The 57,671-nt window shown below is 41.4% G+C and carries 27 protein-coding genes (2 of these 27 only partly in view); 7 read left to right on the forward strand and 20 right to left on the reverse strand.

The annotated features are described in order from the left end of the window. A protein-coding gene (locus MTO98_RS18480; protein ID WP_243480363.1) for a TonB-dependent receptor domain-containing protein crosses the window boundary here: on the reverse strand, positions 1-2,313 show its 5' portion. The gene continues 636 nt to the left of window position 1, outside the view; only the first 2,313 of its 2,949 coding nucleotides appear in the window; its start codon is at positions 2,311-2,313; the stop codon falls past the left edge of the window. 334 nt (positions 2,314-2,647) lie between these two features. Here MTO98_RS18480 and proB point away from each other — a divergent pair, with 334 nt between their 5' ends. The 6 genes from proB (at position 2,648) to MTO98_RS18510 (ending at position 15,672) form a co-directional block, all read left to right on the forward strand. Then, a complete protein-coding gene (proB, locus tag MTO98_RS18485) occupies positions 2,648-3,727 on the forward strand; it encodes a glutamate 5-kinase (protein ID WP_243480364.1) in 1,080 nt (359 codons plus the stop codon). 5 nt (positions 3,728-3,732) lie between these two features. Continuing rightward, positions 3,733-4,980: a glutamate-5-semialdehyde dehydrogenase gene (locus tag MTO98_RS18490; RefSeq protein WP_243480365.1), complete on the forward strand. Its 1,248-nt coding sequence runs from the start codon at positions 3,733-3,735 to the stop codon at positions 4,978-4,980. A gap of 796 nt (positions 4,981-5,776) precedes the next feature. After that, entirely contained in the window at positions 5,777-6,865 is a 1,089-nt protein-coding gene (gene mnmA / locus MTO98_RS18495; protein WP_091205991.1) for a tRNA 2-thiouridine(34) synthase MnmA, read from the forward strand. A gap of 233 nt (positions 6,866-7,098) precedes the next feature. After that, positions 7,099-9,489, forward strand: a complete 2,391-nt coding sequence (topA, locus tag MTO98_RS18500; RefSeq protein ID WP_243480366.1) for a type I DNA topoisomerase — start codon at positions 7,099-7,101, stop codon at positions 9,487-9,489. 102 nt (positions 9,490-9,591) lie between these two features. Then, positions 9,592-9,996: a hypothetical protein gene (locus MTO98_RS18505; RefSeq protein WP_090525388.1), complete on the forward strand. Its 405-nt coding sequence runs from the start codon at positions 9,592-9,594 to the stop codon at positions 9,994-9,996. A 66-nt stretch (positions 9,997-10,062) separates the two neighbouring features. Continuing rightward, positions 10,063-15,672 carry an alpha-2-macroglobulin gene (locus MTO98_RS18510; protein WP_243480367.1) on the forward strand — a complete coding sequence of 1,870 codons (5,610 nt, stop codon included), beginning with the start codon at positions 10,063-10,065 and terminating at the stop codon, positions 15,670-15,672. 211 nt (positions 15,673-15,883) lie between these two features. On the opposite strand, the gene MTO98_RS18515 is transcribed toward MTO98_RS18510, so the two are convergent. From MTO98_RS18515 to MTO98_RS18585, 15 genes are all read right to left on the reverse strand, one after another. Continuing rightward, positions 15,884-16,489, reverse strand: a complete 606-nt coding sequence (locus MTO98_RS18515) for a porin family protein (protein WP_243480368.1) — start codon at positions 16,487-16,489, stop codon at positions 15,884-15,886. Between the two features lie 174 nt (positions 16,490-16,663). Further along, positions 16,664-18,094 carry a TolC family protein gene (locus MTO98_RS18520; protein WP_243480369.1) on the reverse strand — a complete coding sequence of 477 codons (1,431 nt, stop codon included), beginning with the start codon at positions 18,092-18,094 and terminating at the stop codon, positions 16,664-16,666. Between the two features lie 13 nt (positions 18,095-18,107). Then, positions 18,108-18,785 (reverse strand): ABC transporter ATP-binding protein, encoded by a 678-nt coding sequence (locus MTO98_RS18525; protein ID WP_243480370.1) that lies wholly within the window; start codon positions 18,783-18,785, stop codon positions 18,108-18,110. Between the two features lie 413 nt (positions 18,786-19,198). After that, positions 19,199-21,601, reverse strand: coding sequence for an ABC transporter permease (locus tag MTO98_RS18530; protein ID WP_243480371.1), 2,403 nt, complete (start codon positions 21,599-21,601; stop codon positions 19,199-19,201). A 95-nt stretch (positions 21,602-21,696) separates the two neighbouring features. Next, positions 21,697-24,093, reverse strand: a complete 2,397-nt coding sequence (locus MTO98_RS18535; RefSeq protein WP_243480372.1) for an ABC transporter permease — start codon at positions 24,091-24,093, stop codon at positions 21,697-21,699. A 75-nt stretch (positions 24,094-24,168) separates the two neighbouring features. Next, positions 24,169-26,550 carry an ABC transporter permease gene (locus MTO98_RS18540; RefSeq protein WP_243480373.1) on the reverse strand — a complete coding sequence of 794 codons (2,382 nt, stop codon included), beginning with the start codon at positions 26,548-26,550 and terminating at the stop codon, positions 24,169-24,171. Between the two features lie 116 nt (positions 26,551-26,666). Then, positions 26,667-29,039, reverse strand: a complete 2,373-nt coding sequence (locus MTO98_RS18545; protein WP_243480374.1) for an ABC transporter permease — start codon at positions 29,037-29,039, stop codon at positions 26,667-26,669. Between the two features lie 83 nt (positions 29,040-29,122). Next, a complete protein-coding gene (locus MTO98_RS18550) occupies positions 29,123-31,501 on the reverse strand; it encodes an ABC transporter permease (protein WP_243480375.1) in 2,379 nt (792 codons plus the stop codon). A 257-nt stretch (positions 31,502-31,758) separates the two neighbouring features. Then, on the reverse strand, positions 31,759-34,179 hold the full coding sequence (locus tag MTO98_RS18555; protein ID WP_243480376.1) for an ABC transporter permease: 2,421 nt from the start codon (positions 34,177-34,179) through the stop codon (positions 31,759-31,761). A gap of 323 nt (positions 34,180-34,502) precedes the next feature. Beyond that, a complete protein-coding gene (locus tag MTO98_RS18560) occupies positions 34,503-36,917 on the reverse strand; it encodes an ABC transporter permease (RefSeq protein WP_243480377.1) in 2,415 nt (804 codons plus the stop codon). A gap of 435 nt (positions 36,918-37,352) precedes the next feature. Then, a complete protein-coding gene (locus MTO98_RS18565; RefSeq protein WP_243480378.1) occupies positions 37,353-39,749 on the reverse strand; it encodes an ABC transporter permease in 2,397 nt (798 codons plus the stop codon). 100 nt (positions 39,750-39,849) lie between these two features. Next, complete coding sequence (locus MTO98_RS18570; RefSeq protein WP_243480379.1) at positions 39,850-42,318, reverse strand: ABC transporter permease; 2,469 nt, start codon at positions 42,316-42,318, stop codon at positions 39,850-39,852. A 78-nt stretch (positions 42,319-42,396) separates the two neighbouring features. After that, positions 42,397-44,865, reverse strand: a complete 2,469-nt coding sequence (locus MTO98_RS18575) for an ABC transporter permease (protein ID WP_243480380.1) — start codon at positions 44,863-44,865, stop codon at positions 42,397-42,399. 105 nt (positions 44,866-44,970) lie between these two features. Next, complete coding sequence (locus MTO98_RS18580) at positions 44,971-47,325, reverse strand: ABC transporter permease (RefSeq protein ID WP_243480381.1); 2,355 nt, start codon at positions 47,323-47,325, stop codon at positions 44,971-44,973. Positions 47,326-47,430: 105 nt separating this feature from the next. Beyond that, a complete protein-coding gene (locus MTO98_RS18585) occupies positions 47,431-49,851 on the reverse strand; it encodes an ABC transporter permease (protein WP_243480382.1) in 2,421 nt (806 codons plus the stop codon). Positions 49,852-49,991: 140 nt separating this feature from the next. Between MTO98_RS18585 and MTO98_RS34300 the strand changes: the two genes are divergently transcribed. Continuing rightward, complete coding sequence (locus MTO98_RS34300; RefSeq protein WP_256464299.1) at positions 49,992-50,117, forward strand: hypothetical protein; 126 nt, start codon at positions 49,992-49,994, stop codon at positions 50,115-50,117. Between the two features lie 38 nt (positions 50,118-50,155). On the opposite strand, the gene MTO98_RS18590 is transcribed toward MTO98_RS34300, so the two are convergent. The 4 genes from MTO98_RS18590 to MTO98_RS18605 form a co-directional block, all read right to left on the reverse strand. Continuing rightward, positions 50,156-51,193, reverse strand: a complete 1,038-nt coding sequence (locus tag MTO98_RS18590) for a DUF4097 family beta strand repeat-containing protein (RefSeq protein WP_243480383.1) — start codon at positions 51,191-51,193, stop codon at positions 50,156-50,158. Between the two features lie 165 nt (positions 51,194-51,358). Beyond that, the gene (locus MTO98_RS18595; RefSeq protein WP_243480384.1) at positions 51,359-53,734 is read right to left on the reverse strand and encodes an ABC transporter permease; all 2,376 of its coding nucleotides are present in this window, start codon (positions 53,732-53,734) and stop codon (positions 51,359-51,361) included. Between the two features lie 94 nt (positions 53,735-53,828). Further along, on the reverse strand, positions 53,829-56,252 hold the full coding sequence (locus tag MTO98_RS18600; RefSeq protein ID WP_243480385.1) for an ABC transporter permease: 2,424 nt from the start codon (positions 56,250-56,252) through the stop codon (positions 53,829-53,831). A gap of 63 nt (positions 56,253-56,315) precedes the next feature. Continuing rightward, positions 56,316-57,671, reverse strand: the 3' portion of a protein-coding gene (locus MTO98_RS18605; protein WP_243480386.1) for an ABC transporter permease. Its footprint extends 1,065 nt past the window's final position; 1,356 of the gene's 2,421 nt are visible here — the last part of the coding sequence; its start codon lies off the right edge, out of view — the gene reads right to left on this strand; its stop codon occupies positions 56,316-56,318.

Here is a 57,671-nt window from a genome sequence, read left to right on the forward strand (position 1 = left end):
CGCATCGATATCGATGAACACTTTATTATCTGCCACGATGCCTTTATAACCAACTTCAAATGAAGTGATCTGCTCAGGGCGTGCCGGCGGAAGATCTGCTACTTTTAACAAGTTCCTGTTAGCCAAAGCAGCCTGATCGCTGCCGCCTGCTGCATTTACCGCTGCGTTGAAAGCCACTACCGATGTCTGGGTATAACTGTTGCCCAGGTATCCTAAACCTTCGTTAATGAACGGCAAGCTACCTACGCGTTTTACGCGACCATTATTTACATATGATAAAGCCTCAAACAACGAAGGGAAACGATATCCGTTCTGGAATGTAAACCTGAAGTTATGGTTTTGATTAACGGTATAAACAGCGGCTAAACGAGGAGTAAATTTCGGATCAAAGTATGGATTACGGTCCCAACGGATAGATCCGAATAACTTCAGCTTCTCATCAAAAAAAGTTTTGGTAACCTGTGTAAAGGCACCATATTTTTTGTAGATCACATCTTTACCAAAAGTGCCATCGGCCAAGGGAGTGTTCCTGTCTGCAATCGGGCGGCTAAAATCCACAAAGTTATTACCATCAGGTGTAATGCTGTATACGCGTACATCAGCACCAACCAACAGATCAACAAATTTTACCTTGTCAGTCAAATCCCATTGAGCCTCGCCGTTGTACATGTGGCTTTTTTGAACCAAAGCGGCACCACCTGTAACCGGGGCATTCGGGATTAGGCTTGATTTGATATCCCAGTTATTGATGCCAATAATGGTTTTCCTTAACGCATCAAACTCGGGAGTACCCGGTTCAACACGGCCTTTATCTGCTGCAGCGCGCGCAGCCTGTTCAGCAGCAGCAAGGTTTGCTGAAGTTAATACACCGCCATTGTAAGCTTTTAAAGCGTTGCCATACAGGGTTCCCCATGCCGAGTTGCTGGCATGGTTCAGATCAAGGTTGTCAGCAAGAGGTTTTACGTTAAATGAATTACCTGTATTTTCTATTGATTCGTAACCACGTACAAGGAAATCTTTTCCTTTTAACTCAATTTTGTGATTTTGTACAGTGGCTCCCTGTAATGATATCTTGTTACCACGTTGAAATACACCGTCAAGCCTTCCGTAACGATAGGTATATGATAATATCGTGCTGGGGGTTAGTTTATAAGATAAAGTTCCATCTAATTTTAAATTTTTCACATGCGGATCAACCAGGTCGACTTCATTATAACCAGTACGCGCTACTGTAAGGGCCGGACGAGCCTTTCCATCAACAGTGATGCCTTTTATAGATACAGTGTTACTGCCTGCAAGAGCGTCGTCTCCATATTTATTCCAGCCATCATAAGCTGCGTTGCTAATGCCGGTAAGCTCGGGATAAGCCGGGTTGGCCGATTTAAGATTAGTTGGATTTTGGTCAAGACGGGTATCTGATTGCCAGTCTTGTCCTTGCATGTAGCTAAAATTTACTTTAACCGCAAACTTATCATTAAACGCTTTAGCGTAACGTAAAGCATCTTCGGTGAGTGAACTTGCTCCTAAGCGGTCTTTACCAACATGATTTAAACCCTGGCGATGGTAAAAGCTTAAGCCCTGATATTTGAACGGATCTTTAGTGAACAAATTTGATAAACCGTTAATAGCATTGGTGCCATAAAGAGCAGCGGCTGCGCCCGGAGTTATTTCTATGCTGGCAATATCCAGTTCTGTCGGGCCAATGGCGTTACCAAGCGGTACACCCAACGTAGCCGACTGCATGTCAACACCATCAACCAGTTGCATAAACCTAAAGTTGTTAGGGCTGTTGAAACCACGCGTATTGGGCACTTTCAGGGTTATACTTGTAGTAGTCATCTGTACGCCTTTAACATTCTCCAACGCGTCATAAAAGCTTGGGCCTGGCGATTGTTTTAAGGCGGTAATGCTTAATTTTTCGATGGCTACCGGTGAGCGAAGCAGCTTTTCCTCTTTGCGGGATGCTGTTACCACAACTTCGTTAACCAATAACGATTGCGTAGTGAGCGTAATATTCACCGCGCTGTTGGCATTTTTAATATAGAATTCCTGTGGCTGGTAGCCTACCGCGGTAAAAATAAGCGTGTATGGTAATTTTGCGCTTGTAGTTAACGAAAATTTACCTGTTGTATCTGTCGAGGTTTTGTTGCTTGTTCCTTTAATTGATACGGTTGCCCCTATCAGTGGCTTGCCTTGTTCGTCGTTTACTTTTCCGCTTAATATGTATGAGCCGTTAAGTTGTGCGTAACTTAGCCCCGGTAACAGTACCAGGAAAAGCACAACTATTTTAATTGAGTTTGTAAAAATTTTCATGAAGTGATTTTGTGTGGTGGTAAAAAGTGATTGGTTGGTTCATTAATGTTAGTTGAAATGTTACTCTCAACAACAACACATTACAGCATGGGGCTGCATTTTTAACATGGACTGAACGGCAATTGCATTAAAACGATACATTGTCTATAGAATTAGTCGACAAAAATATAAATTTAATACTGACTGTCAAGCGTTCTGATACATTTTTTTAAACTTTTGGTTGTTCCGGCATCATTTCACTATAAAATCCATCATTTTAGTGGATATTTCAAAATAAACAAAGTCTAATTACGCTCAAATTTGTAATATTGAAATCTCAATCTGTACTGTACTAATGGCTTTCAATTATCAACGCATTGTTATCAAAATTGGCTCAAATGTTATCACCCAGGAAAACGGTCTCCCCGACCTGCCGCGAATAACACATTTGGTTAAACAGATAGCGGCGATAAAAAAGCAAGGTGTTGAAGTGATACTGGTTTCATCGGGCGCTGTAGCATCCGGGCGCAGCCTGATCACTGTTGCAGAAAAATCAGATGCTGTTGCTGCCCGCCAGGTGCTCGCTTCTATAGGGCAAGTTAAACTGATCAATACTTATTCGCACCTGTTTGAGCAGTTTCAGATCCTATGTTCGCAGGTGTTGGTTACCCGCGAAGATTTCAGGGACAGGATGCATTACCTCAACATGAAAAACTGCCTTGAGGCTTTGCTGCAATATGAAGTGATACCGGTGGTAAATGAAAACGACGTTGTATCAGTAACCGAACTGATGTTTACAGACAATGATGAACTGGCAGGCCTCATAGCTTCTATGCTTAATGCTAATGCCCTTATTATCCTTACAAATGTTGATGGCATTTACAATGGCGATCCAAAAGCAGCCGGCTCGGCAGTGATAGACGAGGTTAGCGGGAATGAGCTTGATTTTTCAACCTTTGTGTCATCGGGCCGTTCGCAATTTGGACGTGGCGGAATGATCACCAAATCAACCATGGCGCAGAAGACGGCTCAATTGGGCATCTCGGTGCATATAGCCAATGGTAAACGGGATAATATATTAACGGATGTTTTAGAAAACCAGGTTACTCATACCCGTTTCATCCCCAATAAAACAGCATCGGGCAAAAAGAAATGGATTGCCCATTCCGAAAAATCAGCAACAGGCAGCGTATTGATCAACGCCGGTGCTAAGGCTGCGCTGATCTCCAATAAAGCAACCAGTTTGCTGCCGGTTGGCATTGTTGGTGTAATAACCGACTTTAAAAAAGGCGATATCATTAAATTAATTGATGATGCTGATAAACTAATTGGTTTAGGGATTGCCGAATATGGCGCTGACAAGGCCCGTGAACGTGTTGGTCAAAAAAACCAAAAGGCACTGGTACATTATGATTATCTTTATTTACAAGGTTAAATACCATGAACTATAACAGCTATTTTGATAAAGCACGTGAAGCAAGTCGCAAAGCAACGCTTGCCCCTGCCCTCATCAATACAGTTTTGGAAGATGTAGCTGCCGAGGCTGTTGATCAAACCGAATATATCCTGGCCGAAAACCAGAAAGATCTTGACCGCATGGATCCGGCTGATCCTAAATACGATCGTCTTAAACTTACTGGCGATCGCATTAAGGGCATTGCCGAAGATATGCTAAGCGTTGCCAAATTAGATAGCCCGTTAGGTAAACAACTTTCGGCTACTGAAATGGCCAACGGCTTATCCATATCAAAAATACGTGTACCGCTTGGTGTTGTCGGTGTTATATACGAGGCGCGCCCAAATGTTACTTTTGATGTTTTTGCGCTTTGCTTTAAAACAGGCAACATCAGCATATTGAAGGGTGGCAGCGATGCCGATTTTTCTAACCGGGCCATTATTTCGATTATCCACAAGGTATTGGCAAAACATGGCGTTGATATTAATGTAGCAACCCTGCTCCCTGCCGAACGTGAGGCCACTACAGCCTTGCTTAATGCCATTGGCTATGTTGATGTGCTCATCCCAAGAGGAAGCCAATCGCTGATTGATTTTGTTCGGGATAACAGCAAAGTTCCGGTTATTGAAACAGGGGCCGGAATTGTACACACCTATTTTGATGAATCGGGCGATTTGGAAAAAGGTGCAGAAATCATCGCGAATGCCAAAACCCGCCGCGTAAGTGTTTGCAATGCATTGGATTGTTTGATCATCCATGCCGCACGCTTAAGTGATTTGCCACAATTAGCACAAATCCTTAAAGAAAAAGAAGTAGAAATTTTTGCTGATGAACAGGCCTTTGAATCACTTAAGACAGGCTACCCTGCCAGCCTTTTGCACAAAGCCAGTCCGGAACACTTTGGTACTGAATTTCTTTCAATGAAGATGGCCATAAAAACGGTTAGCTCATTTACAGAAGCCTTAGAATATATCGCTGTTAACAGCTCCAGGCACAGCGAAGCAATCATCTCCGAAGATGCTGAGAATATAACCCGATTTTTGAATGATGTAGATGCTGCCGCTGTATATGCCAACGTATCAACAGCCTTCACTGATGGCGCACAGTTTGGCCTTGGTGCCGAAATTGGTATCAGTACCCAAAAACTCCACGCTCGCGGCCCCATGGGCCTCGAAGAGCTTACCAGCTACAAATGGCTGGTTAAAGGCAACGGCCAAACCCGCAAGCCATAAATCCCTCTCCTTAAAAATCTTGGACATAAAAAAGGTGCTTACTACGTATAGTAAGCACCTTAAACGTGTCATTCTCTATTGTTTTGCGTTTACTTTATTAAGTAGTTGGCTGCGGCAATAAAGCAGATAAGCACTAAAATCACGCCTTGCAATTTTTGTTCTAAAGTCAATTGAGTTAACATATTTTTATTAATTAGGATATAGCAAATTTATAATGTAATAGGTCTGTTACAATAGGCAACCTCACTTTTGCATTATTTTTAATAAATAATGGTGCCTGTTTTTATAATAGTTAAGTCGACATTTATTATTTAAAATTTTAGCAACAAAACCGCCCGAATGTTAAATTACGTGTATCATTTACACCTAATCTCTATGTAACATTTACAGTGTAAATTACGGTTTAAACGCTAAGTTTAATTGGTTTTTATATATCAGGATATTACGGATACACCCACCATCTGGTTACACTAAGTTACATGCAACCTTACTCCCTATATGTTTATTTATCAGATATATTAAGTTAATGTTAAAAATATAACTGTTCAAATATTTAACTGATATTACGGAAACAATAGCTTCGGTAATAAGCTACTCATACTTTATGAGTATTACATACATTGAGTATGACAATATGCTCTGTGAACATTTAGTTGATATAGAACACACAAGCTATTGACTAATAATAGATATTAACTATTGATTAACCCTTATAGATAACCATAGCTATACTTTTTACCCTATACTGACCAAGGGTATGTTAACATAAAGAGCAAATAGGTATCTTTGCAGCATTATGAGTAAGCATGGCAGGATATTAGTGGCAATGAGCGGCGGGGTTGATAGTTCGGTAGCAGCGGTAATGCTGCATGAGCAGGGCTATGAAGTGATTGGTTTAACCATGAAAACCTGGGATTACGCATCATCGGGCGGAAGTTCAAAGGAAACCGGTTGCTGCAGTTTAGATAGCATCAATGATGCCCGTGCTTTAGCCGTTGGCTACGGCTTTCCGCATTATATATTAGATATCCGAAATGAGTTTGGCGATTTTGTGATCGATAATTTTGTTGATGAATATCTGGCCGGCCGTACCCCTAACCCATGCGTTTTATGCAACACCCATATTAAATGGGAAGCTTTGTTAAAACGTGCAGATAAACTCGATTGCGAATTTATTGCTACCGGTCACTACGCCAATATCCGCTTACAGGACAATGGCCGATACGTGATATCAAAAGGTAAGGATACCAATAAAGATCAGTCATATGTATTGTGGGGGGTATCTCAAAAAAACCTTGCACGTACTAAATTCCCATTAGGCAGTTTTTCAAAACCAGAGATCAGGCAAATGGCGCTTGACATGGGCCAGATAGAACTTGCCGGTAAAAGCGAAAGCTATGAGATCTGTTTTGTGCCTGACAATGATTACCGCTCTTTCCTGCGCCATAAAGTTGAAGACCTTGACGAACGGATTGGCCCGGGTAACTTTGTACTTACCAACGGCACCGTAGTGGGCAAACACCAGGGTTATCCTTTTTATACCATTGGCCAGCGTAAAGGCCTGGGCGTGGCATTAGGCCATCCTATGTTTGTTACCAAAATCGATCCTACCACCAATACAGTTGTTTTAGGCACCGCCGACGAACTTGAGCGTAAACAAGCCTGGGTTAAAAACCTCAACCTCATTAAATATGAAAATATAAATGAGCCGCTTGAAGCTATTACCAAAATACGTTACAAAGATGCCGGAGCACAAAGCACTATTCTGCAAATGGGCGAACACATGAAAGTTGACTTTCATCATAATGTATCAGGTATAGCACCGGGCCAGTCGGCTGTATTTTATGAAGGAGATGACTTGGTTGGCGGCGGTTTCCTGATGTAAAGCACCCTTTTTTGCAATCTTTTGAACTTAACAACATAAGCTACCGCATATGCTTGTTATCATTTTGTTAAAATCAGTTTAGATATTTTGCAAGAATATAATTTTTGCCAGCGTTTTAGCGCTATTTTTTCAACGTAAAACATAATTAGCTTTCAGCTTTTGCACCTTTTACCAAAAACTAATTGGTGTTTCGCTTACTTTATGTTTTATTTGCAAAAACTAAAATTGATTAAATGGCCAAAAACTTACTGATTGTTGAATCACCTGCTAAAGCTAAGACCATTGAGGGTTACCTTGGCAAGGACTTTACAGTAAAGTCCAGCTATGGACACATCCGTGATCTGGTTAAGTCGGAAGATGCAATTGATATAGCTAATAACTTTAAACAAAAATACGAGGTACCTGCAGATAAAAAACAGGTAGTTAGCGAATTAAAGAAGTTAGCTAAGGAAGCCGAAACGGTTTGGCTCGCATCGGACGAGGACCGCGAGGGTGAGGCCATTTCCTGGCACTTGTTTGAAACATTGGATCTGAAAGACGCAAGTACTAAGCGCATCGTTTTCCATGAGATCACCAAGCCGGCCATTTTAAAAGCAATTGATACTCCACGTAAAATTGACTATAACCTGGTTAACGCCCAGCAGGCGCGTCGTGTTTTAGACAGGCTGGTAGGCTTTGAGCTCTCCCCTGTGCTATGGAAAAAGGTAAAACCATCATTGTCTGCCGGTCGTGTACAATCAGTAGCAGTAAGGCTTATTGTAGACCGTGAGCGTGAGATCAATAAATTCAAATCAGAAGCAGCATTCAAAATAGTGGCCATTTTTGGCAAGGGCAAGGAAGCCTTCAAGGCCGAATTACCTGAGCGCTTTGCAAAACAGGAAGATGCTGAAAAGTTCCTGCAGGATTGCATCGCTGCCAACTTCAATGTAAAATCGTTAGATACGCGGCCAGCAAAACGTTCACCTGCCGCACCATTCACTACTTCAACATTACAACAGGAAGCAAGCCGTAAACTTGGCTATTCGGTTGCGCGTACCATGCAGGTTGCACAAAGACTTTACGAATCGGGTTATATTACCTATATGCGTACCGATTCGGTAAACCTATCTGAGCTGGCATTAAATTCGGCAGCAAGTGAGATCGTATCGGCCTATGGCGAAAAATACCATCAGCAAAGAAGATATAAAACCAAAAATGCAAGTGCCCAGGAGGCTCACGAGGCAATAAGGCCAACCTATTTCAACAACCATTCAATTGACGGCGAATCGGCAGAGAAGCGCTTATATGAACTTATCTGGAAGCGAGCCATTGCGTCACAAATGAGTGAAGCACAATTTGAGAAAACTACCGCAAAGATCAGTATTTCAACCCGTAATGAAGATCTGGTAGCCAATGGTGAAGTAATGAAGTTTGATGGCTTTCTGAAAGTGTATCTTGAATCTCAGGATGATGAGGATGACACACAACAGGATGGCGAAAATGCAATGCTACCGCCGTTAACTAAAGGCCAGCAATTGGCTTTACAGGAAATGTCGGCAACAGAACGCTTTTCGCGCCCTGCAGCCCGCTATACTGAGGCAAGCCTGGTGAAAAAGCTGGAAGAGCTGGGTATCGGTCGTCCGTCTACCTATGCCCCTACTATCTCAACCATTCAAAACCGTGGTTACGTAGTTAAGGAAGAACGCGAAGGCAAGCAGCGCAATTTCAAGGTATTAACGCTAAAAGCAGGTGCTATTGTTAAAGAAGAAAAAACTGAGAACACCGGTGCCGAACGTGGTAAACTGTTTCCAACCGATATTGGTGCTGTAGTAAATGATTTCCTGGTACAATACTTCAAGGATATTGTTGACTTTAACTTTACGGCCAGCGTTGAAAAACAATTTGACGAGATAGCGCAGGGCATGAAAGAATGGACAGCTATGCTCCATGATTTTTATAACCCTTTTCATAAAGAAGTTGAGAGCACCATTGAAAAGGCCGATAAGGCTACCGGTGAGCGGGAATTAGGTGTTCATCCGGAAAGCGGAAAGAAAGTTTCTGTGCGTATAGGTCGTTTCGGGCCATTTGTGCAGGTAGGTGAAAGTGCAACAGACGAAAACGAAGAAAAACCGCTTTACGCGAGCCTTCGCAGCGGGCAGAGTATTGAAACCATCAGCCTTGAGGAAGCGCTTGAACTGTTTAAGTTACCCAAAGTTGTAGGCGAGTATGAAGGTAAGGTAATGAAAGTTGCCATTGGCCGCTTCGGGCCTTATATCAGCCACAACAGCGCATTCGTATCGTTACCTAAAGAAATTGATCCGCATGATGTTACTGAGGAACAAGCGATTGAACTCATTAACCTAAAGCGTAAAAAGGATGCTGAAAAGTTGATCAAATCCTTTGATGAAGACCCGGATGTAAAGGTATTAAATGGCCGCTGGGGCCCTTATATCGAATTCGGTAAGCTAAACGTTAAAATCCCTAAAGATAAAGATCCATTAACGCTTACCTACGATGAATGCAAGGCCCTTGCCGATGCTACACCGAAGGATGCCAAAAAAGGACGTTTCGGAAAAGCCGCTGCTGCTAAGCCTGCTGCAACCAAAACGCCGGCTAAGAAAAAAGCCGCGCCAAAGAAAAAGTAGTGAATGGTTGATCAGGTTGATTGAGTAAGTGATTTTGCAAAGATCTTTTAAACAAGCAAAACTACTCACCCAATCAACCTAATCAACCCAATCAACCAAAAAATGAAAAAAGACCTGCCCGAAAATAATGTAAAGGATATTGCTATCGCAGTAGCATTGGAGAGTGAGAGTGTAGAAAGTAAGGTATGGTATGTATATCTCATCAACCTTAAAAATGAGCCGATAGAGAACGTGCTTATTACTTCAAAAGGCTATGGTGAAAAGGATGGCGAACAGGTAAAAACATCCACCCTGAGGCATATGATCCCTGTTGTTGACAGCAAGGCTTACAAGCTTATCGAACCTATTGATGAGCAAACCTTCGGTCTTAATAATGAGTACTGGTTAAGCTATTACATAGGCAAAGACATCTTTGATAAGAAATTTATTTTCCTTCCTGAAAGCATTGTAGAGATGAATTTTATCAAGATCCCGGTTTTGAATAAACCCGGAGTTATGATAAAATAATTTTCGCATTAAATTATTTATTGTCATAAATTTCATAATTTACCTGATAATAAATAAACCTATTTCATGGAAAACGGATACAGTCAATTCCGCAAACGCCGAACCTTAATCACTGTAGTTACCACCATAGCACTTGCGCTACTCATTGTATATCTCGTAGCCAATGGTCATAAAAAAACAGTTGTTGATCCTGCTTTTAGCAAGTATATCGAGTCGTACACCACTGGTGTTGTTTCCAAACAAAGCCCTATTCGTATCAGGCTCGCCAATGATGTGCAGGTAACTCATCAACAAAATGAGGAAATAACTGACGACCTTTTCAACTTTTCACCATCCATAAAAGGTAAGGCAATCTGGACAGATGCGCGAACCATCGAATTCAGGCCCGACGAAAAACTCGATCCGGGAAAAAACTACACTGCTGATTTCAAGTTGAGTAAACTTATTGAAGTGCCAGGCCACTTTGAGCATTTTAAATTTAGCTTCCAGGTTATTCAACCTGATTTTACGGTGTCGTTCATCGGTATGCAAACGGCAAGCAGCACCTCAAATACCGAAATGAAACTAACCGGCGATATCCAAACCGCCGATGCCGAAGATCCTTCTGCGGTTGATAAACTCATCGTGCCTAATTATGACTCGCCGGTTAAAATAAACTGGGAACATGACGCGGCCCATAAAAACCATCATTTTACCATAATAGGCTTAACCCGTGTTGCGGGCAAAGCCAACCCGCTGGTTGTTAACTGGGATGGCAGCAGTATCGGCATCGATAAAAAAGGCAGCCAAAACTTTGAGGTGCCAGCAATTGGCGACTTTAAAGTGCTTAACATTCGCGCTGTACAGGACAATGACCAATATGTAGAAGTTCAGTTTTCAGACAATATTTTAGTTGGACAAGAGCTTAATGGGCTCATCAGCATCAACAACATATCAGATCCGGCGTACAGCATTGATGGCAGCCTGGTAAAAGTATACGCCCCCGATCGCTTACAAGGCAATTACACGGTAACTGTAAATGAAGGCATTAAAAATACGCTGCTGAAGAGGATCACCAAAGGCTATACCGCTAACTTGTTTTTCGAAAACCGTCTGCCCGCAGTGACAATTCCGGGTAAGGGCGTTATCCTTCCTGATTCTGGCAGGATTATGATGCCTTTTGAGGCAATTAACCTAAATGCCGTAGATGTTACCATTATCAAAATTTATGAGAATAACGTTCCCCAATACTTTCAGAGCAACGGTTTTGATGGCAGCGCCGAATTAAGGCAGGTTGGCAAACCAATAGTACAAAAAACCATCCGCTTAGATACCGATAAAGGCCTTAACCTGAGCAAGAAGAACCGCTTTATGCTGGATCTTGACCAGATGATCCGTACCGAGCCCGGCGCAATCTATCGCGTAGTGATTGGTTTCAGGCGGTCATATTCGCTGTTTAACTGTAAACTGCATAGCGGCAAGGTTCAAAAGGATAACGGCGAAAATGGCGATGATGAAGGATATTACGGCGGCGAATACAGTGATAACTCGTCAAAGGTAAACGATGAGGACGACGACTTTTGGAGGAAATATGATAATTACTATCCTGAAGGCTTCAACTGGCAGGAGCGCGATGACGCCTGTTCCGAATCATATTACAATAAACAACGCTGGGCCACCCGTAACATTATAGCATCAAACATTGGCCTGATAGCCAAGCGCGGCAATGACAACAGCATGCTCATTGCTGTTACCGATATTCTTAGCGCTGAGCCAATGGATAATGTTGATCTTGAATTGCTTGATTATCAAAAACAGGTGATCTACAAAACCACCACCGATGGCGATGGCCTTGCAAAGTTTGACCTGAAGCGAAAGCCCTATCTATTAGTAGCCAAAAAAGGCGTGCAACGAGGTTACTTAAAGCTGGACGACGGTAGTTCGTTACCATTATCACGGTTCAATGTTGGCGGCGAAGAGGTACAGAACGGACTCAAAGGATTTATTTATGGGGAGCGCGGCGTTTGGCGCCCGGGAGATTCTATTTATACATCCTTTATCCTGGAAGATAAACTAAAAACATTACCGGCCGATCATCCGGTTGAATTTGAATTGTATGATCCAAGCGATAAACTATACAAACGTATTACCCAAACCAAAAGCCTGGATGGATTTTATAGTTTTCATACCGCAACTGAAACCTCGTCCCCTACCGGAAACTGGACAGCCAAGGTTAAAGTTGGCGGTGCCATTTTTGAGAAAAAGATAAAGGTTGAAACCATCATGCCTAACAGGCTCAAGTTAAGCCTCTCTTTCGGCGGCGCAGCAGAATTAACAAAGGGTAATAATGCCAACGGAAAGCTAAGTGCTCAATGGCTGTTTGGTGGCGCAGCCCAAAACTTAAAAGCTAAAGTGGATGCTTATTTGTCGGCACAAAACACAAGCTTCAAAAAATATAAGGATTATGTTTTTGACGATCCTACATTAGCCTTTAATACCCAGGTGCAAACCGTTTTTGATGGCAAGCTGAGTGAAACCGGTACAGCCGATGTGGATGCCGATGTAAACGTAGAGAAACAAGCACCCGGGCAGCTTCGAGCTAACTTCCTGGTTAAGGTATTTGAGCCGGGTGGCAACTTCAGCATTAACCAGGTGAGTATGCCTTACAATGTTTATCCCGGCTATGTAGGAATTAAAACACCCGAAGGCAGCGACCTGTCGGGGATGCTGGTTACTGATAAAGACCATATGGTTGATATTGCCGATGTTGATGTAAACGGCAATGCCCTGCCGGGCAGCCGCGATGTACAGGTTGAACTATACAAAGTGCAATGGCGCTGGTGGTGGGACCAAACCGGCAATGAAATGAGCAATTTTACGCAGGATAAATATAATAAGCTCATTAAAGCCGAAAACGTTAGGTTAACCAACGGGGCCGGTAAATGGAAACTGCATATTAATAAAGCCGACTGGGGCCGCTATCTCATTAAAGTAAAAGATGAACAAACCGGTCACTCATCTGGCAAGATCGTTTATGTGGACTGGCCAAACTGGTCGGAAAGGTTGCAATCAACCAACCCTACCGAAGCAGCTATGTTATCTTTCACTTCGGATAAACCTGCTTATAAGGTTGGTGATGAGGCCACTTTGACGATCCCTACAGGAGAAGCAGGTCGTGCGTTGATTAGCATTGAAAACGGCAGCAAAGTTTTAAAAACTGCCTGGATAGATACAAAAAAGGGACAAACCCGCTACACGTTTACTGTTGATGAGACCATGGCACCAAACGTTTTTGTGAACGTTACGCTGCTTCAAAAACATTCACAAACGGTTAACGACCTGCCTATACGCATGTATGGTGCAATACCGTTACAGGTTGAAAATCCCGAAACAATATTAAAACCGATCATCAGCATGCCTGATAAGATCAGGCCCGAAACACAATCGGCCATTACAGTGTCAGAAGCATCGGGCAAGGAAATGACCTATACCATTGCCATTGTTGATGAAGGCTTGCTGGATATCACTAATTACAAAACGCCAGATCCACATGATACTTTTTATGCACATGAAGCTTTAGGCGTAAAAACATGGGATCTGTTTGACTATGTAATTGGTGCCTATGGCGGCGGGTTAGAGCGCATTTTGAGCATTGGCGGTGATGGTAATTTAGGCAATAACAAAAATGTGTCTGTAAACCGTTTTAAACCCGTAGTGAAATTTCTCGGGCCCTTTCATCTTGGCGCTGGCGAAAAGCAAACACAGCGCTTTATATTGCCTCAATATGTAGGCTCGGTTAAGGCCATGATTGTAGCAGGACATAACGGTGCTTATGGTATTGCTGAAAAAGCTGTAGCTGTTAAAAAACCGTTGATGATCCTGGCCACCCTGCCGCGTGTGCTTGGCCCGTCCGAAAGTATTCAGCTGCCGGTAACCGTATTCGCTATGGAAAATAATATTAAAACCGTAAGCTTACAGGTACAAAGTAACGCTTTTAGCAATCTCGGCACCAACAATCAAAAAACGCTGACCTTTGATAAACCAGGCGACCAGCTGGTGACTTTTGATTTAAACGTTAAGGATTTTGTTGGCGTAGGCAAAGTAAAAATAATTGCCAAAAGCGGCTCAGAAACAGCGGCATATGATGTTGAATTAAACGTTCGGAACCCAAATCCGCCGGTTACAAAAATCATACAGAAAGAACTTGCACCAGGCGAGGTATGGAATGCCGATTATCAACCGGTTGGTATAAACGGAACTAACAAGGCCACGATTGAAGTAGCTTACATTCCGCCGCTAAACCTTTCAAAACGCCTGGATTATCTGATAGAATACCCACATGGCTGCGTTGAGCAAACTACATCTTCAGCATTCCCTCAATTATACCTGAGCCAGTTGCTTGATCTTTCGCCAAAACAACGGGCCGAAACCGACCGGAATATTAAGTCAACTATTGACAGGCTTAACGGCTTTCAGGTACAGGGTGGCGGCTTAAGCTATTGGCCGGATGGTGGTGAAGCCAACGAATGGGGAACTAATTACGCCGGGCACTTTATGTTGGCCGCGCAGGCAAAAGGATTCAGTATGCCAATTGGTTTTATTGACCGCTGGAAGAAATATCAAAGGGAAAAAGCCCTGAGCTGGGCACCCCGTAAGCAACCCTATTATTACGAGGATGACCTTACCCAAGCCTATCGATTATACTTACTGGCCCTTGCCCGTTCGCCAGAGATGGGTGCCATGAACCGCTTGCGTGAATTTGCATTATTGAGTGATGCCGCAGCCTGGCGACTTGCCGCAGCCTATAAACTTGCAGGGCAGCCCGAAGTTGGCTTAAAAATGATTGCAAAACTTTCTACCGATGTTAAACCATATAATAGCCTTTACGGCACTTATGGATCCGATTTGCGGGATGAGGCCATGATACTGGAAACACTTACCCTCCTGGGCCAAAAGCAAAAGGCTTCCGGACTGGTGCACACGGTTGCAGCCCGTTTATCACAGGATGATTGGTACAGTACACAAACTACTGCCTATTCGTTGATTGCGCTGGCCCAATTCTATGGACAGAACAAGCCCGCCGGCAAACTTGAATTTAACTACGCTAACGGCACCGCCAAAACTACCATCAGCACAACTTCGTTTTTATGGCAGGGAGCACTGGCAAGCAATGGCGGTAAAGTTTACCTTAAAAACAACAGCAATAACAAACTGTACATTAGATTAATACAAAAAGGCCAGCCATCATCAGGACAGGATACTCAATCTATTATCAACCCTGATGTTTTACAGGTTCGTATTGGATATTTTTCACTTAAAGGCAAACCAATAGATCCATCGTCATTAAAGCAGGGCACCGATTTTGTTGCACAGGTGAATATCAAAAACCCTGGCAAGCGCGGCAGGTATGATAACCTTGCCCTTACCCAAATTTTCCCATCGGGCTGGGAAATATTGAATACCCGCCTGCTTGGAGATGAAGCATTTAAATCATCACCGTCTGATTATCGGGATATCCGGGATGACAGGGTGAATACATATTTCAGCTTATATGAAGGGCAGGAATCAACTTATTATGTAATGCTAAACGCGGCTTACACCGGCAAATATTACTTACCGGCCGTTTATTGCGAAGCAATGTATAATAATCAGATCAGCGGCTTGCTAAAAGGGCAATGGGTTGAGATAACAAAGTAAGATTCATACGAACCTGGGGTTGAGAAATTTTAAAGCTTTATTAATCCCCCAATAAAGGCGCTTTCAGTTAATTCTGGAAGCGCTTTTATTTGATGGCTTTACTCTTTTCTTGACACAAGTTAACTCGCGTGTAGAGTCATTCAGAACTTACCAAAAACAAAAAGCCTGCCGTTACCGGCAGGCCCTGCATATAATATTCTGTATAAGAGAATTATAGTGAGAATAATTTGTAAGCTAAAGAAAGGCTAAACAAGCTTACACGGGTATGAGAGTTATCATTACCATAAGCTATTTTATTTAAACCTCCTTCGTAACGAAGATCGATAGAAAGACTGCTGATATCAACACCTGCACCTACCTGCAAAGCATAGTTGGCATCTTTATAATTAAGTCTTGCTGCATTGGAAGCCGCGCCTGAAAGGCTTTGATCTTTATTAACAGTAAATGACAATACCGGACCACCATAAAATCTGCCGCCTAAGCCTAAAGCACCAACTTTTCCGCCCACTAACAGCGGCAAATCAACGCTTGTAAAATTAGCCTTCGCTGTGCCTGTTCCGTCGTTGGTATTTACTGTTACGTTTTTACCTGTAACATAAAGCTCGGGCTGAAAAATAAAGCCTAAGCCACCTATACGTGCCCATGCACCTGCCTGGTAACCCGCTTTGTTGTCATTGTTAAAAATACCGTTTGATGGAAAAGTTGAATAGTTTAAACCGCCTTTTAAACCGAAGGAAAAACTTGGTACTACCTGCGCTTTGGAAACGCCGATTGATAGTAACAAAATAGATAATGAGAGTAAAATTGTTTTTTTCATTTTTATTAGGTGTTTTTGGATGATGTAATAAGTTTTTACAAGCAATATTGTTTGCAAAACCGGCGCTAAAATAGAAATATCCGGCTAAACCCCACTGATAAGTTCAGTAAAAGTTTAACAGGATATTTAACTTATAATTTGTCGAAAAAGTATATTTTTTTAATCAAGATAAATTTACAACGCCAACTTTCCCTGGTAGTAATCAAGTATCTTGTTATAGATATAACAATCGTACCTGGCATTGATCATATTAATTTTTGATTTATCAAGGTTATTTTTGGCAACCACGTAATCTACCGAAGTTAAAACACCTGCATTAAAACGAATTTCAGCAGTGCGGAATGATTCGGCGTAGGCCTTAACCTGGTCAAGCAGTACATTATACCTGTTATAGGCCGATGTCATGTTTAAATAAGCCTGTTCAACATCCTGCTTTAATTTAATTTTAGTGTTTTCCTCAATGTATTTGTAATTGAGCAAATCAATCTTTGCTTTTGCTACCTTATTATGATTTTGGAAATAATTTAAGATCGGGATTCTCAAGCTAACACCAAACTGTGTACTATAGTTATTTTTAAACTGGTCGTAGTAGCCGATATCTTTATTTACGTAATTAGCCTGTGTAGCCAAAACGGATTGCTTGCCATTCGGCGTATTTATATAATTACCTGTATTTACGGTCGACGAATCGGTGAACACCGAGGTTTGCGCAGCGCTTGAATAATTGGTATATAACCCACCATATAACGAAACATTTGGCAATAAAGCGCCCTTTGCCACACTGACAGCTTTTTCGGCACTCTGACGGCGAAGTGTTGCAGCTTTAACTAAAGCCAGTTGCTGCAATGCTGTGTCATAAACCTGCTCTGACGATAACGCTGTTTGATTTGCCACATCCTGAGCATTAACAGGCAGCAGTACAATGTTTTTATTATATGGGATATTAAGTATCTGCATCAAGCTCAATTTGGCAGTTTCCAGTGCGCTGGTAGCTGCAACCACGTTTAGCTTGTTATCTCCCAGGGTACCTTGTAAATCATAAAGGTCAGACGGCAGCTTATTAGCGCCATCCTTTTCTAAAATTGTTAGCCTTTCAACCTGCTTAGCCGAAACATCAACCTGATTTTTAACTTGAGACAGTAACTCGGTATTATCCAGCACAAGCAAATATGCGGTAATCACATTTATGGTAACCAAGTCTTTAGCCTGCTGCAAATCCATTTTACCGGCCTGGTAAGCCAGTGAAGTTTGTTTGATAGCATTAACGTTTTGCAAGCCGCCAAAAAGGGTGAGGTTTGATTCCAGGCTATAGTTGCCGTAAGTTAACGATTGATTTACGTAGGTATTTGTAAAAGGGTTAATGTTACGGCCCTGGTTTATACCGTGATTTATATTGGCGTTTAAAGTTGGCAGCATGTTTTCCTTTGCCTGCATAAAATCAATGCGGGCACTTTGGGCCTTTAATTCGCTCTGCTTTACATCGAGGTTGTTTTTTATAGCAATATCGATGCTTTTTTGCAATGAAAGAGAAGTATCAGACTGGCCAAACGCCTTTACCGATGACAACGTAACAAGACCGAGAAATAGTAATTTATAGTATCGCATTTTATTATTGAGTTCAGAGTTTTCTTGATGAATCGATCCTGCCATCCAGCAAATCGATAATGCGCGAACCGTATTCGGCATTTTTTTCGGAGTGGGTAACCTGGATAATGGTTACGCCATCTTCCTTGTTCAGCTTGCGGAACAGTTCCATGATCTCCTCCCCTTGTTTTGAGTTAAGGTTACCGGTAGGTTCATCGGCTAATAACAATTTTGGCTTGGCAATGAGTGCACGGGCAATACCTACAAGCTGCTGTTGTCCGCCTGAAAGCTGCGCAGGAAAAAGATCTTTTTTACCTACAATGCTAAATCGGTCGAGCATATCAGCAACCATAGCTTTACGTTCGGCGCTCTTAAAATCCTGGTAAATAAGCGGCGTTTCAATGTTTTCATAAACAGTGAGTTCGTCAATTAAATGATAAGCCTGAAAAACGAACCCGATGTATTGTTTGTACAATGCTGAACGTTGTTTTTCTTTAAGCTGATGCACTGCATGGCCCTCAAAATAATGATAACCGTCTGATGGTTCGTCAAGCATGCCTATTATATTTAGCAATGTTGATTTTCCCGAACCTGAAGGGCCCATGATTGAAATAAATTCGCCTTCGTCAATGTCAAGGCTCAGATCATTCAGGATGATATTTTTGTTGCCCCCTACCTGGAAATATTTTGAAATATGCTGCAGTGATAACATTTTTAATTATTGAATTAGTTTGTTAGTAAATAAATGAGTTAAACAATAATACTCATCATTTTGCGATTAACATATCAATAACATACCAAAGTTATATCTAACTAATTATCAGAACATTAAATCATTATACCAAAACCTTACTGTACGCTTATGTAACAGAATGCGTTCGGTTATGATACAGTGTTTTTAGGTAATAAATGGTTAGGAGGTTAGAGATTGGTTTTAATTTCTGATTTGAGATGTTTGATTTCGGATTTGGAGATAGCTATTTTCCTGACGCAATTATGTGGCGAAGGGCTAAGCAACGGCTACTTGTGCTTTTGCGGCCGGTAAATAAAATAAAAAGGTTAGCGTTAGGGAATACCCCAAATCACTAACCTTTAATATTTTCAACTAATCTCTAACCTCAGCCACTAATCACTGGCTCTCAAGCTCTTCACCGGATTGGCCAACGCAGCTTTGAGCGATTGAACACTCACGGTAATAAATGCGATGAGTATAGCTACAGTACCAGCGGCAACAAATACCCATATCTGTATGCTGATCTTGTAAGCAAAATCCTGCAGCCATCGGTGCATGGCGTACCAGGCTATTGGCGATGCGATGATAACGGATATAACCACCAACTTCAGAAAGTCGCCCGAAACAAGTTTCACTATGCTGAAAATACTTGCTCCTAAAACTTTCCGCACACCAACTTCTTTTACCCTTTGCCTGGTGGAGAATACTGCCAATCCGAATAAACCCAGGCACGATATAAATATGGTAACCAAAGTAAACGCAGTTAGTATTGAACCCGTGCGCTGTTCTGATTTATACATATCATCAAATTCCTGATCGAGGAAATGATATTCAAACGGTGTGGCCGGGTTAAATGCAGTCCACTTTTCTTTTACTGCAGATATGGTTTGAGCAGTATTATTGCCGGAGGTTTTGATAAGTATTTTGCCAAAATAATCCTCAGTAAACATTACAATGGGTGTAATTGCTTCGCGCACCGTTGCAAAATTGAAGTTTTGTACAACGCCCCTTATTTCACCTGCTCGCCCGTTGAGGCTAATATGTTTGCCTATAGCTTCACCGGCCTTCCAGCCCAGCGCGTTGGCAGCCTTTTCGTTAATAATGAAACCATAAGATCGCTTGTTTTCGTCGGTCTCGGCAGAGCGTTTTTCGTCGGCCTCGGTAAAGTCAATTCCTTGCACCAATTTAATGCCAAGTGTCTTTAAGAAATTCCGTTCAACCGGCAAAGCTGTTACCGAAAGATTGTAATCATTATTTTTACCATCGGCCTGATTGATGCTGTATCCCCCGTGAACGTCTACCGGCGAATCGTAGGAGGCACTTGCGTTAAGTACACCAGGCAATTGTGTTACTTCGTTATTGAACGATTTAATATCTTTTAAAGACTTGCCGCCGATATCCAAAACCATCACCTGTGATCTGTTAATACCGATATTCAAATCCTGAATATATCGTAGCTGGGCACCAGCTATAACCGTACAGATCATAAAGAATACAGATACTACAAACTGAAAAACTACTAATGACCTACGCAGCGCCTTACCTCCCGAAGTATTTGTAAGCTTTCCCTTTAAAGTAACAACAGGGTTAAATGACGACAGGTACAAAGACGGATAAGTACCGGCTAAGAAAGTAACGATGATAAACAGGGTTGCGAGCGCTACAATCAGCCATGATGTATTCCAGGTTTGGAAACCCAGTTGCTGCTCCGAAAAATCGCTAAACCATTTGAAACTTACATCAGCTAAAAACAACCCTCCCAGCAACGATACCAGGGTGATCATGGCAGATTCGGTAATGAACTGTGTAAAAAGCTGCGTACGTGCCGCCCCCATTACCTTCCTTACCCCTATTTCATGACCGCGTTCAATAGCTTTAGCCGTTACAAGGTTTAAAAAATTAACACAAGCCAGAAGCAATAATATAATTGCTACCGCTCCTAAAATGTAAATGTACTTGATATTACCCGACGCCGAAAGCGGGTATGTTGCTTCCGATTTCAAGTGAACATCGGTCATGGGCTCCAATGTGAACCACATTTTATGCCCTTGCCTGAAACCATCCTTAAACATATCAGCTACATAATTATTCATCTTTTGCTGAACAGAAGCTGCATTAACGCCCGGCTTTAACAGCAGGTAAGAATAGTCATTGGCCGAATCCCATCTGCGTGTTTTAGAGTGTTCAGTGATAGCATAAGACCCTATCATATCAAATTTGATTTGCGAGTACTCCGGCACATCTTCCACTACGCCGGTAACTATCATATTTTGCTTGTTATCAACCTTCAATATCTTGCCTATAGCATCATCGTTACCAAAGTACTTTTTTGCTGTAGAAGCCGTGATCACCAAGGCTGATGGCCCGTTAAGAGCTGTGGCTGCGTTCCCTCGCAAAAACTTAAAACTGAAGATCCTGAAAAATGGTTCATCGGCTAATAAAAACCGCTTTTCATTAAACAGCTTGTCATGATATTGAACCGGGTTATTGTACCAGTAAATCCGTACCCCGTCCTCAATTTCCTGCAGTTGCTGTTTAAATACAGGCACCGGAGCGGTTGGTGTTACTGAAGTTGATTTTGCCTCAGCATCATCTGATGACTTGTAGTTATAAGTTACCCGAACAATGCGGTTTGCATTAACATGAAACCTATCATACCGCAGTTCATTTAACAAATAGGTAGCCAATAATATAAAGCAGCCTATCCCAACCGCCAATCCTGCAATACTTATCAACGATGTAACCTTGTTTAATACAAGGCTACGCCATGCTGTTTTTATATGGTTTTTTATCATTTTTTATTTCATAATATCATTACTGCACGGCCATAGGGCTATTTTTTCCAGCGTTCAATGATCAAATGAGGCGAAGCAAATGATTCAATGACCAATTATTCAGAACGCAAACTCTTAACCGGATTTGCAATTGCAGCTTTAATAGCCTGGAAACTTACAGTTGCAAATGCAATAACGAGTGACGTAAACCCGGCTATGCCAAATACCCACCAGCTGATATCAATGCGATAAGCGAAATCCTGCAACCACCTGCTCATAGCGTAGAATGCAATGGGCCACGCTATAACATTGGCAATAAGTACCAATTTTACAAAATGCCCTGAAAGCAATAGCACAATGTTTTGTACCGAAGCGCCAAGCACCTTGCGTACGCCAATTTCCTTGATCCGTTTTTCGGCCGAATATGATGCAAGGCCAAATAGGCCTAAGCAGGATATGATAATAATTAGCCCCGCTAAAATACTCACTACGGTGCTTACCTGGTTATCAACACTGTAAACTTCTTTAAAATGCTCATCAAGAAATTGATATTCAAAAGGCACACCCGGAAACTCTTTTTGCCAGGTTGATTGTATAAATGCAACAGCCTCTTTAGCCCGGCCGCCGTTGATCTTGACAGACATTTGATTAAACCCTTTACCATTCACCAGGAACAAGGTTTCAATTTTATAATGAAGAGAGTTGAAATTGAAATCTTTGGCGATACCAGTGATCACCCCAAGCGAATCAAAACCAAATCTTTGCCCCAGCAGCGATTCCATGTTTTTCCCTTTGTGATCTTTCAGCAGTTCTTTAGCCAGCGCTTCATTGATAATGTACTGTTTCCAAACAGCTGAAGTATCGGTAGAGAAATTTTTTCCTGTTAACAACTTGATCTTGTACAGATCGAGGTAATTGTTATCAACCACCAGCAAAGTTGATGTTAGCTGGCGCAAAGGCGAATCTCCCAGTTTAAATGAGATCCCGGTTTGATCAAGATGGCTGCCTAAAATATCCTGCGATGCGGTAACGCCCTGCACCATTGAGTTGGTAAGAAGCTCCTGCTTAAACAGATCATATTTGTTTTGCGGTATCAAACCCAAAGGAACATTAACAATTTGATCGCGATTAAAACCGGGGTCCTTTTTTTGCATAAACTTAAGCTGCCTGATAACAAGCACCGTAGCTATCATTAAAATTACCGCGCTTGTAAACTGACCTACAACGAGGATATTCCGCAGCGGCACTTTGTTACCCCCAGCCGAAGTCAGAGCCCCTTTCAATACCTTAACTGGTTTAAAGGATGAAAGGAAAAGCGCCGGGTAGATCCCGGATACAATACCAACAAGCACTGTACTTATAAGTATTACCCCAATAAGCATTCTGTTATCATGCAGCGGCAAGCTAATATCACGCTGACTTAAACCATTAATAAATGGGATAGCAACAGTCACCAAAGCGCAGGCAAAAATCAATGCAATCAGGGATAGCAACACTGTTTCGCCGAGGAACTGCATAGCCAATTGAATACGGCCTGCACCTATCGACTTACGTACACCAACTTCCTTGGCCCGCTCAGATGACCTTGCTGTTGAAAGGTTAATAAAATTGATACATGCAATTACCAAAACAATGATGCCGATAACCGTAAACAGGTTGGTTATATGTTTATCAAATTTTTGATAATTAATATAGTCTAATCCTATATCGGCAGAATTGGAATGCACATCTTTAAGAGACAACAGGAAAAGCTCGTAACTCTTAGAGCCGCCTTTACCCCGGTATTTTTCAAGATAAGCAGGGAATTTCTTTTCTAATGCAGCAACATTTGTACCGGGGGCCAGTTCAAGATAAGTATTTAACCAGTTGCCGCCCCAGTTGGTAAACATCCATGGTTTGTAAATACTGCTAAAAGAAAACAGGCAATCAAACTGCAACTGTGAGTTTTTTGGCACATTGGCCAATATCCCGGTAACTGAATAGGTTATGGTGTCCTGCCCGTAATTGGTTATGGTTTTACCAATTGGGTCATCATTGCCAAACATGCGTTTAGCGGCATCTTCGGTTAGTAAAACACTACGTGGTTTTAATAGGGCGGTTGCCCTGTCGCCTCGCAGCAGTTTAAAATTAAACATTTTCAAAAAAACCGAGTCCACGAAAAACACCTGCGGCATATACACACGTTTAAGGCCATAGTTAAGCGGAAATTTTTGCTGCCAGCGCACCCGTGTAAAGTTTTTCACCTCCGGAAAATCAGCCTTTAAAGTTGGCCCCATCGGAAACATTGATAAGGCAACTTTTTGAGAGGCTCCCATGCCCTCAAACTTTTGCACTTCATTTAAACGATAAATGTTTTTAGTATGCAGATTGTCGAAACTTCTTTCGTAATAAACAAAAAGTAGTATCACGATGCAGGCAGCCATACCAACGGCAAGTCCAAAAATATTAATAGCCGAAAAAACCTTGCTTTTCCAGATATTCCGCCAGGCGGTTTTGAAGTAGTTTCTTATCATCTCTTAGTTCATTGGTTCATTTTGTTGGATGGCGTATATATCACAGTACTCTTAAAGCTGCCGCTTTTAACTGCCTTACTCGCTTCTTAAACTTTTAACCGGGTTGCTTAACGCTGCTTTGATAGCCTGAAAACTAATGGTTGCCACTGCCACTAAAATTGCCAGTACACCGGCCAACACAAACACCCACCATTGAATATCAATCCGGTAAGCAAAATCCTTGAGCCATTGTTGCATGAAATACCACCCAACCGGCATCGCAATAACACAGGATATTAATATCAACTTCAAAAAATCTAACGATAGCAGGTTCACGATACCCGGTACAGATGCACCAAGTACCTTGCGAATCCCAATTTCACGCGTGCGCTGCAGGGTGCTGTATGAAGCCAGACCAAGCAAACCCAAACAAGAAATAAATATCGCCAATACGGCAAAGTTGAAAAACAGCTTACCAAAACGCTGCTCTGCACGGTATTGCCTGTCAAAAAATTCATCTAAAAAATAATAGGTATATGGCCTGTTAGGAATAAATTGCTTCCACTTGCCTTCTATCTGGGCCAGCGTAGTGTTCAGGTTTTGAGGAGATACTTTTACGGTGATCAGATCGAGGCTATTCAGCTCTATACGCATCGTAAGCGGCTTGATGACTTCCTGTAACGAACGGAAATGAAAATCCTTCATTACACCAACTATTTTACCCTCGCGCCCCCATTGTTTAAAACGGCGACCGATGGCATCTTTAGGGGAACTATAGCCGAACAATTTAACCGCGGCTTCATTAATCAGCATGGCCTGTGCAGTATCCGTACTGAATTCACGCGAAAAAGGGCGGCCAGCCACCATCTTTATCTTGAACTGGTTCACATAATCATAGTCCACAAAATACAGATCGAGATTGGCTATTTGCAGATCACCTTTTCTATTTTCAATTTCAGAGTAAGCTCCGTTATTTCCACCGCCGGGAATGCTTGAAGCCGATGCCGTTGAAACAACGCCCGGAATGGAGCTTATGGCATTTTTCAAAGCATCTTTGGCCGGATCGCCATTGGTATTAAGCACTACCATCTGTTCTTTATTAAAACCAAGATCACGGTGTTGCATAAAGTTCATTTGGTTGTAAACCACTATGGTACCAATAATAAGCGCTATGGAAATACTGAATTGAGCAATTACAAGTGTTTTACGTAAAACGCCTCCCTTTTTACTTCCCGAAAAGCGGCCTTTTAAAACCACTACCGGTTTAAACGACGCCAATACCAATGCAGGATATAAACCTGCCAGTAAGCCGATACAAACCGATGTCACTAACAGGATAATGAGATAACTCCAGTTTGAAAAAATGCCGGTACTTATAGTTTTTCCCGCCAGTTGATTAAACATTGGCAGTAATAAAGCAGCAATACCGAGCGTAAGTAAAAACGCAATAATACAAAGCACTACCGATTCGCCGATAAACTGGCCCGCCAGCTGACTTTTTTCGGCACCAACTACTTTACGGATCCCGACTTCTTTAGCGCGCTCAACCGAGCGGGCGGTGGTAAGATTGATAAAATTAATGCAGGCAATCATTAAAATAAACACTGCTACTATGCTGAATATATATACGTTGCTGATACTGCCAACTTCCTGTCCGCCCCTTTTTGAATACAGGTAGGTTGATTTTAAAGGTTCAAGTGTGAGGGTATAAAACATCTGGCTTTTCTTCATTCCGTCGCCATCGCGATTTTGCAAAAAGGCAGGCATTTTAGCTTCAAACGCTTTTTGATTTGTGCCTGGTTTTAACAAAAGATAAGTTGTAGCGCCAAAATTGCCCCATTGGCCATCAATTCCCTTGTTAAACTTTTGAGTTAAAGAGGTCATAGAGATGAGCATATCAGCCTTGATCTGCGAATTGGCCGGAAAATCTTTAATAACACCGGTAACGGTGGCTGGTATTGCATCGCCGGTAACCAATACTGTTTTACCAATTGGGTCGGCAGTTCCGAAATACTTTTTCGCGGTCGACTCGGTAAATACTAAGGTTGCGGGTGCTGTGAGTGCTGTTTTAGGATCACCTTTAACCAATTTAAAGTCAAACACCTTAAAAAAGGTCGAATCGGCAAACATCGAATTTTCTTCCTGAAACTTTACATTTCCCCTGCGTACCAGGAAGCTACCGCCGCTGGTACGTACAAAGGCCTCAACTTCGGGCAAATCAGCCTTGATATTAGGCGCAAACGCCCAGGAGGTGACACTGGTGTTGATGGTTTCGCTGGGGGTTTTAATATCGGTCACTAAACGATAGATCCTATCACCTTTTGTGTGGAAATTGTCATAGCTCAATTCAAAAGCTACGTACATAAAAATGAAAAAGCAGGCCGTTATTCCTATTGATAAGCCTGTAATATTGATAAACGAAAAGCCCCGGTGCCGCCAAAGGTTCCGAAGGGCTATTTTGATATAATTTTTTATCATATAATTTATACTATCTCTTTTTTATCATTTAGTTACAGATTCAATGTACTCCAACCATGAAAACCGTTCCCCATTGGCAGCTATCTGATCCTGGATTGCTGCCAATGGTTAAAATATCATTCACTTCTTAAGCTTCTGACCGGATTTGCAATTGCAGCTTTAATAGCCTGAAAACTAATAGTTGCCAGTGTAATCACGATAGCAACTATTGCTGATATGATAAATACACCGGGACCAACAGTTACCCGGTAATCATATTTTTGCAACCAACCCTGCAAAAAGTAAAATGCTATTGGCGATGCTATCAAACAGCTCACAACCACCAGCAACACAAAATCCTTTGACAGTAAAAACCATAACTGGGTTACGGTAGCACCCAATACTTTGCGTACACCAATCTCTTTAGTGCGCTGCTCGGCAATGTATGCGGCTAAGCCGAACAGGCCAAGGCATGAGATAAAAATTGCCAAACCGGCAAATATGCCTGATAGCTTACCAACCAATACCTCCTGCCCAAATTTGCGATTGTAGTCATCGTCCACAAAGCGATAGGTATATGGGTACGCCGGACTATATTTCGAAAACACCTGTCCTATTTTTTCGATAGCATCATGCGGGTTTACTTTAGGCGACAGGCGATAGATCATGTTACCGTGCGGATCATTATTGTACAAAAACATAGTTGGGTCGGCCTGTGCAAATGGCGATAGCATCAACGCGTTTTTTACCACGCCAATTATTTTACACTGACTGCTTCCATATGTAATTACCTGGCTTATTGGGTCGCCTTTAAGGCGCAGCCGTTTAACGGCAGCTTCATTAAGAATGATGTTTAGTGAATCTGAAGCTACATTATTAAAATCACGCCCTGCAAGCATTTTCATGCCGGCGGTTTTGAAATAATCATTGGCTATCGAAATCACCCCCATTTCAACGGTTTCACCAGGAAATTTGCCTGGCCATTGATCAATATCATTGTGCGTATCTATATCTGTAATAGCACTTGACGCCGACGAAACATTTTGCACTACACCGCTTTGAATTAATTCGTTTTTAAATGCATTAAAATGCTTACCGAGATCTCCATTGGTGTTAGAAGCCATCAACCTGTTAATATCATATCCATTGGGGCGGTTTTTTGCATACTGGATCTGCCTGTAAATAACTACAGTACTAATGATCAGTGCAATAGAGCAGCTAAACTGCATCACCACCAAAATTTTTCGTGAATATGAAGCCGAGCGTCCAACCTGGATGGTGCCCTTCAGAACCTTAACGGGGTTAAATGAAGAAAGATAGAACGCAGGACGGCTACCCGCAATTAAAGCTGTAAGTAGCACGCAGCCAATGGCAATTAGCCAAAAAGCAATATTGTTAAAGGGTATGGCAATGGTAGTGCCGGTAAGTGCGTTGAACGGCCCAAGGGCAATCTCCACAAAAAGTAATGAACAAAGAAAAGATATAAAGGTGATCAATGCCGATTCGGTAAGGAACTGAAAGATCAGGTGTTTACGCTGAGAGCCAATGGCTTTGCGGATGCCGACTTCTCTTGCACGCTTTTCAGAACGGGCTGTTGTAAGATTAATGAAGTTAACACACGCAATCAATAACACCAGCACGCCTATAACGCTAAAGATATTTACATAATCGATAAACCCGGCGCTAGCTATCCCATTTTTATAATCGGAATACAAATGCCAGTCAAGCATCGGCTGCATGATAACTTCTGAGTTTTTGGCGTTGATATTATTCTCACCTTTTTCCATGTTCTTGATCTTGGCAGCAAGCCTGTCGTAACTTACGCCTTGCTTAAGTTTAACAAAAAGCTGAAAACCGTTGTTGCCAAAACTTGCATGAGCACCTTTCATATATGGCTGCGTTTGCTCCAAAAGACTGAAAGGTATCACGTATTTAAATTGCAGCGATGAGTTTGAAGGGATATCCTGCATAACGCCGGTCACTTTTAAGTTGTACGTATTATCTATCCGCACAACTTTATTGATCACGTTATTTTCCGTTCCGAACAAAGCAACAGCAGTAGCTTTAGTTAACACGATAGAATAGGCATCACTTAGGGCCGACGAACGGCTGCCTTGTAACATAGTATATGAAAAGATTTTAAGAAAATCGCTTCCGGCCTGTATGCCATTAATCGACAACCTCTTATCTCCTACCATCAATCCGTGCGAACCTGTCCAATCTGTTGATGCCACCGATTCAACTTCCGGAATAGTATGCAATACATCCGATAACCTAAGGGATGTTGAACTAAACGTCAATGTTTCGCCATTACTGTTAAAATTACGGCGCACCTGGTATACACGGTCGGCATCGGGCAAAAACTTATCGTATGAGTATTCGTTAGCAACCCAAAGCGCTATCATTAATGCTACGGCCATACCTGCTGCCAATCCTAAAACATTGATAGCTGTATAGGCTCTGTTATTGATGATGTTTCGCCAGGCTATTTTTAAATAATTTTTGATCATATCTTTAGTCAATAGGTCATAAGTCATTGATTCATTAACTTCTTCGTTCAAAAATGACTTAATGACGCGAAGCAAATGGTGAATTACTCGGAACGCAAACTTTTAACCGGGTTGGCCAGTGCCGCCATAGTAGCCCGGTAGCCTACCGTAATCCAGGCTATTATAAATGTAGATAGTATCGACACAATAAATATCTGAGGGCCGATACTGATCCGGTATTGAAAATCCTTTAAATAATTATGCATTGCCCACCAGGCCAATGGAGCAGCCACTACAAATGCTATAAGCAGCAATATACTAAACTCCTTGCCAAATAACCATAGGATGCTACTGATCCTGGCACCTAATACTTTCCGTACACCAATCTCTTTGGTTTTGCGAACTGCCATGAATGACACCAGGCCATACAAACCAAGGCAGCCTATTATAATTGCTATACCTGCAAATGCTTCAACCAGTGTTAAAAGTATATTATCCATTTCGTAAAAACGGGTAATGGTATCGTCCAGAAACTGGTATGAATACAACTCTTCAGGGAAAGTCTGATTCCAGATCTTATCAATTGCGGCTAAGGAAGCTTTAGCATTGCGCATGTCTATTTTTACGGCAACAGTAGATAGAGACTGGTAATTAGGCATTACACATAAAGGCGAAATTTCTGAGTGAAAAGAGTAGTTGTAAAAGTCTTTCATTACGCCAACAATAGTACCCTTATATGATCGTCCGTTAACTGCCATCTGCTTTCCAATTACATCCTGCGGTTTAAGATGTAATTTCTTTACAAAGGTCTCGTTCACCAAAAGTTCTTTTACCGAATCGCCTTTGAAGAAATTTCTGCCAGCAACCAACTTAATACCAAAAGTGGAAATGTAATTTTCGTCGGCCTGTTTGGTATTGATGCTCCAATGTTCATCTTCGGCACGGTTATCATATTGAATACCTGTATTGCTATTTGAACGGGATGCGGGTGCATTATAGCAATATGAAACATTTTCAACTCCTTTAATTTCGCTGATAAGGTTACGCATGGTACTCATTTTTATCTTATCATTTTGCGGAAGCGGCACCAGCACTACAGCATTCTTGTTAAAACCAAGATCTGCGGTCTGCGAATAATTCAGTTGCGATACCACGATTATAGTACCAATGATAAGAACTTGCGATATGGTAAATTGGGTAACTACCAGTACCCTCCGCAAAGAAAATCCGCCAACGTCTTTTTGCGATAATTTACTTTTAAGGGCTTTGATTGGCTGAAACCTGGCCAGCACCAAACCAGGGTATGAGCCAGAAAGGAATACTACAACAATTGTAACCAGAACAATGAAAGCGCTAAGTTCTACCCATTTAAAGGTCATCCTTGCATGAAAAAGATTATTCAATGCCGGCAGTGCAATTTCTGATAAGCCAACGGCTACTCCAACGGCTATTATGCTGATAATAGCTGTTTCGGCAATAAACTGCCAGAATAACTGAAAAGGCTGACTGCCGAGCACTTTACGGATGCCTACTTCTTTAGAGCGGTTTAGTGCTTGTGCCGTTGCCAGGTTTATAAAATTTACCGAAGCGGTAATGATCAGGAACACCCCGATAAAAAATAGTGCCCATAAATAGCTTTTATCGGCGTAACCACCAAGTTCACGATCAAAATGCATTTCGGCTATGGGTTGCAATTTAAAACGCCAAACCTGCAGGTCCCGACCTGTATAGTTTTTCTTGATCAGTTGCAACATAGCAGTTTCAACCTGTGCTTTGGTCACCCCCGGCTTTAAACGGGTGAAAGCCTGGCAGCCGCTGTAAACACCGCCCCAATTGTTTTCCCGGTCTTTACCCGCATATCCCTCCATACTTGCGTACGAAATAAAGATCTGCTGTTTTAAATCAGTATTGTTTGGAAAATCTTGCAATACGCCTGTTACAGTGACATTGATATTGTTATCCAGCTTAAAAACTTTACCAATAGGATTGTCGTTACCGAAATATTTATGGGCCATTTTTTCAGTAATTAAAGCCTCATTGGGGTTAACAAGAATGGTTTTCTTATCGCCTTTAAGTAACGGGAAATTCAGTATGCTAAAATACTCCGGTTCAACAAAGGCGACGCCGTCGTCCTCGCCAAATTTTTTAACATCGTTTCCGTGTGTTATAGTAATCAGCGTTTTGTTGAAGCTAATATATCTTGCCGTTTTTTCGCTGAAGGCAAGATCATTACGATAACCTTTGGCCATAGGCTGCGGCACTGCGCCCACACGGTCTACCCCCTGATCATGAAACTCGGTATAAAAACGATAGATCCTATCGGAGTTGTTATGAAAATTATCAAAACTCAGGTGATAACTTATCAGTGTAAAAATCAATACACCGCAGGCTATACCCAAAGCTAAACCAATAACACTGATGGTTGCGTAAGCCTTGTTACGTACCAAATTTCGCCATGCAATTTTTATGTAGTTTTTGATCATAGTATAATGTTTATTAGTTCACCTGGTAATTAGTTTATTGATGCCAATTGGGCCGGATTACAAGTTACTGCAATACCCGCGGCAAGCACCTGTATATTAATTGCGCTATATGCTTTGTTACTAAGAATATTGCGCCAAGCAATTGGCAAGTAGCTCTTAATCATAATTTTGGTCATTAGGTTATTGAACCATTAAGTCATTGTGGCCCGCGTTCAAGATCATTTAATGCCGCGAAACAAATGAAACTACTACTACTACTACTCCGAACGCAGGCTTTTAACCGGGTTAGCAAGCGCTGCTTTAACAGCCTTATACCCTACTGTTACCCATGCTATTACCAGGGATGATATTATCGCCAACAAAAAGATCCACGCACTCATCGAAATACGGTACACAAAGTTTTGCAGCCATCCGTTCATAATATACCATGCAGCAGGCATTGCTATCAGGAACGAAATACCGATAAGCACCATAAACTCCTTCGAAAACAGGAACACGATACTGCTTATGGACGCACCCAATACTTTCCGGATACCAACCTCTTTAGTACGCTGAACAGCCATGAATGACACAAGCCCATATAAACCCAAACACGATATGAATATGGCTATACCGGCAAACACTTTGTATACCAATGCCATTTTATTCTCCTGTTCGTAAAATTTAGCTATGTTTTCGTCCAGGAAATAACCATTGTAGGCATACTCAGGATAAGTATTCTCCCATATTTTTTGCAGCTCGGCCACTGCTTTGCTCAAATTAGCAGTTTGAATTTTAATACCCACCTGGCCCTCATATCCTTTGGCCGGCGAAATAACTATCGGTTTTATCGATTCGCGAAGGGAATTAGTTTTGAAATCCTTAACAACACCAACAATTGGTTTCCAGTGCCCATTCCCTCCTAAACGCACCATTTTGCCTATTGCATCTTCGGGGTTTTGAATACCTAACTTATGAATAAAGGTTTCATTAACTACATATTGCTTAACGGTATCACTGGTTTCATAACCCTTGCCTGCGGCAAATTTCAATCCGTAGGTTTTAAAATAATCGGCATCGCCAAATTTCATGAATGTGCTAAAACCGATATCCTTTGAAGAATGGTTAAAATAAAAATTAGTCCCCCAGTTATTTTCAGACGATGGCACATCTGACGAAAAGCTTACAGCTTTAACGTTATGATTTTGCATTAACTGATATTTGAAGGATTCCATCTTAGCGAGGCTCACACTATCAGTATAGCCAGGAATAACGAGCAATGCACTTTTATTAAAGCCGAGATCTGCATTATTCACAAAATCCATTTGGTTGACCGCTACAATGGTACCAATGATCAGCAATTGCGAAATAGCAAATTGAGCTATAACCAACGCCCTGCGCAATGGGATCCCTCCAATTGATGCAGCTGTGATCTTATTTTTAAGTGCCAAAACCGGTTTAAAGCCAGATACCACCAATGCCGGATAAACACCCGACAGCAAAATAATGCCCACAGTGCTTGTCAATAAAAACAATACGCTTCCGGTGCTGAACAGGTTTATATTTTCGGGAACATTAGCAATATTTTTTAGCTGCGGTATAGCTAATTTGGCTATCCCAATGGCTATTAGCGCCGATACTATAACAATGATCGTGGTTTCGCCAATTACCTGCAAAATAAGCTGGGGGCGGGTACTGCCTAACACCTTGCGGATCCCAACTTCTTTAGAACGGCCAACCGACTGCGCGGTTGAAAGATTAATAAAGTTGATAGAGGCCATGATAATGATCAACAAACCAATAAATGAAAGCGTACGCAAGGTGGCCATACTGGTGCTATGATCCCCCAGCGGGTTACCAATCACTTTATCAAAGTGCATATCGGCCAAAGGCTGCGGAATTAACGTTGTTTCGGAAACGTTTTTCTTAAAGTGCTTTACAGAAAAAGCTTTGAACTGTGCTTCGATATTCGCTTTCGGCATGCTTGGCGGAAACAGCATAAATACCTCATGGTTACTGCTGGTTGAGCCCCAGTCTTCATTATAGTTATAATCTTTAGGATGCTGTTTCCAGGTAACGAATGACACCATGACCTTAAACGGAAAGTCGCTATTGGTTGGCACATCTTCAACAACACCTGCTACCTTTAAGGTTAAAACATTGTCCATCCGCAATGTTTTGCCCATGGCATTGTTCCAATTGCCAAAATATTTGGTGGCGGTAGTTTGATCAATAACCACCATATCGGGATTGGCTAACGCAGAAGGACCGCCTGCAAGCCATTTAAAACTAAAAATATCAAAAAACTGTGGCTGAATGAACAATACGCCGATGCCTTCTGTAAACTTTTTATCGCCCGTATTGCTTCCCGCCACTTCCGGAACCGTGATCTGGCTACCGTAGCTGCTATTCAAAGCAGCAACTTTAGCCTGCGGAAAATCCAATCGCAAAGCTTCGGTAGCAGGTACTGCTATACCCGGATTGGTTGTAGTTTCCGACTCGTATTTACCTTGAGTAGTAACACGATATATGTTTTTAAAGTTAGGGTTGAACGTGTTGAAACTTAATTCAAACTGAATAATTACAAAAATCAGCAAACAGGCAGCAATACCAACGGTTAACCCGGCAATATTTATTGCTGAATAACCTTTATGACGAATGATATTACGCCAGGCTATTTTAAAGTAATTTTTAAGCATATCGTACAGTACTTTTTAATTTCAATGTAAAACACATACCAAAATCAAAACAAACTGAATATCAAATACTTAATTCATCAAAAAAACATTAACTGTTCGTAAGTGTAACACCACGTGTACGGTATTGATACAGTGATTTTAATTTCGGGCTTGTGGCGTAACGTTTAGGAGTTAAAATATTAGTGCTATCATATTGGCGCAAGTATATGTTAGGGATGAAGCCGGGCTTACCTTTACCTTTTGACATTAGTAAGAAAAACAAAAGGTTAGTATGTTTAGCTACTAACCTTTTGTTATACAATTGACAAGCTTATGTCTAAGCTCTACTCTCCCGACCTCAAACTTTCAACAGGATTAGTCATAGCAGCTTTTATGGCTTGGAAACTTACGGTTATAAAAGCAATCAGCAAAGCCATAACAGCGGCCAACACAAAAACCCACCATTGAATATCTATACGGTAAGCAAAATTCTGGAGGTATTTACTCATCATAAGCCAGGCTATGGGTGTGGCTATAACCACCGCTATAAGTACCAATTTCAAGAAATCTATAGAAAGCAAACCCGTAATATTAGCAACAGATGCGCCGAGCACTTTGCGGATACCTATCTCTTTGGTGCGCTGTAAGGTTAACAATGATATAAGCCCAAGCAAACCAAGGCAGCTAATAAAAATGGCTATCACTGCACTTGAGGTAATGAGCTTATTTAAAAGGTCTTCCTTTTGATAAAAATCGGCTATTTGCTGGTCAAGGAAACGATATTCAAATACGTTGTCGGGATAAACAGACTGCCATTCCCTTCTTATATGTTCAATAACTGCCGAAGGATTGCCGGAACCGACCTTTACCCCAACATATTGGTAGCCTTTTCTGAATGTACTAATGTATTCGGGTGCAATAGCCGTGTACAACGATTTGGCATGAAAGTCTTTTACTACCCCTACTATAGTACCCGGGTTGTTTGACAAATCGCCTGCAGTAAAGTGCCTGCCGAGAACTTGTTGAGAGTCTTTGAAACCTAATTTGTGCACCATCACTTCATTAACCAGATATTCACGGGCGGTATCGCTTTCTGCTATATTTCGCCCGGCAACCAATTGCATCCCAAAAGTTTTCACATAGTCGGCATCACCAATCTGGGTATAGCCAACAAATTTTTCCCAATCGCGGCTATCATATTTAATAGAGCCTCCTTTATCAGCTGTTGAAGATGGTGCCCGGTAACAAAATGACACGCTTTTTATGGCAGGATCTGCCAGTAGCTGATTACGTAAATAATCGGTTTTACCTTTATCATTATTGGGCACAGGGAGCATCAAAACAGCGTTTTTGTTAAAACCAAGGTCGGTTGTTTTGAGATATTTAACCTGCATGGTTATTAATACGGTACTAATAATAAGCACCTGGGCTATTATGTTTTGTACAATTATTAAACCCTTACGTGTAAAACCCGCAGCTTGCGTGTTGCCACCAACCTGGTTTTTCAAAGCGTTTACCGGTTTAAACCTGCTTAATATAAGAGCGGGATATGACCCTGCTGCCAATATGATAACAGCTAAAACAACTACTATAAAACCGGCAAGCTTGTAATCGGTAAAAAGATTAAAGCTCAGTTGAGTTTGCAGCCAGTTATTCAATACGGGCATAGCTACAATCACCATCACAAACGATAACAATGCCGCAAAAAATACGATGTACGACGTTTCGGAAATAAACTGGATAAATATAGCACCCGGCGAACTCCCCAAAACCTTGCGTGTACCGATCTCTTTTGCCCGTTTAAAGCTTTGCGCGGTAGCCATATTAATAAAATTAACACATGCAATTACAATAAGCAGTAAGCCTATTACACCCAATGTAGCTAATAAAGAGCGTTGAATAACACCCGCGAAACGACCGTCAAAATGCACTTCGCTCAAGGGTAGCAGCATAAAATGATATGGTTTTGCTTCTGCTGCGCCCTGAGCTTTAACGTTAAGTTCGTTTATACCTACTTCAATCGTTTCTGGATTCACCCCGTCCTTCAGTTCTACATAAATGGAGTTGGTAGAATTGATGAAACTCCAATCATTGTGCATGGGCGTATAAACATCGGGGTAAATGTTTTTAAGCGTTGATAATGAAAGAAACAGATCTGCTTTTATATCGGTATTTGCAGGGTGATCTTTTACTACACCTGTTACTTTAAATATATTTTTGTTATCAACACTAATGTTTTTGCCGATAACATCCTGGCTGCCAAAATATTTTTGAGCCAGCCCATGACTTAAAACTACAGCATTGGGTTCGGTAAGGGCGGTATTTTTATTGCCCTGCTCCCACTGATAATCAAACAGGTTAAAAAAATGGCCGTCGGTAATGCCAATATTTTCATGCTCGGCAAACATTTTTTTACCGGATCCTTCACTTTGCGGGATAGTAACGTTGATATCATGCATCCGTAATAATACCCCTATATCTTTTACCCGCGGATCATTTGCTTTCACATCCCTTGCCAAAGCTAAAGGAGCACCCTGGTCGTACAATGGTACCCCATCAGAAAAAGTTAATCGGTGAACAACCCTATACACCTGTTTGGCATTGTGATGATAAGTATCAAAACTTAAATGATAGGTGATAAACTGAAAAAGTATGATACTGCAACCAATACTCAACGCCAGGCCGAACATATTGATGAATGTATAGAATTTATGCTTCCAGAGGTTGCGCCAGGCTATTTTAAAGTAATTTTTTATCATATCTAATACTTTATACGATAATACGCAAAACCCTTTAAATGAGTAGTTAAAATATGTTAAAGTTGAATTAGAGGTTAGAGGTTAGAGGTTAGAGGTTAGAGGTTAGAGGTTAGAGGTTAGAGGTTAGAGGTTAGAGGTTAGAGGTTAGAGGTTAGAGGTTAGAGGTTAGAGGTTAGAGGTTAGAGGTTAGAGGTTAGAGGTTAGAGGTTAGAGGTTAGAGGTTAGAGGTTAGAGGTTAGAGGTTAGAGGTTAGAGGTTAGAGGTTAGAGGTTAGAGGTTAGAGGTTAGAGGTTAGAGGTTAGAGGTTAGAGGTTAGAGGACAATGCATCGCGAACTGCTTTGTTTTCACTAACAGAAAAATATTACAAAAAGCCGGGAGCAACGATGATACTCCCGGCTTTTGCCTTTAGCTTTAAACCTTTTACTTTCAGCTTCCTACTCGCTTCTCAAACTGCTCACCGGATTGGCCAGCGCCGCCTTGATAGATTGGATGCTTACTGTTAACAAGGCTATGAACAATGCAATGCAGGCTGCGGCACCAAAAATCCACCACGAGATGTCAATGCGATAGGCAAAATCCTGCAACCATTTATTCATCATGTACCATGCAACCGGGAAAGCAATAAGGTTTGCTATTAATACCGTTTTCAAAAAATCAGCCGAAAGGAGCCCGATAATACTTTGCACACTTGCACCAAGCACCTTGCGTATGCCAATTTCTTTTACACGCTGCTCGGCAGCAAAGGCAGCCAGGCCAAGTAAGCCCATTGCAGATATTGCGATGGCGATAATTGCAAATATGGAGACCAGGGTTGATGAACGTTGTTCGGCGTGATACAATTTGTTGTAACCTTCATCTAAAAAATTATACGCGAACGGCTGCTCGGGCACAAATTGGTTCCATACATTTTGGGCGGCCCTAATAGCCCCGGATGTATTGCCAGGAGCCGTTTTTATGTAGAAACTACCTGCCCAGTCAGTATGATTGTTTATAACCATTGGCCCTATCTTTTCATGCAAACTCCTGAAATTAAAATCCTTAACCACTCCGGCTACAATTCCCGAGTCGCCATTAAATTTAAACCGCTGCCCAATAACTGGGGTACGAATCCCCAACTGCTTTACTGCGGTTTCATTTAAGATAACATTATGCTCATCGACATTGGCCTTACCAAACCAATGCCCATCCTTCATTTTCAAGCTCATCATTTGCTGAAAATTTTCATCAGCAGATAATGTCGCTACAGAAGGTTTATAATCTTTAGGCCGGCCATCCCAATCTATTGTTCCCGACATTTTGGTACCATTATTATAGAAGTCGTCACTTTGCGATTGAGCAACCTCTTTTATAGCACTTTGTTCCCGAAGTTCATTGACAATGCTGCTCAGCATCGAAACCCGCTTTTTATCATCAAACCCTAAAACATTCCACGGGATCCTGAAAGAAAAAACGTGCTCACGATTATAACCAAGGTCAGCTTTTTGCATAAAATCCAACTGACGGTAAATAACCATGGTGCAAATGATCAGCATAACCGAAATGCCAAACTGAACAACAACCAATGCTTTACGAATACCGCCATCTTTAATATTTAGCGCGTTTCGGCCTTTAAAAACACTTAGGGGTTTAAATGATGATAACAAGATAGCCGGGTACAGACCGTTAAATATAAAGCTTACCAGTAATGTGCCAAGTAATATTAGCCAGGTTGCTGTTGAAGCCAATGGTTGACTGAAATGTTTTTCGGTTACGCCGTTAAACCATGGCATAAATACCTGGATACAAATAATGGAAAAAATTAAAGCCAGCACACTTACCACCAACGACTCAGACATGAACTGCCCAAATAGCTGAAACCTGCCTGCTCCTACTATTTTACGTACACTTACCTCTTTTGATCGCGCACTTGCGCGCGCAGTAGTAAGGTTAACATAGTTGATACAGGCTGTAGCCAAAAGTAATGTGGCAAGTATCATAAATATATTTACCAGTTTGCGGTTACCATGTTCAAAAGACGAGCTTTGCAGGTCATTTTCAAAATGCATGTCTTTCAACTTAATAACGCTCAATGCCGTATTTTCACTGTCCTTGTTATTTTTCTTGATGATATCGGTAAGTTTCTTTGCTGTTTCGTCGGTGTTTACGCCTGCTTGCAATTTAAGGAAGGTGAGTCCGCTGTAATTGCCCCAATGTGAGGATTGTTCTTTTTCATGCGGGTTGCTCAGCTTTGCTTCAACCGGCATCAATATGTCATACTGAAAAGTTGAATTTGCAGGATTATCCTTAACAACTGCCTGTACCTGGTAATTTACACTATCAACCCTGAGTATCTTCCCTACTGCCTCGCCATTGCCAAAGTATCTTTTCGCCGTTGACTGCGTAAGTATTAAACTAAACGGTTTTTTGGAAAAGCTTTCAACGCTGCCATCAACAAAATCATAATGAAACACATTGAACCAGTTGGCATCAACATAAGCATATTTTTTTTCTGATATCAGTTGCCCCTTATTATGAACGGTCACCATATAACCTGGCCATAAAAAAGTATAATTCTTAATACCCGGAATTTCCTTTTTAGCTATGCCACCTAACATGTAAGGCGACGATTCCCAAATCCAGGTTTCATCTTTGGTTAAGGTGAGTTTCGCCTTTACACGATAAATCTGATCAGCATCTTTATGGTAGTTATCAAAACTAAGTTCGTTTTGTACCCATAGCATAATAAATACCGCGGCAGTGATACCAACGGTAAGCCCGGCTATGTTAATGATACTTGCAGTACGGTGCTTACTTAAATTGCGAAACGCTACTTTGAAATAATTTTTAAACATAATAGTATAATCATTTTGTCATTGGGGCATAAAGTCATTCCATGTACCGCTTTCATCATAAAATGACTTCATGATGCGAAGCAAATGACTCTATGAAAACTTATTCAGAACGTAAACTCTTCGTCGGATTTGCCAATGCTGCTTTGATTGTTTGAAAACTTGAAGTAACCAACGCAGTCAACAGCATTCCACCACCGCTCAGTACAAATATCCACCAGCTTATAGAAGTACGGTCGGCAAAACTTTCCATCCATTTGTTCATAGCATACCAGGCCAAAGGGGTTACCAATATAAAAGCAAACGCGATAAGCATCACCAGCTCAGTTGATAACATGGTAACTATCTGCGTTACCGTGGCACCAAGAACTTTACGTACGCCTATCTCCTTAGTGCGCTGATTAGTGTTATAGATAGCCAGGCCCAATAAACCAAGGCAGCTGATAAATATAGATAAACCTGTTGCCCAGGATAGCAGGGTTGATGTATGCTGCTCGGTATCGTAAAATCTGGCTATATTCTCGTCAAAAAAACGATATTCGAAATCATCTTCCGGGTAAATTTCCTTCCATGCATTTTCCATAGATGCTATTGCCTTTTTCCAATCGTTACCACCGGCCGTTTGAGGTTTAAGTGCTATATGGAAAGTACCGTGGTTATAGTAACTGTTGCTGATCAGGATACAAGTAGGTTTCACAGCAGAATGCAATGACTCTAAATGAAAATCATTAACCACACCAACAATCTGCATTTTTTTATCACCGTTAAATTTATCAATATACTTACCAACAGCTTCATCAGGGTTTTTAAAGCCGATAATTTTAGCATAAGCGTTATTGATCAAAAAGCCGCTCGTGCTATCCCCTGCCTGCAAATTACGACCGGCAAGCAGCTTAATTTTGTAAACATTAATATAATTGGGGTCACCGAACCTTTCGTACAATTCAAGTTTTAGTTCCTTTTTACCGTCTTTGTAAGTAGCCTCGGTTGAATTGGTGCCGTTTGATGAAGGGGCATCTTTACCCAAGCTTATTAAATCAACCTGTGGTATTGCCTTTAATTTATTCATAAACACCTGATTCCGGCTAACCGTACGATTTTTCCATGGTGAGTTGATAATTAATATAGCATCTTTTTTAAAGCCCATGTCTTTAGTAAGCGCATAATGAATTTGTTTACTTACCAACACGGTTGCCATTATAAAAAACTGGGCAATAACAAACTGAGTTACTGTTAGCGATTTGCGCAGCCATGCGCTGCGGGTTTTGCTGCTGTTTGATGAAGCCTGATTTTTCAGCACCAAAACAGGTTTATAGCCAGATAATAAGGCAGCCGGATAAAAGCCCGATAAAAGACTTACTGCAACCGTTAACAGCAACAGGAAAACAATCAGATTAGGCTGGTGTACCAAATCCAGTTTAATCCCATCCGGAATAAAATCTTTAAACAGTTTTAGGATAACCGGGGCAAGCACTACCGAAATAATTACGGCAATAAGGGTTATGAAAAATGTTTCGCACAAAAACTGGATAATCAATTGCACGCGACTGCTGCCCATAGTTTTGCGTACCCCTATTTCCTTTGCCCTTTGTGTAGCCTGCGCAGTTGTGAGGTTAACAAAGTTAATACAACCAAGCAAAAGCAAAAATACAGCTATAGCTAACAAACCATAAAGCGTTGATTTATCGGCCACCCGCCCGCTGGCAAATGTGTAATACAAATTATTGAAATGCAGATCGCTTAACGGCTGCAAAGTAAAACTCCGTGTACTCCCCTTATTTTCCGGCTTTGGCGGGTTATTCTTTTTAAGGATAAGGTTCAACTGCTTTTCAAAATTGGCAACCGTAGTATTTGGTGCCAACCTAACAAAAAGTATAGACGATGAGGTAGTGCCGCCCCAATCTTTCAATCTTAATTCATCGGCAAGGGCCTTGTTGTTGCTTGCGGTTGAATAAGAAATAAAATCATGAAAAGCAAAATCGTTATTGCCTTTTAACGGTTCAACAATGCCTGTAATAGCCGCATTAAGGGTATCATAGGTAATAACCCGGCCAATCATTTCATTGAATGAAAGTTTAGGAAAATATTTTTTTGCCTGGTCGGCCGTTAATACTGTTTGGTTGGGGGCGCTCAGTGCCGTTTTTACCGAACCTGCCAGCCAGTTATATTTAAACATGCTAAAATATCGTCCGTCGGCAAGGATCACATTGTCCTGCAGTTTAAACTTAACAGGTACTCCATCTTTTCCAGGAATAAGCACATTAGGTTGGCTGATCTCAAAAAATGGTGCAGTTAGCTCTACCCCGCTTACGTTATTTCGAACGGCTTCGGGCACGGCTCCTGATACACCGCGGTTATACGATTCTTCGCCGGAGAAGGTATAATTTGATACCACCCTGTAAATCCGGCCGCTGTTTTCAAAGTTTTGATTGAAACTAAAATCAAAATGAACTATCAGATAAATAACCAGCGCCGAACTGATACCTATAGATAAGCCGACTACGTTGACGAACGTAAAAAATTTGTGCCGCCCAAAATTACGAAGCGCAATTTTTAAATAATTTTTAAACATACACTTTAACCATTTATCATTAGGTTATTAAATCATTGAATTTGAGCCTTATCTGTCAGGCAACAGCTTAACAACAAATCATTCTGAACGTAAACTTCTTGTTGGATTGGCCAACGCAGCTTTGATAGTTTGGAAACTTGAGGTGATCAGTGCTGTTAACAGCATTCCACCGCCGCTTAATGCAAAAATCCACCAGCTTATCGTAGTACGGTCTGCAAAGCTCTCCATCCATTTGTTCATGGCATACCAGGCCAAAGGGGTTACCAATACAAATGCCAGTACAATAAGCATCACCAGCTCGGTTGATAACAAGGTAACTATTTGTGTTACTGTAGCGCCAAGTACTTTACGCACGCCAATCTCTTTAGTACGCTGGTTAGTGTTGTAGATAGCTAAACCTAATAATCCAAGACAACTGATAAATATAGATAAGCCGGTTGCCCAGGTTAGCAAGGTTGACGTATGCTGTTCTGCGTCGTAAAATTTGGCTATATTTTCATCAAAAAAATGATATTCAAAATCGTCTTCGGGGTAGATCTCCCTCCATACTTTTTCCATTTGCGCTATACCCTTTTTCCAGTCATCACTGCCGGCAGTTTGTGGTTTAAGGGCAATGTGAAAAGTGCCATTATTATAATAACTGTTGCTGACATGGATACACATAGGTTTTATAGACGAGCGTAACGATGAGGAATAAAAATCAGCAACTACGCCAATGATCTGCATTTTTTTATCCCCGTTAAACTTATCTACATATTTACCAACGGCATCTGCCGGATTTTTAAAGCCTATTAGCTTAGCATAAGTATTGTTGATCAGGAACGCCCTCGTGCTATCGCCGTATTGTAAATTGCGTCCTGCCAATAATTTAAGCTTGTATAGATTGATATAATTAGGATCGCCGTATTTTTCGTAGATCTCCAACTTTATCTCCTTTTTGCCATCTATAAAAGTGGCTTCAGTTGAGTTACTGCTGGTTGATGACGGCGCATCTTTGCCTACACTTACCAGGCTAACCTGTGGTATGGCTTTCAGTTTATTCAAAAATACCTGGTTTTTACTGAGTGTGCGGTTTTTCCAGGGTGAGTTAATGATCACTATAGCATCTTTTTTAAAGCCCATATCCTTATTTAAAGCATAATGAATTTGTTTGCTTACCAGCACCGTAGCCATTATAAAAAACTGGGCTATAATAAACTGAGTTACAGTCAATGATTTACGGAGCCATGCATTACGGGTTTTACTGCTATTTGATGAAGCCTGGTTTTTAAGTACCAATACCGGTTTGTAGCCCGACAGTAAAGCTGCCGGATAAAAACCTGATAATAGGCTTACAACTATTGTTAATAAAAACAGGAACACAAAAAGATGAGGTTGATGCAGCAAGTCGAGTGTGATACCGGCGGCTATAAAATCTTTAAATAGTTTTAATATAGCAGGTGCCAGGGCCACCGAAATAATCACAGCAATTAGTGTAATAATGAATGTTTCGCTTAAAAACTGGGTAATAAGCTGAACACGGCTGCTACCCATTGTTTTACGCACACCAATTTCTTTAGCCCTTTGCGTTGCTTGGGCTGTAGTTAAATTAACAAAATTAATGCAACCCAATAATAACAAAAATGAGGCGATAACAAGTAAACCGTAAAGTGTTGTTTTATTAGCCGGAGTACCAGAATCAAACGTACCATACACACTATTAAAATGCAGGTCCCTCAAAGGCTGTAAAGTAAAATTGCGTGTATTACCCTTGTTTTCGGGCTTTGGCGGGTCATTCTTTTTGAGGATGATATTTAGTTGTTTTTCAAAACTGGCGGCAGTGGTATTGGGTGCCAACTTAACAAAAAGGATGGATGACGAAGTAGTACCGCCCCAGCTGGTTAAGCTCAGTTCGTCGGCAAGTGCTTTATTATTTTTTGCTGTTGAATAGGAAATAAAGTCGTGAAAAGTAAAATCATTATTTCCTTTTAACGGTTCAACAATGCCGGAAACCGCTACATTAAGGGTATCATAGGTAATTACCCTGCCTATCATCTGGCCGTATGAAAGCTGAGGAAAATATTTCTTTGCCTGATCTGCAGTAAGCACCGTTTTATTTGGTTCGTTCAAAGCACTTTTCTCCGAGCCGGCAAGCCAGTTATATTTAAACATCCTGAAATAACGAGCGTCTGCAAGGATCACATTATCCTGTAATTTAAACTTAACGGGTACGCCTCCTTTTCCCGGAATAAGCACATTAGGCTCATTTAAGGAGAAAAATGGCGCGCCAAGCTCGACTCCGCTCACTCCATTTCTTACAGCTTCGGGCACAGGGCCTGATACGCCGCGATTATGCGCTTCTTCACCCGAAAACGTATAGTTTGATACTACCCTGTAGATCCGGCCGCTATCATCAAAGTTTTGATTAAATGTAAAATCAAAAAGAACTATCAGGTAAATAACCAGCGCCGAACTGATGCCTATAGATAAGCCTATTATGTTAATGAAGGTAAAAAACTTATGCCTCCAGAAATTACGCAACGCAATTTTAAAGTAGTTCTTAAACATATGATTGTTTGTTAAGTCATTGTGTCGTTAAGCTGTTCAGACTTTTCTCACCGATTATAAAAATTACTTGATGAGCAAAGTCTAAATGACTTAATGATCTGTTATTTATTCTGATCGTAAACTTTTAACAGGATTGGCAAACGCCGCTTTCATGGTATTAAGGCTCACTACAGCAAGCGTAAGCAATAATATAAGCATCCCGACGGCGGCAAATAACCAAATACTGATATTGATGTGATAAGTATACTTTTGGAGCCAGTTATGCATGATCCACCATGTTAAGGGAACTGCAATTACAAAGGCGATCAGCACAAGCTTTAAAAACTCGGTAGAAATAAGCACCAGCAATTGCTGCACGCTTGCACCCAAAACTTTGCGAATACCAATTTCCTTAAATCGCTTTTCGATGGTAAAGGAAGCCAGGCCAGCCAGACCTATACAACAGATAAAAATCGCTAAACCGGCAAAAATATTAGTGATTCGGCTGATGAGCACCTCGGTCAAAAACTTTTTCCCTAATTCCTGGTCAACAAACTGGTATTCAAAAATATCAGCCGGACTATATTTTGCATAAATACCCTGAAGCAACTGTATAGCTTGCTGAGGCTGAACATCTTTATTAAGTCGTAAATTAATATAGCCAGAATTGCTATGATCAGAAAAAACCATCATAGGGTCAACGGCGGTATATGGCGATGCCATCACCACATTATCGGTAACACCTATTACTGTAAGCTTTCTGTCGCCATACCGCAGTTGTGTACCTACCGGCCTTTTAAGCTGCATGGCTTCAATGGCGGCTTTGTTTAATAATACCCCTGATGTATCAGAAGGCAGCCCAGTAAAGTCATTCCCCTGCAGCAATTTAATACCTATGGTCTTTGTATAATCAACATCAGCGGTCATGTTTGAAAATATGATATTGGCATTGGCAGGTCTACCTTCCCAATCAGGCGGCCCTGATCTCCAGGAAATTTCAGTCACCATCCATGAAGTGCGGGTTACACTGTTAACGATCCCGGATTTGAGCAGATCATTTTTTACAGCAACAAAGCTTTTATCTGTACCAGCGGTTGAAGGCACCATGATCAGGTTGTCGGGGTTATAACCGATATTGCGGTCTTTTACATGCTGTATTTGCTGGTAAACAATAATAGTGGCAGAGATCAGCAAAATGGACCCAATAAACTGGAACACCACCAATATTCTTCGGGGGGCAATAGCGCCTTTACCGGCTACAAATGTCCCCTTCAAAACTTTAACCGGATTAAATGAAGATAGGTACAAAGCAGGGTAACTGCCAGATATTAAACCAGTAAAAAGGATAATAGCAATAGCCCCGAGCCAAAATATCGGTTCGCCGAGATTTAACACCAATTGTTTGCTCACCAATAAATTAAACTGCGGCAGCAACAGATAAACGCATAAAACCGCAAATACAAAAGCTATTGCAACCAAAACCATCGATTCAAAAAAGAATTGCAATACCAGCTGTTTTTTATCAGACCCAAGTGTTTTACGGATCCCCACCTCCCGGGCCCTTTTTTCAGACTGGGCTGTAGATAAATTCATGAAATTAACGCAGGCAATCAATAGTATGATAATGGCTATTACAATGAAGAAGCGAACATACTCGATCATTCCACCGGTGTTCTTGCCATCTTTAAAATCACTGTACAAATGCCATTTGCTCATCGGGAAAGCGAAGTAAGTGCTTATCTTATCCTTATTATGCTGAAACATTACATCAGTCATGTATTTTTCTAACTGCGGAATGTTTGGATTATCAATGGTTTGGATATACACTTCCCATGATGAGCCGCTCCAGCGGGTCATAGCATTCTTTACATCATTATCCGAAAAATTATAAGGGATGATGAAATCAAATTGCTGTGTGGTATTACCGGGCAGATCGGCCAGCACAGCGGTAACTTTATGCACCTCGTTGTTATCTATTTTGACTACCTTATTGATAGGATCAGCGTTTCCAAAAAAAGCTTTCGCAGCTGATTCGGTGATAACTATTGATGTAGGATCTGTTATTGCCGTAGCGGCATTTCCTTTAATAAATTTCCACGAAAACATATCAAAGTATTTACCGCCTACATAATAACCGCGCTTTTTTAGCTTGATATCACCAACGTTAAACTGATGTTGCTCCTGGTGTGATGTCATCACTGCATTTTTGATCTGCGGGTAACCGCTTTCAAGTGCTTTTGCCAACGGGAACACCATGTTAGCATCGGTAAAAATGTTGTTTTTAAAATCGCGGTTAGCTAAAACCTGGTATATGGTTTTATAATTAACGTGGCTCTTATCGTAAGCCAGCTCATTACGCACCCATAAAAAAATGAAAATTGTGCATGTTATGCCTATTGTGAGCCCCAGCAAATTTGTGATGGCAAAAGCACGGTTCCTGTTAAGGCTACGCCATGCAATTTTTACATAATTTTTTATCATGATATTTAGTCATTTTTTCATTGAGTCATTTTAACAATGTCATTAGTTCATTTTGCTTCGTACGAATCAAAACGACTTAATGATGCGAAGCAAATTGCCCTATGATCATTCACTCCTAAGGCTTTTAACAGGGTTGGCCATTGCAGCTTTTATTGACTGATAACTTATGGTTACAAAAGCAATAATCAGCGCTATTACACCGGCCATGGCAAATACCCACCATTGGATACTTACCCTGAAGGCAAAATCAAGCAACCATTTGTTCATGGTATACCAGGCAATGGGCAGGGCAATTACAGCGGCTACAATCACCAGTTTCAAAAAGTCTTTTGATAGTTCGGTAACAATTTGCGGGATGCTGGCACCAAGTACTTTGCGTACGCCAATTTCTTTTACCCGTTGTGATATGCTAAAGGCCGAAAGTCCGAATAAACCTAAGCAGGCAATGAATATAGCCAGACAGGAAAATATGGTAAACAAATGGCTTTGCTGTTGCTCGCTCTCATACAATCTTTGAATACGCTCGTCGATGAAACTATATCTAAATGGTGTTTCGGGCTGGAATTTTTTCCAGGTTTGCTGTAGTGTCGCCAATGTCGAATTGATATTGGCTCCGCCAACTTTGATCGAAACCCTTCGGTAATTGTTATTTGCAAATGATGGCATCTCCATTAATAACGGAACGATGTTTTGATGTAATGATTCGAAGTGAAAATCATTAACCACACCAATTACTTTTCCTCTTACACCACCATAGCTCATATCCCGGCCTATCGCGTTTTCGGGGGTTTTCCAGCCCAGTACCCGCACTGCCGATGCATTGATCACAAAATTGTTGCTATCAGTTGCAAAATCACGACTAAAATTCCTGCCTGCCGCCATCTTTATACCGAAGGTTGGAATAAAGCCATAGTCAACGTTGATGCTCTTGATATCAGCCTTAACCGGTAAAGGTTTATCACCGTCAAAAACAACCGCTCCCTGATCATCTAACAATCTTCCCGATGGGATACGCGATGAACGGCTGATATCTTTTATAGCCGGGTTTCGTAATAAATCGGCTCTGAAAGCTTCAAACTTATCAGCCGGAATACCACCTCCAATTGTTATCAAATGGTCTTTGTTGAAGCCTAATGACTTATTTTGGATATATCTCAGCTGCTGAAAAACTATGGTAGTGGCAACAATAAGGATAATAGAAATTGAAAACTGAACAACCACCAGCACTTTACGAAACGAGATATTTCCTGAGCCTACTTTAAGAATTCCCTTTAAAACTTTTATAGGTTTAAATGACGACATAAAAATAGCCGGGTAAATACCACTGATGAGCCCGATAACAAGCGGCAGCAGCGATACTGACACTAATACTATCGGTTGATACAAACTATCAATTGATAACCCCAATTCAGAAAACCGGTTGATGACCGGCAGTAAAGCACAGGTAAGGATCAGCGCCAACACAAGTGAAAAGTAAGTTACCAATACCGATTCGCTTAAAAACTGGGTAATGATCTCTTTTTGCTGTGCACCAATTACCTTGCGGATGCCTATTTCTTTTGCCCTTAGTGTTGAACGGGCTGTTGACAGGTTCATGTAATTGATACATGCTATCAGCAAAATGAACAGGGCAATTGCCGAAAATATGTAAACCCTTTTGATATCCCCGTTTTGCTCTACCTCATCATCAAGGTGCGAGTGTAGGTGAATATCCAAAAACCGTTGAATATGCAGCTGGGTGAATTTTGACTGGCGCGGTTGCCCGGGAAAATTCATGTACTTATCTATAAAAGCCGGAAACTGCGAACTGATACGATCAATGTTATAATTATCAGGCAGCAACAGATAGGTAAAAAATGAGTTATTTCCCCAATTGGTTGCCAATTGATTCCGTCCGTAAACCTTGTCATCGTTCAGCGTGTTGAATGATAGCAGCATTTGGGGGTGCATTTGTGAATTGGCCGGAAAAGGTTTAAAGATACCTGTCACCTTAAAGTTTGCAGTATTATCCAGCCTGATCTCTTTATTTATAGGGTCTTCGTTACCGAAGTATTTACGCGCCATATCCTCGGTCATCATTACCGTGTATGGTTCGCTGAGGGCTGTTTTAGAGTCGCCGGCCACTGTTTTCAGATCAAAAAAGCTGAAGAAGTTTTCGTCGGCAAAATATGATCCCGTTTCGGTGAACAGCTTTTCTTTATAACGCAAAACCACATCCCCGTTAGGAAACAACCGGGTAACCTTTTTAATATCCGGAAACTCATTTTTAAGCAGCGGACCAAAAGGGGGCGCTACGGCACCCAAATGCAGGTTAACAATGCCATCGGCGGTGTTAAAGCTCCGGCTTACACGATAAATATTAAGGGCGTTATGATTAAACTTGTCATAACTTAACTCCCTAACTATATAAGTTAAAATTAGCAGGCAACAGGTTAACCCTATGGTCAAGCCGAATATATTGATGAACGATATAAATTTATGCCGGGCTATATTGCGAAACGCACTCCGTAAATAGTTCTTTATCATGATAGTTAGTTCATTGGTTCACGTATTCATAAGCGCCGGCCATAGCCTGCTTACTTTTGACGGGATAATTATATCCAAGCACATGCCATATATACAAATAACTGATAATTAACAAATTACACAAAAACATCAAAAGTAGCATGTTCGATTTCGAACACCTGCTGTACGTTTCCGTTTGCCGAATGGCCAATTTTGAAGCAACCGTACAGGTTTTCGGCGGCCTGGTACTGCAAATACTATATACGTCAAAGGGCCTGTCAATTTAAATGACAGGCCCTTTTTTCTGTTATATTTTTAATGCTGCCTAGTTCACGGTAAGGTTTACCCTGCTGCTGCCCCGCACTTCAACTAATGAGCCGCCGCCATTAAGTTTACCTTCAACTCTTTCTTTATCCTTATTGCCCGAAAAATTATCTGAAAGGTTTGTCTCTATCTTATCGGCCCGTACATCAAGGTTGAGACCTTGTTTTGAAGGCAATTGTAAATCAACACGGCCCGAGCTCACATCAATTTTAACCGATTTACCAACGCTAACAAATTGTGCATGAAAACTACCCGCACTTGTTGAAGCATCAAGGCTGCATGACAAATTGGAAAGGTTGATGCTGCCGCCTGAGGTACCGGTAATAAAATCACCGTCGATTTTATTGCCGCTGATACTGCCGCCGCTGGTGGTAGCTTTGATATCACCTTTTAAACCATCAAGGTGTAAAGAGCCACCAGAAGTTTCCAGCCTGATATGCCCCATGCAATTACGAGCCTCTATACTGCCGCCTGAAGTTTGCAGATCGATACTTTCTTTTGAATCACTCACATGAATACTGCCACCTGATGTACGGCCTTTGATAGTACCGGTAATTTTATCAAGGTGCAAGCTGCCGCCGCTGGTTTCAAATTGCTGCGCGCCGGTCAAATTATCCAAATGGATACTGCCACCACTGGTATTCAGGTTGGTTGCCACATTGCCCGGCACATATACCCTGAAAGAGATACTCAATGATTTTTTCCAATCCCAATTACCATCATGCTTATTTTTAGCTTTAGCGTGAAGTTCGCCGCCATTAACATCTATGCTCAGATCATAATTTTCATCAAGGCGTTTTTTGATCTCTTCTTTTGACAGATCATTATTGCCATTATTACCTTGTATAAAGACTTCAACTCTTGGTTCTTCGCCTGATGCCCCGCTTACAGTGATGCTTCCGCCTGAAGTATTAACAAATACATCTTTAACCGACTGGCCAGATAGTGACTTGGTAAGATATGGTGTTTTCTGATTATTTTGTGCAAAAACGCTGCTACCGGTACAGGCAACAAACAACACAAGTAAATACTTTTTCATAATAATGATCTTTGGTTTATATATACAAGACCAAGTGTTTAGCAGATACGTTGCATCACGGCGAAAATAAATTTGGAGGTACAAGGCATAAAAAAGCCCGTGAGAACACGGGCTCTGAATATTTTTTTACTGCAAACTGCAACTGCTATCTGCTGCCACCTAGTCTTATTCGCTTCTTAAACTCCTGATAGGATTTGCCAATGCAGCCTTAAGCGACTGAAAGCTGATAGTAACCACTGCTATAACAAAGGTAACTACGGCGGCCAAGACAAAGATCCACCAATACAATGGCGTTTTATATGCGAAACTTTGCAGCCATTTATCCATGCAATAGTAACCTAAAGGAATAGCTATTACAGTGGCCAGCAGCACTGGTTTCAGCAGGTCCTTAGATATCAGGATGAGGATATTTTGCACCGACGAGCCTAACACTTTCCTAACTCCAATCTCCTTGGTACGTTTTGCAGCAGTAAACGACGCTAAGCCAAACAAACCAAGGCAGGCTATAAAAATTGCCAATCCCGAAAATATGCTTAACATGGTTTGCTGCCTGATATCGTTACGATAGGTAGTATCAAATTGCTGATCAAGAAAGCTGTATTCAAAAGGGTAAATCGGCGCAACTTCGGCATAGGTATCTTTGATGGCAGCCAAACCAGCCTGGATCTTTCCTGGCTTTAGTTTAATAACAGCTACACGCCTGTCTTCAACCGGTGATATGATCAGGGCGTCCATATTTTCCTTAAGCGATAAGAAATTAAAATCTTCAACAACCCCAATTATGGTACGGCGGTTATTATCGCGCACTGTGTTTTTAACCCATTTGCCAATGGCCTGCTGCGGTGTAAAACCAAGTTCTCTTGCGGCTGTACGATTGATCACTACCGAATTAGTGGTATCGGTAGCAAACTGCGGCGAAAAATTGCGGCCGGCAATAATCTTTAAGCCAAATGTTTTTACATATTCAAAATCGGCGTATTCGGTTCGCGATTTAAAGGTCTCATGCTGACCTTCGGCTTCAAATCCCTGCATATCAAAAAATCCACCAGGCTCGCCCGACATCAGAGACACCGATTTAACATAGTCGGAGTTTTGCAGCTGATGTTTAAATGTTTGCCGGTGATCATAAATGTCATTGTTATCAATCTTAACAATTACCGTTTGCTCTTTGTCATAGCCCAATGATTTGTTTTTTACATATCGCATTTGTTTAACTATCACAATAGTGCCGATAATTAGTAATACAGAAATACTGAACTGAAATACCACGAGCGTTTGCCTGAAAAACGAACCGCCTTTACCTAATTTAAGTTTACCCTTCAACGCCTCAATGGGTGAAAATGCCGACATGAATATAGCCGGATAGCTTCCCGCAAGGAAACCTACAAATAAAATCACTCCAAAAAGAAACAGGTAAATTGATGAACTGCCCCATGGCACCGTAAGCTCATAACCCAGCAAACTATTGTACGATGGCATAAGCAGGAATAATAAACCAACAGAAATGCTACACGAAATAAGCGCCAGTAACAATGACTCGCCGATGAACTGCCATACCAGGTGGTTTCTTAATGCGCCTAAAACCTTGCGCATACCCACTTCTTTTGACCGCTCAACAGCGCGGATGGTAGCCAGGTTCATAAAGTTAATACAGGCAATAATCATGATAAGCACGGCTATCGAAATAAAGATAAATACCACCGTTTTATCGCCATGCCTAACATTGTCAAACGACGAGGCGTTTTCAAAATAGATATCTTTGAAAGGCGTCAAACTCAGGTTAAATTTAGTACCGAAGCGCTGCATATCTTTTCCCATGTATTTCTCCATAAACTGAGGAAAACGGCTTTCTAATGCAGCCGGGTTACTATGTTCATTCAGCAACAGGTAAACAAACAAACCGTTATTGATCCATACATTAAAACCCGGATCATGGCTATAGTTGGATATTGGCACCACCAGATCAAAGTCAAGATGTGAATTGGAAGGTACATCTTTAGCAATACCTGTTACTTTTAACTGAAGGCGTTTGTCCATTTGCACAACCTTACCCATCGCATTATCAACGTTACCGAAATACTTTTTAGCCGTGGTTTCAGTAAGTACAATACTGCCCGGGTTATTTAATGCAGAAGCGGCATCCCCCCTGAGCAGCGGGAAGGTAAACAGGCTGAAAAAGTTAGAATCAACCGCATAAACCTTTTTTTCGTTGAACGATTTTTCGCCAAAAGAGATCAGGTCATTTTGCGGAGAAACACGCACAGCCATTTTTACATCATGAGGATAATCGTTCAGCATTGCCGGTGCATAAGGCCCCGACAGGTATGAGGTAGGCGATTTCGACTTATCAAAACCGCGCATTACCCTATAAATATTCTTACCCTGCTTATGGAAACTATCCACACTAAACTCATTCATAATATACAGAAATATCATGAGGCAAACGGTAATGCCCATTGTTAAGCCCAGAATGTGGATGAGCGAAAATGCTTTATTACGATAAAGATTTCGCCATGCTGTTTTTATGTAGTTCCTAATCATATTTTATATCGTTATACTATGAGGTCGTTTTGCCTTGCGGTATCAAGCTAACCAATAGCTAAATGATGCAAAGCAAAATAACTTAATAAAAAAATTATTCGTTCTTCAAACTCCTCACCGGATTAGCCAGCGCAGCTTTAATGGACTGGAAGCTAATAGTAGCGAAAGCTATCAGTACCGCCAATACCGCAGCCAGCACAATCACCCACCATTGTATATTTTGCCGGTAGGCAAAACCCTGTAGCCATTGTTGCATGGCAAACCACGCTACCGGAACAGCTATTACTATAGCAATAACAACCAGTTTGATAAAATCTTTAGATAACATACCCACTATAGCTGTTACGTTAGCACCCAGTACTTTGCGGATCCCGATCTCTTTGGTGCGTTGTTCTGCAGCGTAGGCAGCCAGGCCAAACAAACCTAAACAGGCTATGATGATAGTCAAACTTGTAAATATGATGAATATAGTACCCATGCGCTGCTCTGCACGATATGACGAATCAAAGTCTTCGTCCATGAATGTATATTCAAATTCTTTACCTGGTTTTATGGATTTCCACTTATCCTTGATCATCCCCATCAGCGCAGTAATGTTTGCTGTATTTATCTTTACGCTTAAAGCACCTGTATTTTCGCCGTACATTAATATTACAGGGGTAACGTTGTTACGCAGGGAAGCGAAATTAAAATCTTTTATAACCCCAACAATGTGAAACTCCTTAAAGGTTTTGGCCATATTATCCATAGGCAAAAACATTGGCTTATTAAGCGGATCGCGCACGCCCATCAACTTTGCAGCTGTTTCATTAACAATCATAGCCGCCGAATCCGTTGGCATCTGGCTTGAAAAATTACGTCCTTTGGTTAATTTAATGCCAAGCGTTGTGAGGTAGCTATCATCAACCATCCACGTTTGTGCTAATACTGCCTTTTTGGGATCAAGCGCACGCTCTTGAAAAACACTACTGCTGCTACGGTAATCGGATGTAGGTAAAAAACCGGTCATGGTTACGCCCATTACACCGGGCAGTTGCTTAACTTCATCCCTAAATACCTTGCTTTGTTCGCCAAGGTCATATACGCCATGTACCACCAATACCTGGCTGCGGTTATAACCAAGATCTTTGTTCTGGATATATTTAAGTTGATTATAAATAACCAGTGTACCTATGATAAGCGTAATCGATATAAAGAACTGAAATACCACCAGCGAGCTTCTTAACATGCCCCCTTTGAATCCTGATGAAAGTTTACCTTTTAAAACATCAATGGGCTGGAACGCCGAAAGGAAAAACGCAGGATATGAACCAGCCAAAAAGCCGATCACCAAAACAGTAACCAGCAAAGCGGGAACAAGCCAGATTAAAGAACCTGCATTAAGCTCCATAGTTTTGCCGGATATGTTGTTGAACACAGGCAACAGAAAATAAGCAATAAGGACGGCTATTACTGTTGCTATAAATGTTACCATGATAGACTCGGACAGGAACTGCGCTATGAGTAATTTACGCCTTGAACCAAGCACTTTGCGTACCCCTACCTCGCGGGCACGGTTTGCCGACCGCGCGGTTGACAGGTTCATAAAGTTTACACAGGCTATCAATAAGATAAAAATAGCTACTGCACCAAATATGTATACATACTGAATATTTCCGTTGTGATCAAGCTCCGACAAGAGGTTTGATTTTAGGTGGATATCTTTCAGTTGAGTAAGGCTCAATTGATACTTATTACCTGCTGTTTCAAACGCATCAAAATTGAGGTGCAAAATATCCTGCAATTGCGGCCCTGCATATTTGCGCATCAAAGCAGGGAATTTAACCTCAAACTTTTTAGCATCTACCCCAGGCTTGAGCAGCACATAAGTATTAAAGTTATTACTGAACCAGGCATTCTCCTTACTTTCCCGTGCCGATGCCATCGACAGGAAAAAATCATAATGAAAGTGTGATTGTTTAGGCAGATCCTTAATTACGCCGGTAACCTTGTATAGCAACTTGTCATCAAACGTAAAAGTTTTGCCCACAGCCCGGGTAGAGTTAAAATAACGCCGGGCAGTACTTTCGGTTATTACAACGGTGTTGGGTTCAACCAATGCCTTTTGGGGGTCGCCTTCTATCATCGGCAGGGTAAATACATCAAACAAAGTTGAATCGGCCAAAACTATCCGGTTTTCATGAATAACCTGGTTACCCTTTTTAACATTATAACCACCGCGCTGCAGCAAACGGCATGCACGTTCAACCTCGGGGTAATCATTTTGAAAAGTGGCACCAAGTGGTGCCGGTGATGACGCATAACTTTGGTCAATACCGCCAAACTTGATCTGCATATTGGCCCGGTAAATTCTGTCGGCTTTGGTATTGAACTTGTCGTAGCTCAACTCGTCAACTACGTAAAATACTATGAGCAAACAGGTAGCCAGACCGAGGGCCAAACCAAATACATTAATTGTGGTAAATCCGACATTTTTTTTCAATGTACGGAAAGCGGTTTTAAGGTAATTTTTAAACATGGTTTAACTGTTTATAAGTTCATTTGTGTCGGGTTGTAAAACTGCCTGCTCCCCCCAAAGCGCTTACTCGTTTTTCAGGCTGTTAACCGGGTTTGCCAAGGCAGCCCTTACAGATTGAAAACTCACTGTTACTATCGCTATTAGCATAGCTCCTGCCCCGGCCAGTACCAAAACCCACCATTGTATGCTGATGCGATATGCAAAATCCTGTAACCATTTGTTCATTAAATACCAGGCTAAAGGTGTAGTTATGGCAATGGAAATCAGCACCAGTTTTATAAAATCCTTAGATAACGAGCCTACAATAGCAGATACACTTGCGCCAAGCACCTTGCGGATCCCTATTTCTTTAGTGCGCTGCTCAGCAGCGTAAGCAGCTAAACCAAACAAACCAAGGCAGGCTATTGAAATTGCTAATGCCGTAAATATGATGGATATGGTTCCGGTACGCTGCTCGGTACGATAGTTAGCATCAAAATCCTGATCCATAAACGAGTAGCTAAACTCACTTTGGGTCATGCCCTGCCATTTGTTTTTTATTTGGTTAATAAGGTCGGGCAAATTTGCTGTGTTAACCCTGATGCTCAGGTTACCGCTATCTTCGTCCATTAAAAAAACCATTGGGCTGATATTTACCCTCAGCGAGTTGAAATTGAAGTCCTTAACAACGCCTATGATATGGTAGGGTTTGATATGATCGCGGTTGCCGTCCATATTGCGATACAGGATTTTATTAACCGGATCGGTAAAGCCTAAAAATTTTGCAGCGCTTTCATTAATGACCACGCCGGCAGAATCTGTAGGCATAGCCGTCGAGAAATTACGCCCGGCTGCTATTTTCATGCCAAGCGTATTAAAATAATCAGCATCAACGCGCCAGCACTGCGGGAACAGGGCTGTTTTTTGATCAGATGCAGCCTCTTTGTAAAAAATAGATGTCCCCCTGTTTTTTCCCGTTGGTAAATAGCCCGTTAAAGTTGCGTTAACCACGCCGTGAATTTGCTTTACTTCATTTTTAAAAGTTTTGGTATGACTACCCAACTCAAATGCATTATTGATAACAAGTACCTGGTTACGATCATAGCCAAGGTTTTTAGTTTGGATATAGTTAAGCTGATTGTAAATAACTATAGTACATATGATAAGGAATATCGAAATTGAAAATTGAAAAACCACCAGAACGCTTCTGAGCCTGCTGCCTTTAAACCCACCCGCCAGTTTGCCGCTCAACACATTGATAGGTTGAAAGGCCGAAAGGAAAAAGGCAGGATATGAACCGGCAGCAAAGCCTACCAACAACACAATCACCAGCAGAGCCGGCAATAACCAGGTTAATGTTTGCGAACCAACAACCAACTCTTTCCCAGCCACCTGGTTAAACAGGGGCAACAGTAGCAGTACGGCAAAAAAGGCAATAAC

It is taken from the genome of Mucilaginibacter sp. SMC90, from assembly GCF_022811725.1.
In the GTDB taxonomy this organism is placed as follows: domain Bacteria; phylum Bacteroidota; class Bacteroidia; order Sphingobacteriales; family Sphingobacteriaceae; genus Mucilaginibacter.

Coding starts and splice junctions, on each gene's coding strand:
- MTO98_RS18560 (WP_243480377.1), bottom strand. CDS start 36,917: ATGATAAAAAATTACTTTAAAATAGCCTGGCGCAACCTCTGGAAGCAT.
- MTO98_RS18535 (WP_243480372.1), bottom strand. CDS start 24,093: ATGATAAGAAACTACTTCAAAACCGCCTGGCGGAATATCTGGAAAAGC.
- topA (WP_243480366.1), top strand. CDS start 7,099: ATGGCCAAAAACTTACTGATTGTTGAATCACCTGCTAAAGCTAAGACC.
- proB (WP_243480364.1), top strand. CDS start 2,648: ATGGCTTTCAATTATCAACGCATTGTTATCAAAATTGGCTCAAATGTT.
- mnmA (WP_091205991.1), top strand. CDS start 5,777: ATGAGTAAGCATGGCAGGATATTAGTGGCAATGAGCGGCGGGGTTGAT.
- MTO98_RS18580 (WP_243480381.1), bottom strand. CDS start 47,325: ATGATAAAAAATTATGTAAAAATTGCATGGCGTAGCCTTAACAGGAAC.
- MTO98_RS18600 (WP_243480385.1), bottom strand. CDS start 56,252: ATGTTTAAAAATTACCTTAAAACCGCTTTCCGTACATTGAAAAAAAAT.
- MTO98_RS18530 (WP_243480371.1), bottom strand. CDS start 21,601: ATGATAAAAAACCATATAAAAACAGCATGGCGTAGCCTTGTATTAAAC.
- MTO98_RS34300 (WP_256464299.1), top strand. CDS start 49,992: ATGTTCGATTTCGAACACCTGCTGTACGTTTCCGTTTGCCGAATGGCC.
- MTO98_RS18570 (WP_243480379.1), bottom strand. CDS start 42,318: ATGTTTAAAAATTATTTAAAAATTGCGCTTCGTAATTTTGGGCGGCAC.
- MTO98_RS18555 (WP_243480376.1), bottom strand. CDS start 34,179: ATGCTTAAAAATTACTTTAAAATAGCCTGGCGTAATATCATTCGTCAT.
- MTO98_RS18590 (WP_243480383.1), bottom strand. CDS start 51,193: ATGAAAAAGTATTTACTTGTGTTGTTTGTTGCCTGTACCGGTAGCAGC.
- MTO98_RS18545 (WP_243480374.1), bottom strand. CDS start 29,039: ATGATCAAAAATTATTTAAAAATAGCCTGGCGAAACATCATCAATAAC.
- MTO98_RS18575 (WP_243480380.1), bottom strand. CDS start 44,865: ATGTTTAAGAACTACTTTAAAATTGCGTTGCGTAATTTCTGGAGGCAT.
- MTO98_RS18540 (WP_243480373.1), bottom strand. CDS start 26,550: ATGATAAAAAATTATATCAAAATAGCCCTTCGGAACCTTTGGCGGCAC.
- MTO98_RS18565 (WP_243480378.1), bottom strand. CDS start 39,749: ATGTTTAAAAATTATTTCAAAGTAGCGTTTCGCAATTTAAGTAAGCAC.
- MTO98_RS18525 (WP_243480370.1), bottom strand. CDS start 18,785: ATGTTATCACTGCAGCATATTTCAAAATATTTCCAGGTAGGGGGCAAC.
- MTO98_RS18515 (WP_243480368.1), bottom strand. CDS start 16,489: ATGAAAAAAACAATTTTACTCTCATTATCTATTTTGTTACTATCAATC.
- MTO98_RS18520 (WP_243480369.1), bottom strand. CDS start 18,094: ATGCGATACTATAAATTACTATTTCTCGGTCTTGTTACGTTGTCATCG.
- MTO98_RS18595 (WP_243480384.1), bottom strand. CDS start 53,734: ATGATTAGGAACTACATAAAAACAGCATGGCGAAATCTTTATCGTAAT.
- MTO98_RS18490 (WP_243480365.1), top strand. CDS start 3,733: ATGAACTATAACAGCTATTTTGATAAAGCACGTGAAGCAAGTCGCAAA.
- MTO98_RS18505 (WP_090525388.1), top strand. CDS start 9,592: ATGAAAAAAGACCTGCCCGAAAATAATGTAAAGGATATTGCTATCGCA.
- MTO98_RS18510 (WP_243480367.1), top strand. CDS start 10,063: ATGGAAAACGGATACAGTCAATTCCGCAAACGCCGAACCTTAATCACT.
- MTO98_RS18585 (WP_243480382.1), bottom strand. CDS start 49,851: ATGATAAAGAACTATTTACGGAGTGCGTTTCGCAATATAGCCCGGCAT.
- MTO98_RS18550 (WP_243480375.1), bottom strand. CDS start 31,501: ATGATCAAAAACTACATAAAAATTGCATGGCGAAATTTGGTACGTAAC.